54 protein-coding genes and 1 riboswitch (2 of these 55 cut by a window edge) are annotated in these 56,709 nt (G+C 72.2%); of the genes, 20 read left to right on the top strand and 34 right to left on the bottom strand.

Going from position 1 to position 56,709, the window contains the following annotated elements; all coding sequences use genetic code 11:
- The 4 genes in view from pglY to HNR22_RS05290 are tightly spaced (at most 14 nt apart) and all read left to right on the top strand, a layout consistent with a single transcriptional unit that may run on beyond the window.
- Nucleotides 1–2,090, top strand: partial view of a BREX-2 system ATPase PglY gene (gene pglY / locus HNR22_RS05305; protein WP_179779345.1) — the 3' portion only. 1,666 nt of this gene lie to the left of the window's left edge; 2,090 of the gene's 3,756 nt are visible here — the last part of the coding sequence; its start codon lies off the left edge, out of view; the stop codon is at nt 2,088–2,090.
- Complete coding sequence (pglZ, locus tag HNR22_RS05300) at nt 2,087–4,828, top strand: BREX-2 system phosphatase PglZ (protein WP_179779344.1); 2,742 nt, start codon at nt 2,087–2,089, stop codon at nt 4,826–4,828. The genes pglY and pglZ overlap by 4 nt, the downstream gene beginning before the upstream one ends.
- Nucleotides 4,825–6,138 carry a BREX system ATP-binding protein BrxD gene (gene brxD, locus HNR22_RS05295; RefSeq protein ID WP_179779343.1) on the top strand — a complete coding sequence of 438 codons (1,314 nt, stop codon included), beginning with the start codon at nt 4,825–4,827 and terminating at the stop codon, nt 6,136–6,138. Before pglZ ends, brxD begins: the two co-directional genes overlap by 4 nt.
- 14 nt (nt 6,139–6,152) lie before the next feature.
- Nucleotides 6,153–8,288 (top strand): DEAD/DEAH box helicase, encoded by a 2,136-nt coding sequence (locus HNR22_RS05290; protein ID WP_179779342.1) that lies wholly within the window; start codon nt 6,153–6,155, stop codon nt 8,286–8,288.
- A 60-nt stretch (nt 8,289–8,348) separates the two neighbouring features.
- Here the strand turns inward: HNR22_RS05290 and HNR22_RS05285 are convergent, their stop codons facing one another.
- Nucleotides 8,349–9,185 carry a hypothetical protein gene (locus HNR22_RS05285; RefSeq protein WP_179779341.1) on the bottom strand — a complete coding sequence of 279 codons (837 nt, stop codon included), beginning with the start codon at nt 9,183–9,185 and terminating at the stop codon, nt 8,349–8,351.
- Nucleotides 9,186–9,413: 228 nt separating this feature from the next.
- Between HNR22_RS05285 and HNR22_RS05280 the strand changes: the two genes are divergently transcribed.
- Both HNR22_RS05280 and HNR22_RS05275 read left to right on the top strand, forming a co-directional pair.
- On the top strand, nt 9,414–9,863 hold the full coding sequence (locus HNR22_RS05280) for a ribonuclease domain-containing protein (RefSeq protein ID WP_343059691.1): 450 nt from the start codon (nt 9,414–9,416) through the stop codon (nt 9,861–9,863).
- Nucleotides 9,864–9,970: 107 nt separating this feature from the next.
- Nucleotides 9,971–10,306 carry a barstar family protein gene (locus HNR22_RS05275; RefSeq protein ID WP_179779340.1) on the top strand — a complete coding sequence of 112 codons (336 nt, stop codon included), beginning with the start codon at nt 9,971–9,973 and terminating at the stop codon, nt 10,304–10,306.
- A 740-nt stretch (nt 10,307–11,046) separates the two neighbouring features.
- Here HNR22_RS05275 and HNR22_RS05270 read toward each other — a convergent pair.
- From HNR22_RS05270 to HNR22_RS05235, 8 genes are all read right to left on the bottom strand, one after another.
- Entirely contained in the window at nt 11,047–12,321 is a 1,275-nt protein-coding gene (locus HNR22_RS05270) for an FAD-binding protein (protein WP_218906179.1), read from the bottom strand.
- Between the two features lie 404 nt (nt 12,322–12,725).
- The gene (locus tag HNR22_RS05265; protein ID WP_088948431.1) at nt 12,726–13,451 is read right to left on the bottom strand and encodes an HD domain-containing protein; all 726 of its coding nucleotides are present in this window, start codon (nt 13,449–13,451) and stop codon (nt 12,726–12,728) included.
- A gap of 77 nt (nt 13,452–13,528) precedes the next feature.
- Nucleotides 13,529–14,884, bottom strand: coding sequence for a pectate lyase family protein (locus tag HNR22_RS05260; RefSeq protein ID WP_179779339.1), 1,356 nt, complete (start codon nt 14,882–14,884; stop codon nt 13,529–13,531).
- Nucleotides 14,885–14,924: 40 nt separating this feature from the next.
- On the bottom strand, nt 14,925–16,136 hold the full coding sequence (locus tag HNR22_RS05255) for a Gfo/Idh/MocA family protein (protein WP_343059690.1): 1,212 nt from the start codon (nt 16,134–16,136) through the stop codon (nt 14,925–14,927).
- On the bottom strand, nt 16,126–17,619 hold the full coding sequence (locus tag HNR22_RS05250) for a mannitol dehydrogenase family protein (RefSeq protein WP_179779338.1): 1,494 nt from the start codon (nt 17,617–17,619) through the stop codon (nt 16,126–16,128). Before HNR22_RS05250 ends, HNR22_RS05255 begins: the two co-directional genes overlap by 11 nt.
- Nucleotides 17,610–18,914, bottom strand: a complete 1,305-nt coding sequence (locus HNR22_RS05245; protein WP_179779337.1) for an enolase C-terminal domain-like protein — start codon at nt 18,912–18,914, stop codon at nt 17,610–17,612. The genes HNR22_RS05250 and HNR22_RS05245 overlap by 10 nt, the downstream gene beginning before the upstream one ends.
- Nucleotides 18,915–18,969: 55 nt before the next feature.
- On the bottom strand, nt 18,970–20,403 hold the full coding sequence (gene uxaC / locus HNR22_RS05240; RefSeq protein ID WP_179779336.1) for a glucuronate isomerase: 1,434 nt from the start codon (nt 20,401–20,403) through the stop codon (nt 18,970–18,972).
- A 24-nt stretch (nt 20,404–20,427) separates the two neighbouring features.
- The gene (locus HNR22_RS05235) at nt 20,428–21,756 is read right to left on the bottom strand and encodes a Gfo/Idh/MocA family protein (protein ID WP_179779335.1); all 1,329 of its coding nucleotides are present in this window, start codon (nt 21,754–21,756) and stop codon (nt 20,428–20,430) included.
- 237 nt (nt 21,757–21,993) lie between these two features.
- Between HNR22_RS05235 and HNR22_RS05230 the strand changes: the two genes are divergently transcribed.
- From HNR22_RS05230 to HNR22_RS05205, 6 genes are read left to right on the top strand one after another with little or no spacing between them, the layout of a single operon-like run.
- Nucleotides 21,994–23,124, top strand: coding sequence for a substrate-binding domain-containing protein (locus tag HNR22_RS05230; RefSeq protein WP_179779334.1), 1,131 nt, complete (start codon nt 21,994–21,996; stop codon nt 23,122–23,124).
- A gap of 19 nt (nt 23,125–23,143) precedes the next feature.
- The gene (locus HNR22_RS05225) at nt 23,144–24,496 is read left to right on the top strand and encodes an ABC transporter substrate-binding protein (RefSeq protein WP_179779333.1); all 1,353 of its coding nucleotides are present in this window, start codon (nt 23,144–23,146) and stop codon (nt 24,494–24,496) included.
- 31 nt (nt 24,497–24,527) lie between these two features.
- Nucleotides 24,528–25,511, top strand: a complete 984-nt coding sequence (locus tag HNR22_RS05220; RefSeq protein WP_179779332.1) for an ABC transporter permease subunit — start codon at nt 24,528–24,530, stop codon at nt 25,509–25,511.
- On the top strand, nt 25,511–26,410 hold the full coding sequence (locus HNR22_RS05215) for a carbohydrate ABC transporter permease (RefSeq protein ID WP_179779331.1): 900 nt from the start codon (nt 25,511–25,513) through the stop codon (nt 26,408–26,410). The genes HNR22_RS05220 and HNR22_RS05215 overlap by 1 nt, the downstream gene beginning before the upstream one ends.
- Nucleotides 26,394–27,044, top strand: coding sequence for a hypothetical protein (locus HNR22_RS05210; RefSeq protein ID WP_179779330.1), 651 nt, complete (start codon nt 26,394–26,396; stop codon nt 27,042–27,044). Before HNR22_RS05215 ends, HNR22_RS05210 begins: the two co-directional genes overlap by 17 nt.
- Nucleotides 27,041–27,943 (top strand): DUF6807 domain-containing protein, encoded by a 903-nt coding sequence (locus HNR22_RS05205; protein ID WP_179779329.1) that lies wholly within the window; start codon nt 27,041–27,043, stop codon nt 27,941–27,943. The genes HNR22_RS05210 and HNR22_RS05205 overlap by 4 nt, the downstream gene beginning before the upstream one ends.
- Before the next feature lie 33 nt (nt 27,944–27,976).
- Here the strand turns inward: HNR22_RS05205 and HNR22_RS05200 are convergent, their stop codons facing one another.
- The 17 genes from HNR22_RS05200 to HNR22_RS05120 form a co-directional block, all read right to left on the bottom strand.
- On the bottom strand, nt 27,977–28,654 hold the full coding sequence (locus tag HNR22_RS05200; RefSeq protein WP_246380685.1) for a hypothetical protein: 678 nt from the start codon (nt 28,652–28,654) through the stop codon (nt 27,977–27,979).
- 36 nt (nt 28,655–28,690) lie between these two features.
- On the bottom strand, nt 28,691–29,446 hold the full coding sequence (locus HNR22_RS05195; protein ID WP_179779328.1) for a hypothetical protein: 756 nt from the start codon (nt 29,444–29,446) through the stop codon (nt 28,691–28,693).
- Between the two features lie 32 nt (nt 29,447–29,478).
- On the bottom strand, nt 29,479–29,940 hold the full coding sequence (locus HNR22_RS05190; protein WP_179779327.1) for a hypothetical protein: 462 nt from the start codon (nt 29,938–29,940) through the stop codon (nt 29,479–29,481).
- Entirely contained in the window at nt 29,937–30,863 is a 927-nt protein-coding gene (locus HNR22_RS05185) for a carbohydrate-binding protein (RefSeq protein ID WP_179779326.1), read from the bottom strand. The genes HNR22_RS05190 and HNR22_RS05185 overlap by 4 nt, the downstream gene beginning before the upstream one ends.
- Nucleotides 30,860–31,375 (bottom strand): phage tail protein, encoded by a 516-nt coding sequence (locus HNR22_RS05180; RefSeq protein WP_088948417.1) that lies wholly within the window; start codon nt 31,373–31,375, stop codon nt 30,860–30,862. The genes HNR22_RS05185 and HNR22_RS05180 overlap by 4 nt, the downstream gene beginning before the upstream one ends.
- Nucleotides 31,356–34,007: a putative baseplate assembly protein gene (locus tag HNR22_RS05175; protein WP_179779325.1), complete on the bottom strand. Its 2,652-nt coding sequence runs from the start codon at nt 34,005–34,007 to the stop codon at nt 31,356–31,358. Before HNR22_RS05175 ends, HNR22_RS05180 begins: the two co-directional genes overlap by 20 nt.
- Entirely contained in the window at nt 34,004–34,438 is a 435-nt protein-coding gene (locus HNR22_RS05170) for a GPW/gp25 family protein (protein ID WP_179779324.1), read from the bottom strand. Before HNR22_RS05170 ends, HNR22_RS05175 begins: the two co-directional genes overlap by 4 nt.
- Nucleotides 34,435–34,773, bottom strand: a complete 339-nt coding sequence (locus HNR22_RS05165) for a hypothetical protein (protein ID WP_179779323.1) — start codon at nt 34,771–34,773, stop codon at nt 34,435–34,437. The genes HNR22_RS05170 and HNR22_RS05165 overlap by 4 nt, the downstream gene beginning before the upstream one ends.
- On the bottom strand, nt 34,773–36,365 hold the full coding sequence (locus HNR22_RS05160; protein WP_179779322.1) for a contractile injection system protein, VgrG/Pvc8 family: 1,593 nt from the start codon (nt 36,363–36,365) through the stop codon (nt 34,773–34,775). Before HNR22_RS05160 ends, HNR22_RS05165 begins: the two co-directional genes overlap by 1 nt.
- Nucleotides 36,362–37,246, bottom strand: coding sequence for a CIS tube protein (locus tag HNR22_RS05155; RefSeq protein WP_179779321.1), 885 nt, complete (start codon nt 37,244–37,246; stop codon nt 36,362–36,364). Before HNR22_RS05155 ends, HNR22_RS05160 begins: the two co-directional genes overlap by 4 nt.
- Complete coding sequence (locus HNR22_RS05150) at nt 37,246–38,751, bottom strand: hypothetical protein (protein ID WP_179779320.1); 1,506 nt, start codon at nt 38,749–38,751, stop codon at nt 37,246–37,248. Before HNR22_RS05150 ends, HNR22_RS05155 begins: the two co-directional genes overlap by 1 nt.
- On the bottom strand, nt 38,726–39,208 hold the full coding sequence (locus tag HNR22_RS05145) for a phage tail protein (protein ID WP_179779319.1): 483 nt from the start codon (nt 39,206–39,208) through the stop codon (nt 38,726–38,728). Before HNR22_RS05145 ends, HNR22_RS05150 begins: the two co-directional genes overlap by 26 nt.
- Nucleotide 39,209: 1 nt before the next feature.
- Nucleotides 39,210–40,469, bottom strand: a complete 1,260-nt coding sequence (locus HNR22_RS05140; RefSeq protein ID WP_179779318.1) for a phage tail sheath family protein — start codon at nt 40,467–40,469, stop codon at nt 39,210–39,212.
- 23 nt (nt 40,470–40,492) lie between these two features.
- On the bottom strand, nt 40,493–41,191 hold the full coding sequence (locus HNR22_RS05135) for a carboxypeptidase regulatory-like domain-containing protein (RefSeq protein WP_179779317.1): 699 nt from the start codon (nt 41,189–41,191) through the stop codon (nt 40,493–40,495).
- Nucleotides 41,188–41,796, bottom strand: a complete 609-nt coding sequence (locus HNR22_RS05130; RefSeq protein WP_179779316.1) for a glycine zipper family protein — start codon at nt 41,794–41,796, stop codon at nt 41,188–41,190. Before HNR22_RS05130 ends, HNR22_RS05135 begins: the two co-directional genes overlap by 4 nt.
- 11 nt (nt 41,797–41,807) lie before the next feature.
- A complete protein-coding gene (locus tag HNR22_RS05125) occupies nt 41,808–42,143 on the bottom strand; it encodes a hypothetical protein (RefSeq protein ID WP_179779315.1) in 336 nt (111 codons plus the stop codon).
- 146 nt (nt 42,144–42,289) lie between these two features.
- Entirely contained in the window at nt 42,290–43,078 is a 789-nt protein-coding gene (locus HNR22_RS05120) for an LppM family (lipo)protein (protein ID WP_179779314.1), read from the bottom strand.
- 176 nt (nt 43,079–43,254) lie between these two features.
- Here HNR22_RS05120 and HNR22_RS05115 point away from each other — a divergent pair, with 176 nt between their 5' ends.
- Entirely contained in the window at nt 43,255–43,722 is a 468-nt protein-coding gene (locus HNR22_RS05115; RefSeq protein WP_179779313.1) for an NUDIX hydrolase, read from the top strand.
- Here HNR22_RS05115 and HNR22_RS05110 read toward each other — a convergent pair.
- The gene (locus HNR22_RS05110) at nt 43,692–44,852 is read right to left on the bottom strand and encodes an FAD-dependent oxidoreductase (RefSeq protein ID WP_179779312.1); all 1,161 of its coding nucleotides are present in this window, start codon (nt 44,850–44,852) and stop codon (nt 43,692–43,694) included. The genes HNR22_RS05115 and HNR22_RS05110 overlap by 31 nt on opposite strands.
- Before the next feature lie 66 nt (nt 44,853–44,918).
- Here HNR22_RS05110 and HNR22_RS05105 point away from each other — a divergent pair, with 66 nt between their 5' ends.
- The gene (locus HNR22_RS05105) at nt 44,919–45,545 is read left to right on the top strand and encodes a TetR/AcrR family transcriptional regulator (protein WP_343059688.1); all 627 of its coding nucleotides are present in this window, start codon (nt 44,919–44,921) and stop codon (nt 45,543–45,545) included.
- A 138-nt stretch (nt 45,546–45,683) separates the two neighbouring features.
- Nucleotides 45,684–46,808: an FUSC family protein gene (locus HNR22_RS05100; protein WP_179779311.1), complete on the top strand. Its 1,125-nt coding sequence runs from the start codon at nt 45,684–45,686 to the stop codon at nt 46,806–46,808.
- A gap of 156 nt (nt 46,809–46,964) precedes the next feature.
- Here the strand turns inward: HNR22_RS05100 and HNR22_RS05095 are convergent, their stop codons facing one another.
- Together HNR22_RS05095 and HNR22_RS05090 are read right to left on the bottom strand one after the other, a co-directional pair.
- Nucleotides 46,965–47,675, bottom strand: a complete 711-nt coding sequence (locus HNR22_RS05095; protein ID WP_179779310.1) for an alpha/beta hydrolase — start codon at nt 47,673–47,675, stop codon at nt 46,965–46,967.
- A gap of 87 nt (nt 47,676–47,762) precedes the next feature.
- Nucleotides 47,763–48,749: a LacI family DNA-binding transcriptional regulator gene (locus HNR22_RS05090; RefSeq protein ID WP_179779309.1), complete on the bottom strand. Its 987-nt coding sequence runs from the start codon at nt 48,747–48,749 to the stop codon at nt 47,763–47,765.
- Between the two features lie 160 nt (nt 48,750–48,909).
- Between HNR22_RS05090 and HNR22_RS05085 the strand changes: the two genes are divergently transcribed.
- Together HNR22_RS05085 and HNR22_RS05080 are read left to right on the top strand one after the other, a co-directional pair.
- Entirely contained in the window at nt 48,910–50,139 is a 1,230-nt protein-coding gene (locus HNR22_RS05085) for an MFS transporter (protein ID WP_179779308.1), read from the top strand.
- A 119-nt stretch (nt 50,140–50,258) separates the two neighbouring features.
- On the top strand, nt 50,259–51,155 hold the full coding sequence (locus HNR22_RS05080) for an aldo/keto reductase (RefSeq protein ID WP_179779307.1): 897 nt from the start codon (nt 50,259–50,261) through the stop codon (nt 51,153–51,155).
- Between the two features lie 141 nt (nt 51,156–51,296).
- On the opposite strand, the gene HNR22_RS05075 is transcribed toward HNR22_RS05080, so the two are convergent.
- The 4 genes from HNR22_RS05075 to HNR22_RS05060 all read right to left on the bottom strand — a co-directional run bounded on the left by HNR22_RS05075 (nt 51,297) and on the right by HNR22_RS05060 (nt 53,919).
- Entirely contained in the window at nt 51,297–51,965 is a 669-nt protein-coding gene (locus HNR22_RS05075) for a hypothetical protein (RefSeq protein WP_179779306.1), read from the bottom strand.
- 33 nt (nt 51,966–51,998) lie between these two features.
- The gene (locus tag HNR22_RS05070) at nt 51,999–52,511 is read right to left on the bottom strand and encodes a hypothetical protein (protein ID WP_343059687.1); all 513 of its coding nucleotides are present in this window, start codon (nt 52,509–52,511) and stop codon (nt 51,999–52,001) included.
- A 93-nt stretch (nt 52,512–52,604) separates the two neighbouring features.
- The gene (locus tag HNR22_RS05065; protein ID WP_179779304.1) at nt 52,605–53,315 is read right to left on the bottom strand and encodes a hypothetical protein; all 711 of its coding nucleotides are present in this window, start codon (nt 53,313–53,315) and stop codon (nt 52,605–52,607) included.
- Nucleotides 53,308–53,919 carry an RNA polymerase sigma factor gene (locus tag HNR22_RS05060; RefSeq protein WP_425488040.1) on the bottom strand — a complete coding sequence of 204 codons (612 nt, stop codon included), beginning with the start codon at nt 53,917–53,919 and terminating at the stop codon, nt 53,308–53,310. The genes HNR22_RS05065 and HNR22_RS05060 overlap by 8 nt, the downstream gene beginning before the upstream one ends.
- A 100-nt stretch (nt 53,920–54,019) precedes the next feature.
- Between HNR22_RS05060 and HNR22_RS05055 the strand changes: the two genes are divergently transcribed.
- Entirely contained in the window at nt 54,020–54,355 is a 336-nt protein-coding gene (locus HNR22_RS05055; protein ID WP_179779303.1) for a hypothetical protein, read from the top strand.
- Between the two features lie 11 nt (nt 54,356–54,366).
- Here HNR22_RS05055 and HNR22_RS05050 read toward each other — a convergent pair whose 3' ends face one another.
- Nucleotides 54,367–55,083, bottom strand: a complete 717-nt coding sequence (locus tag HNR22_RS05050) for an MBL fold metallo-hydrolase (protein ID WP_343059686.1) — start codon at nt 55,081–55,083, stop codon at nt 54,367–54,369.
- Between the two features lie 316 nt (nt 55,084–55,399).
- A riboswitch (cobalamin riboswitch) is annotated at nt 55,400–55,576 on the top strand.
- Between the two features lie 25 nt (nt 55,577–55,601).
- On the opposite strand from HNR22_RS05050, the gene HNR22_RS05045 reads away from it, so the two are divergent.
- Entirely contained in the window at nt 55,602–55,751 is a 150-nt protein-coding gene (locus HNR22_RS05045; protein ID WP_179779301.1) for a hypothetical protein, read from the top strand.
- A 138-nt stretch (nt 55,752–55,889) separates the two neighbouring features.
- Nucleotides 55,890–56,709 carry the 5' end (the start) of a cobaltochelatase subunit CobN gene (gene cobN / locus HNR22_RS05040; protein ID WP_179779300.1) on the top strand. Its footprint extends 2,849 nt past the window's final position, so 820 of the gene's 3,669 nt are visible here — the first part of the coding sequence; it begins with the start codon at nt 55,890–55,892; its stop codon lies beyond the right edge, outside the window.

Below are 56,709 nucleotides of genomic sequence, written 5' to 3'. Positions count from 1 at the left end.
GGCTGTCGGCGCTCAACCACGGCAGCATCACGAGCCCGATCCCGGGAGGTGAGGTCGCCCAGGTCAACCGGAAGCTGACCGACTGGGCCGGCCGGTTCGCCGAAATCCGCATAGGCGAGGGCGACGACCCGATCGTGTCGCTGGAGTTGGTCGGCGTCGACGTTGACAGCGTCCTGGCCACCGCCAAGCACTACGACAACGAGGGTGCCCGCAAGCACCTCGTGCAGCGGCTGCTCTGGAAACAGCTCGGCGTGCCGTGGAGCGACTCGTTCTTCGCCGAGGCCGCGCTGACCTGGCGGGGGAGTCGCCGCACGATCGAGCTGGTGTACGGCAACGTCCGCGACCCGCACGACATCCGGGACGAGGCATTCCCCCCGAACGACCCGACCGCCTGGCGCCTGATCGTCGACTATCCGTTCGACGACGGGAGTCATGGGCCGGCGGACGATCGGCAACGGGTCCAGGAGCTGAGCGGCCGGATGACGCCGCGCACGGTCTGCTGGATCCCGGCCGCTCTGACCATCGAACGCCGCACCGAGCTGGGCAAGCTCGCCATCATCGACAAACTATTGGAGGGCCAACGCTTCGACAGCCACGCTGAGCACCTCAACCCCGACGACCGCCGGCGGGCACACGCGGCGCTGACCAACCAGCGCAGCGCACTGCTGAACAAGATGCAGGCGCTGCTGCGCCAGGCGTACGGGCTGGCGGGCAAGCAGCCCTCAGATGTGCAGCTTGGCTTCGATGATCATTTGCAGTCGCTCACCCGGGCGTTGGAGCCGAAACTGCCGATGGGTGCCACCTTCGCTGACGCGCTGCGCAGCCTCGGCGATCAGATGCTCAGCCAGCAGTTCCCCGCCCATCCTGACTTCGACCCCGACCGCAAGGGCGAGCCCGTGCGTCTGCCCGAGGTGAAGGTCGTGCTCGACCACGTCCGGCGAGCGGTCGAGTCGCCGGAGGGACGCGTCGAGGTCGAGCGAGCGCACCGTCAGACCATGCGCCGGATCGCCAATCCGCTCGGGCTCGGCACGATGCACGAGGCGGCCTTCGTCGTCGAGGGCCAGTGGGCGCAGCATTTCCACCATAGGGCGGCCGCCGAGGGCGTCAGCGGTGAGCTACGCGTCGCCGACATCCTGCGGTGGATCGACGAACCCAGCCCACGTGGTCTCGACCCGATCGTGGCGCAGCTTGTTGTGGCCACCTTCGCCGAGCAGACCGACCGCGCCTTCCACCTGCACGGAAGCGCAGTCACACCTCCGCCTGAGCCAGCAAAGATCACGACCGACCACACTCTGCGCGAGGAGCGGCTGCCCAGCGAGGAAGATTGGGCAGAGGCTCGGGCCCGAGCCGGATCGATCTTCGGTGTGCACAACCTGAACTTGCGGCGGGGTCGGCTGGTGGCGATGTTTGGTCGCGACCTCAGCAACGAGGGCGCGCGGTATCGAGAAGCGGCGCACGGCCTGAGCGCCCGGCTCGAGCAGCACGACAAATGGCTGGGTATCGACCAGGCGTCGCCATCAGGGCGGCTCGCCACCGCTCGCGCCGCGGCCGACCTGCTGGAGCGGCTGGCGACCGGGCGTACGGCCGTGGAGATTATCGAGCGATTGGCTCGGGCGGAACTCGCCGGACCGGCCGACAGGGTCGGAAGAAGCATCAAGAGCGCGGCGCAGGTGTCTGCCGAACTGGCTGGCGCGGCGTGGGACAACTTCGAGATCATTGCCGGCCTCGGCGAGCCGTATGCCGTGGAGGCATCTGCGATCCTCGCCGAGCTGCGCCGCGTCGGCCAGGCCGACGAGTTGACCGCGCCGCTGAGCCCTGCTCTCCGGCGTGCACAGTCTGACGCGGTGGCGCTCATCCGCCGCGCAACGCGCCGACGCGACGATCCCGATCGCGGCCGACCGGACCACAAGGACGTCGAGCTGCCCGCCAACAAGGTTGAACTGGGCACCGGAGACCGCGGGGAGGCGCACGCGCAGGACCTGGTTACCGTTCCCGCCGCCGACCTCGGCCGGGCGGTGGAGAAGCTTCGGGCGCTCGCCGCCGACCACCCGGACGCGACCATCGAGGTCACCTGGAGAATCGTTTCGTGACCCAGGCACCTGCACCGGCTCAGGCACTGCGGATCAGCCCCGTGGCGCTGCGGCAGAAGGTGGCGCAGCAGCTCGAACGGCACCGTAACGGCGAGGCGTACCCCGTGATGGTGATCCGGGCAGAGCCGACATGGCCGCACGACCCGACGGTGCTGTTGCCGGACGGACGCCCGGTCCGAGTAGTGCCGTGCGTCTCTCCGCTGTCCGTGTGGGAGCACCTCGTCGCCGACCGCGACGAGGAGGTTCTCGTCCTGCTGACCGATATTCCAGAGTCGGTGCTGCACCACGGCGTGCGTAGCCGGGTTTTCCGCCAGCGCGTCATCACCGTGGAACCCTGGGACCTGGTTGTCGACGCGTTTGGCGCGCAGCTGCCGGACACCGCGCTCGAACGCGAGGCATGGGCCGGCGAGGCGTTGCTCGACGCCATGCCACCAGGCGGCTGGCCCGGGCTGGCCACATCGGTGCTGACTCGCGACATGGCTCTGCGGCATCTCGCGGCGGTGCGGCTCGGTCTCGACCGGCAGGGCATCGGCCCGGACGACCTGGACGTGACGGCGCTGTTGCGGTGGAGTGCCGAGCCAGGTGCCGTCGAGGCCTATGGACTGCTACGGGAGGCCGAGCGAACTGGGCTAGCACGCTGGCTGCTGGAACAGTTCGGCCGGCCGGCGAAGGCACTCTTTGCGCTGGTCGATGCCGGGCACGGCCACGAGGCGTTGCCGCTGGGCCTGGTCTGCAATGCGCTCTGGAGCGCCGAGAGCGCCGACTCGGTGCGCGCTCAGGGGCGCATCGACCAGTACTTCGGCAACCTCAACGACGATGTCACCGTGCGCAGCTTCGCGGCGGCGGCCGTGCAGGTGGTCGACGCCCTGTTGAACGCGCCGCGCACGGCGGTTCGCCGAGACGGACATGCCATCCTCGACCGAGCGGAGCAGCTGCTTATCCAGTTCTCTGCGGTGAGCAGCGCGGGCCACAGTCCGATCCTGCGGACCGGCTTCGCCAACCGCCTCGGTGTCGCGGCGGGAGCTCTGCTCGCCGGACTGCGGAACCCCGCAAACCCGGAACTCGACCTGGCGATCGAACACCTCGCAAAGCATCGGCTCGCTGAGGCCGAGGCAGAACGGGTGCGTCGAGCCCGGATGGCCCAGCGGCTGGTGCGGTGGCTCGGCACGACGGTGGTGGCGCCACAAAGCGTCGCCGACGGGGTGGACCGCCACATCGCCGAGTGGGGATGGGTGGATCAGGCGCTCAGCCACGTCTGGGCTGGCGAGGAAACCCATCCGCAGCTGCAGCGGGCGTACCGGGAAATCCATGAGCTGGCGCAGCAGCGGCGGCGTGACCTCGACGGGGCGTTCGCCGGCCGGCTCGCCGCGTGGGCCACCGCCGGGCCGGGCAGCGACGGCGACCTGCTCACCGTCGAGAATCTCCTGCCCCGCGTGGTCGATCCGCTTATCCGCGCCGGTCGACCCTTGCTGCTCGCCGTGCTCGACGGAATGAGCGCCGCAGTCGCGGTGCAGCTCGCGGACGAGTTGGCCCCGCACTGGGTGGAGTACGACCCGCTGGCAGGGTCGGGAGCGGCCCGGCGTCGGGGGATCGTTGCTGCGCTGCCCACCCTCACGGCGGTTTCCCGCACGTCGCTGTTCGCCGGCGCACTGCGTGCCGGGAATCAGGACCTTGAGCGGCGGCTCTTCGCCGAGGGGCGATGGGGCCGAGCCTCCCGAATCTTCCACAAGGGCCCGGCGCGCGGTGGTGCAGGCGAGGTCATCGCCGCCGACCTGACCGATGCGATGGCGAGCTCTGCTCCCGTGGTGGCTGTCGTGATCAACACGGTTGATGACGCGTTGGCCCACGGCCGGGAGGGCGATGAAGCCGGTTGGCAACTCAACGATCTCGGCTTCCTGCGCAGCCTGCTCGACCATGCTCGTCGCACCGGCCGGGCCGTCATCGTCACCAGTGACCACGGGCACATCCTTGAGCGTGGAGGTCAGCACCTCAAGACACCGGACGCGGCATCCGCCCGGCACCGGATCGGGGCTGGCCCGGCCGGCCCCGGTGAGGTGGAACTGACCGGTCCGAGGGTTATCTCGGAGGACAATCGCATCATCGCGCTCTGGGATCCGCTGCTACGCCACCGTCCGAGCCGGGCGGGTTACCACGGCGGTGCGTCGCTGGCCGAGGTGACCATCCCGTTGTTGGCCTACCTGCTGCCCAACGTAACCGACCCACCGGCGGGTTGGGCGCCCGTCGAGGAGCGCACCCCGGAGTGGTGGCAGACGGGCGTTGCCGCGTCGGAGCCGACCGCTCCGGCACGGTCGACGACCGCGCCGAAGCCGCGCCGGAAGGCACCTGCCGTGGCGGGCGACGCGCTCTTCGACGTGCCGGAAACGGCCTCCGGACCGCAGACGGCCCCGCCGGCCACCGACGGTGACCTGGTGGCTGCGCTGCTGGCCACCGAACTGTTCGAGGCACAGCACAGTCTGACGCCGCGCCGGGTGGAGCTGAAGAAGATCCAGGCAGCGCTGCGGGCGCTGGTCGATGCCAAGGGAGTGCTGCCCGTGGCGGTCCTGGCGCAGCGGGCCGGCGAGGCACCGGTGCGGGCGGTTGGCTTTGCCACCACCCTTCAGCGGATCTTCAACGTGGACAACTATCCGGTGTTGTCGCTCACCGACAACTCCCGGACCGTCCGGCTGGACCTGCGGCTCCTCCAAGAGCAGTTCCGCCTACCCGGGGGGCCTGCGTGACAACGGTAAGCCCGGCCCGCCGCCGCGAGGTGATCGACGCGCTGCGGCGAGGCGCTGTGCCATCTGCAGGCCTGGACCTTTTCGCGGTGGGATTGGATCGTTTCGGCACCGCAATCGGGGAGGACCTGGACAGTGTCGCCGCCGGGGCCTCCGTCTTCAAAGCGGTCCGCGGCGAGTACGGCTCCGGCAAGACGTTCTTCGCCCGTTGGATCGCCGAGCGGGCGAAGCAGGCGAACCTCGCCGTTGCCGAAGTGCAAATCTCGGAGAACGAGACGCCCTTGCACAAGCTGGAGACCGTCTACCGCCGGCTCGGTGAACGACTAACCACCTCGGCGTTCCCCCCCAGCGCACTCCGTCCCATCGTGGACGGCTGGTTCTACGCACTGGAGGAGGACGTTCTGGCGGCCGGTCAGGTCGCGGGCGATGACGCCGACGGTCTCGACCAAGCGGTAGCGGACCTGCTCGACCAACGGTTGGCCACGGTGAGTCGCCGCGCCCCTGCTTTCGCTGCCGCGTTGCGCGGCTACCGGGCTGCTGCCACACGGGGAGATGCCGCAACCGCAGACGCCGTGCTCGCCTGGCTCGGCGGGCAGCCGCACGTGGCGGCAGCCGCCCGTCGGGCCGCCGGTGTGCGCGGCGACCTTGACCATTTCGCGGCGCTCAGCTTTCTGCAGGGCCTGCTCGCCGTGCTGCGTGACAGTGGCCACCCGGGCCTGCTGCTGGTGCTCGACGAGGTGGAAACGCTGCAACGGGTCAGGTCGGATGCCCGGGACAAGGCGCTCAACTCCCTCCGGCAACTCATCGACGAAGTGCATTCCGGGCGGTTTCCGGGTCTGTACCTGGTCATAACAGGCACTCCAGCGTTCTACGACGGCCCGCAGGGCGTGCAGCGACTAGCGCCCCTGGCACAGCGCCTCGCCGTGGACTTCAGCACCGATCCACGTTTCGATAATCCCCGCGCGGTGCAAATCCGACTGTCGGGCTTCACCATCGATTCCCTCGTCGAACTCGGCGGTCGCGTACGGGATCTTTACGCCGACGGGTCGGCCGCGCCGGAGCGGGTGTCCGCGCTGGTCGACGACGCATACCTCGGCGAGCTGGCACGGGCGATAGCCGGAGGTCTCGGCGGCAAGGTCGGTGTGGCACCGAGGCTGTTCCTCAAGAAGCTCGTGGGGGAGGTGCTCGACCGGGTGGACCAGTTCCCAGAGTTCGACCCTCGACAACACTACGCGCTCACCCTGTCTACCGCCGAGATGACGGACGTGGAGCGGAACGCCACGAGTGCCGACGAGATCTCGCTCGAGATCTGAGGGATGTCGAGGTCATGACGAGCGGTGCCGAGCTGCTGCATCCAGTCGTCCTGCATCACGTCGTCAATTCATTGCAGTGGCCGGCGTTGCGGCCGTTGCAGGAAGCCGCGGTGCAGCCCCTCCTGGGTGGCGAGGACGCGCTCCTACTCGCGCCCACCGCCGGAGGGAAGACCGAAGCGGCGGTATTCCCGCTGCTTTCCCGAATGGCACAGGAGAACTGGTCGGGCACCTCCGTTCTGTACGTCTGCCCGCTGAAGGCACTGCTCAACAACCTTTTACCCCGGCTGGAGGCCTACACGGCCTGGCTCGGTCGCCGGACGGCGCTTTGGCACGGCGACGTGACGATGGGGCGGCGGCGTGCGATCCTCCGCGAACGACCGGACATTCTGCTGACCACTCCGGAGTCCCTGGAGTCGATGCTGGTCAGCACCGCCGTCGATCACGACACGTTCTTCGGTCAACTTCAGGCGATCGTCGTCGACGAGGTGCACGCGTTCGCCGGTGATGATCGAGGTTGGCACTTGTTGGCCGTGTTGGAACGCCTCAGCCGGGTGGCGGGGCGACCGCTGCAGCGGATCGGACTTTCGGCGACGGTCGGCAACCCGGACGAGCTGTTGGCATGGCTGCAGGGCTCGGGTCGCGGCAAGCGGTCGGCGCGGGTAGTGGCGCCTGACCTTCCTCCTGCGGCAGGTTCATCGATGTCTACGTCGCGTCCAGTCGGTGAGGTTGAGCTGGACTACGTCGGATCCGTGCACAACGCGGCGAAGGTCATCGCGGCACTCCATCAGGGGCAGAAGCGTCTGGTCTTCTGCGATTCAAGGGCGTTGGTGGAGGATCTCGGCCAACGACTGCGTGCACTCAACGTGACGACCTTCCTCTCCCACGCGTCGCTCTCCGTTGACGAGCGGCGGCGGGCTGAGGAGGCTTTCGCGCAGGAGCGCGACTGCGTCATCGTCGCCACCAGCACCCTGGAGCTTGGCATCGATGTAGGTGATCTCGACCGTGTCATCCAGATCAATGCCCCGCGCAGCGTCGCGGCCTTCCTGCAGCGCATCGGCCGCACGGGACGGCGACCCGGCAGCAGTCGCAACTGTCTATTCCTCGCGTTGGATGGGGAGGGACTGCTGCACGCGGCTGGCCTGCTGAATCTCTGGGCACAAGGTTGGGTCGAAGCAATCGTCCCCCCGCCCGAACCACGACACATCGTGGCCCAGCAGCTGCTGGCGCTCGCGCTGCAACGGCACCGCGTCGGTGACAACCTCTGGTCACAGGAGTGGAACGGGTTGACGCCCTTCGACAAGAGTGCGGACGTGATCGTGCGACACCTCGTCGAGCACGGCTATCTGGATGTCGACTCCGGAATGCTCTTCATCGGGCCGGAGACGGAACTGCGCTTCGGGCGTCGGCATTTTATGGACATGCTGGCGGTGTTCACCGCACCACCGCAGTTCACCGTGCTGGCTGGCCGCACCGAGATCGGCCGGACCGATCCCGCACTATTGACGGCCAAAGTGCTAGGTCCCCGGCTGCTGCTGCTCGGTGGGCGAAGTTGGCGCGTCACCTTCATCGACTGGAAGCGCCGCCGCTGCTTCGTTGAGCCGGCCGAGGGGGGCGGTAAGGCACTCTGGATGACGAATAGGTCGCCGCAGGGACTGTCATACCGGATGGTCCGGGCGATGCGTGACGTGCTGCTCGGCGCCGATCCGCCCGTCGCGCTCACTGGTCGAGCTGCGACCCGACTGGCCGCCTTGCGGGAGGACGCGACGCCCGTCGTGCATCCGGCTGGCACGGTCGTCGTCGGGGACGGGGACGGTGAGGTGAGATGGTGGACCTGGGCCGGTTTCCGCGCCAACGCCACGCTGATCTCCACGCTCAGCGAACTCACCGATGCGAGCCAGCGCTACGACGATGCGTCGATTCGACTACGTGCGGACGTGGACGGACCGACACTGCGAGCCGTCATGGCAGACGCGATCGAGCGTGTCTGCCAGCCGGAGGTGTCCGACAAGGCGCTCGCTGGCCTCAAGTTCAGTGCGGCCCTACCGGAGCGCCTCGCCGTCGCCACCCTGGCCGCCCGCCTGGCGGATATCCCGGCTGCACAGGCGGTGCTCGCCGAGCCCGCTCGAGTGACGTACCTTCCGATACCGTGACCTGAGGCGATGGTCATCGAAGCGAATCGAGACTGGGACGACTGGCGACGGTGAGCGGGGTCAGTCGGAGGCTGGCTGCGCCGGGTTGGGGCGGCTCTGTTGTGGCGGGATCAGTGGGGTGCTCACCGCGTCTGCCGGGTGTTCGGCGTGGCGGCGTAGGAGTTCGGTGATCCAGCGGGCGGCTTCCCGCTGCGTCGTGAGCATCTGGTCGCGGGCGTCGGCGACGTCCTGGTCGTCGGCGTGGGTGTTCAGGAGTGTCGCCCACTGGCGGCTCAGCTCCTCGGCGTACCGGGCTTTGCGCACCTGCTCGTCGAACTGGTACTCCAGTTCGAGCAGCCGGTCGACGTGCGGTTGGAGCGCCGGCATGATCCGCTCGTCGAGCCGGACGGCGGCGTCGGGGCGGCAGGTGATGACGATGTCACCCCGCTGGTAGGACCACTCCGGTTCGTCGGCGAGCGCCTGCCGCAACGCCACCTCCAGGTCACCCGCGCGATGTGGCGGCAGATTCCGGGCGGCGTCGGCGGCGAGCCGGGTCAGCCGTTGGATCGCGTTGGGCTGGAAGTACTGCACGTACCAGCTCAGCACCTCGGAGCGCAGGCTCGTCGACGATGACCAGGCGAAGGTGGCGCGGATGTGGAACGAGTACACGTATCCGCGCGCCGGGACCGTGATCAGCCGGGGCACGTCGCGCTGTTCCACGAGGGGACCGGGGGGCGACGGGGCCGCGCCGGAGCCGACGGGGGCCTCGTCCTGGAGGGCGGCGACCAGTCGATCCCAGTGCCGTGCCCACCACCGCCAACCGCGGACGCTCGCGTCGCGGGCGATGGTCAGCCCTCGAACGCCCCGGTGTCGCCACTGGTCCGCGGGCCTCGGCCTCCCATCGGGGGCGTCCGTCATGGCACCCCTCCACGGTCGCGGATCCGCGTTTCACGCTAACAACCGATGACCGAAATGCCCGTAGCCACGCCGTCGGGGGCCGCGAGGGCGGAGGGTCGTGCGGGGTTCACCGAGCATTGTGGCGCAGTTGGGGTGACGGGGGCTGTCGCCGTCGACCAGCAACGGCGAGACTGAGGCTCGATCCGACAGTGATGCGGATCGATCGACTGGATGGTCTGGAGGCAGCCTGTGTCCACCCTCGTGTCCCCGTTGGCCACGCTCGGCGCGATCCGCCGGCGTACCACCACTCTCGCCCTGCTCCTCACCATGGTCGCCGCCGCGCTGGTCGGCCCGTCCGTGGTGGCCCCGCGGCTGACCGACTCCGCCTCGGCGGCGGTCTACAGCTCCTGCACCGTCAGCCGCTGTGCGGACGCCCGTACCGCCCGTTCGGGTTGGTCCGCCAAGGGCTTCCCGACCAGCCGCGGCTGGTACTCCTGGAGCGGGGGGAAGTCCAACTTCGCCGGCGGCCGTTTCTACAACTACGAGGGTCAACTGCCGACCAACGCCACCTACTACGAGTACGACGTCTACCCGCGTACCCAGGGCGCCGCCCGGGACGCGTACCGGATCGTGGTGAACCGCAGCACCGGGGTCACCTGGTTCTCACCCAACCACTACACCGACTTCTACCGGCTCTGACCGACCGGGGCCGGCCGGCTGCGTCCGGCCGGCCCCGGCATCGTCGCCCAGGCCAGACCAGGAGAAACCTGACGTACGACGAGGACGACGGTCGGCTGCCCGACTGGTTGACCGTCTGCCGCGACGCCGCCCCGGAGCTGCCCGGCGCGACGGTGCTGTCCGGCGCGACAGCCCGAACCCGGCCGGCGCTCTTCGCCGCGTTGGCCGGTGCGCTGACCCTGCCAGCCCACCTGGGGAGCACCTGGGACGCCCTCTCCGACGTGCTCCGGGACCGGCTGGATGCCGGCCCGCTCACCCTGCTGATCATTGACGCTGGCGAGTTGCTCGTCGACGAGCCGACCGGTCAGTACGCCCTGCTGTTCGCCGTGTTCGGCGATCTCGCCACCAGCGCCCCACATCCTCTCCGTGTGGTCCTGCACGGAGCTTCGCCCGCCGACCGCTAGCCGGCGCGCACGGAGGGTGTCTCACGGTGGTGAGGGCAGTCGGAGGCGCATGCGTGGATCAGCGTGATGACTGTGAGGCATCAATATGACTGTGAGGTATCACGCTCATGAGCAAGACCGCCTCCGGCCGCGCCACGCGCTGCCGCCGTTGAGGACGGACGGCAGGGGCTGCGGAGCGCTGTGTGGGTGCTCAGTTTCCGACAGTCGCGGCGGCGGCGGGCATCGGTGACGGTGGCGGTGACGGTCCGGTGACGGGCCCTTCGCGATCCTCGTGCCGAGCCGGGCACGCGGTGCGGCGCTGCGGATCGACGCGTTGTGGCGGGGCAGCCTGGTGGTGCGGACCAGCCCCGCCGGGGACCGGGTCGAGGACCTCGACGTGGCGGTGCCCGCCTTCGACGTGGATCCGCAGATCGTCGCCGACCTGGGCGCGTTGCCGGCCGACCCGGCGCAACTGGAGACCGAGCGTCGGAGCCGGCTGGCCTGCACCCAGCGTGACCGTCACCGGCCGGCCGCAGGACCCATCCTGGCGTCCCGCCGGCCCACACTCCGCCCAGGCCGACCTCCCGGCGCCCCCGGACATCCGTCCTTTGCTCTGCACCCATGGACGCGACGCTCACGGTCTGTAAGTGGTGCGTCCACGGGTGCAGAGCAAAGGGGTGTGAGGAGGTCCAGCCGAGCGGGTGGCGTGCCTCCCGCGTCGCTGGTAAGACGAGTCAGACGAGTCAGACGAGTCAGGTTGGTCAGTGCGTCGCGGGCGGGATGCTCTGCTTGTACTGGAAGACGTTGTGCGGGTCGTATTTCGCCTTGATCTTGCGCAGCCGCGGGAAGTTGCGCCCCCAGTAGGCTTCCTCCCACTCCGCCATGCCGACGTTCGGCACGTTGACGTAGGCACCGTCCACGTAGGGGCGCAGCGCCTGGCTGAACTCGGCGATCCAGGCCTGGGCGACCGGGGTGATGGCGTCGTCGCTGTCCGGCTCGCCGCGGGTGCCCCAGCCAGCGCCGGGCTCGGAGTAGAAGAGCGCGTCGCGGTGCGGGAACGCAGTGCCGCCGAAGGGTTCCTGTCGTTGGGCTCCGTTCCCGAAGGCCTGGGTGAAGAAGTTGCTGTCCGGTGACGGGGAGTTCTCCATGAACTCGCGGACGATACTGATCGCCTTGGTCGGGAAGGGCTCCCTGGTGAACTGCGAGAAGAACTTCCACTTCGCCGGCTCTTCCTCGTTCGGGATCTGGAAGCCGGAGTAGGTCTCGCTCCAGCCGCCGATCTGCACGGTGACCACGGGGTCGCCGATCGAGAGGATGGGCTCCAGCAGTTCCCTCGTCTCGGCCTCCGATCCCTCGGCGAGCACCGCGAACAGCAGGATCTCGTTCGGGTGCACCTCGACCTGGGTGCCGAGGCGGGGGTCGCTGAACGGTGCGGTGCGCTGCCAGTTGTCGAAGACCTCGTGCAGGTTGTCGAGGCCCGGCCAGGTCGCCTGAAGGTAGGCGACGCTCTTCAGCGGGGCCACCTTGTAGGTCAGGGACGTGACGATCCCGAAGTTGCCGTTTCCGGCGCCGCGCAGGGCCCAGAGCAGGTCCGGGTGGTTCCACGGGTCCACCTGGAGCACCTTCGCGCCGTTGGCGCCGGCCGCCACGACGATCTCCGCGCCGATCAGGTTGTCGCAGGCCATGCCGAGATAGCGGGTGAGGAACCCGAAGCCACCGCCGAGGGTCGCGCCGGACAGGCCGACGGTCCCCTCCGTTCCGGTGGTCGCCGCCAGGTCGTACTCCCCGAGGGCGGTGATCGCCTCCGACTGGTTGAGCCCCGCGCCGAGCTTCGCCACGCGAGCGGCGGCGTCGATGTGGATGTCCTTCAGCTCGCTGACGTCGATCACGATGCCGTTGTCGACGTTCGACCAGCCTTCGAGGCTGTGGCGGCCGCTGCGCACCCGCAGGGCGACGTCGTGCTGGCGCGCCCAGGTGAGGGCGTTGACCACGTCCTGGGTCTCCTGGGCGAACACGATGACCAGGGGATAGCGCACGAACACTCGTCCCAGCCGAGGCTGGCCTCCGCGTAGTTCGGGCTCTGGGGGCGGACGATGCGCCCGGTCAGTTCCGCCGGTGGGTACGTGGCGCCGGAGGGCGACCCGGGACCATCGGCCGCGATCGCCGAGCTGCCGGCGATCATGCTTGGAAGAGCGACCGCTCCGGCGCCGACGGCCGTCGCCTTGAGCAGATCACGACGAGAAAGGTCGCGCATGGTCCGAATCCTCTCGATCAGCGTCACACCAGAAATATGAGCCAAGAGGGCGGAGGCCTCTCATCTGGCGCAAAACCACCGCAATGCGAGAGATTCGCCGAAGATCCGAGAACTTGTCGCAGAACCCGGTCGGGTGATGCGGCGACCGTCAGCTCGGAGGCGGGCGGTCGGTTCGGGCGCGGACCGTCAGTTCGGGGCGGGCTGGTCGAGGATGGCGCTGAACCGCTCCTCGGCAAGGTCGAGCTGGCCGAAGATGTGCCGCTTCACCGCCGGCGACAACGGGGTGTCCGGCCGGCCGATCAGGTCCCGGAAGAGCGGCACCAGCGGCCGGTACTTCCGGGCCGACGAGACGACCTTCGGCCCGACCGTGTGGATCACGCCCACGCCGTTGTCGGTGAAGTCCGACACCTTGATCACCCGGGCCCAGGGCTCCCGGTCCAGGCTGACCGCCAGGTGCTCCCGGTACTGCGCGTTGCGGTCCCGCTCGGGGTCGTACCCCGGGTTGGTGACGGCGGCGACCAGGGTGGCCACCCGCGGCCCGAACCGCGCGGCGAGCGCGACCAGCGCCGCAGCGGTCGGGTCGGCCCCCGGCTCGCCGCCGGCCAGCTCGGCCGGGTGGTCTTCCACCGCGTCGTGCAGCAGGCCGGCGACGATCACCTCCACGTCGCGCACCTGGTAGTGGTGCATCAACCGGATCGCCACCCGCAGCAGGTGATTCAGGTACGGCTCGCGCACCCGCCGGTCGTCGCGGTGCAACTCGGCGGCGAGGTCCAGCGCGGCGTTCAGCCGCTCCCGGGCGTCGTCGTCGAACTGCTGGACCTCCAACCGGAAGCGTTCCAGCAGGCCCGGTTCGCCGTGGATCTCGGTGATCGCGTGCATCGGCATGCTGCCCAGGTGCGGCGGGAAGTCCATGCGTCACTTATAGCCGATCTTCACCACATCGATGGCCCCCTACGTCGCCGACCCGACGGTGAGCCGGGCGTGCGCGGTCAGATCGGCAGTCGGTCGGCGCCGGCTAGGGGGCTCACCAGGAGGGGGACCAGTGGTGCCGGCAGGACGGGGTCGCGGCGCAGGGTGGGCGTCCAGCCCGCGTCGGCGGCCAGGTCCGGGTCATGGGTCGCGTTGTACGCGGCCAGCAGGTCGACCGGCCGGGCCGGGCCGCCGCTCTGGCGCACCCAGGAGCCCCGCTCGGTCAACGCGGTGCCGCCCCAGTCGTAGAGCAGGTCGGCAGGGTCGACGGGCGCTTCCAGTGTGAAGAAGTTGTTCTGCGCGTAGATCGCCGACTGGACACCGACACCGAGCGCGTACTGGAAGTCGTCCCCACGGAGCCGGTAGTGGTTGTTGTAGATGTCGACCTGACCGAAGCGCACCCGGGGCAGTCGTTGCAGGACGCCATCGAAGAGGTTGTGGTGCAGTGTGACCTTCAACCGTCCCACGTCCGGGCCGACCGTGTTGGACGAGCCGATCAGCAGCAGCTTGTCCCGCCCGGTGAAGCGGTTCCACGACGCGGTGACGAGGCTGGCGGTGTGCGTGACGTCCAGTGACCCGTCGTGCACCTGGTAGGCGCGTCCGAAGTAGACGGGTTGGGCGCTGTCCGGGTTGTCGCCGTCGGTGAAGGTGTTGTGGTCGACCCAGACGTTCTCGCTGCGGCGTACCGAGATCTGGTCGTACTGGCTGTTCCAGTTGCCGGCCTCGCCGTCGGTCGGTGACCAGGCCGGGAAGCAGTCCCGGGCATCGACGAGGGTCAGGTTGCGGACGATGACGTTCGACGCCCGGTCGATCATGAGGGTGAGCCCGGTCAGGCGGGCGCCGCGCAGCCCGACGATCGTGGTGTTCGGGCCGATGTTGATCTGGGTCTGCCGGGTCTGGTTGGTCACCGAGCGCACCCGGGCCTCCTCCAGTGGCCCGCTCGGGGGCACCCGTCCCCACACCGCCGGGTCGTACGCGGCCAGGTAGGCGTCCAACCGGTACGCCGGGTCGGCCAGGTCGGCGCAGCTCAGCGCGGTGCCGTCCGGCCCTTCGAAACCGTCGATGGCGCCGTCGACGTAGATGAGCTTCGGGGTGGCATCGGTGGCGTTGCTGGCGTTGTCACCGCCCAGGGCGGCGATCAGCTGGGTCCGGCTGTGCACCACCCGGGTTCGTTCGGGGGTGGCCGTCGAACCGCCGGTGGTGCCGGTGCCCTCGGCCGCCCAGCCGTCGCGCTCGGGCAGGGTCTGCCGCCCGAGATGGCCGGCCAGCCAGGAGAGCCCGTCGGTGGCCGGGGTGTCGGGCCGGGCAGCGGCGGCGGCCGGGGTGGCACCGAGCAGGAGGGCGATCACCGTAGCGCCGGTGAGGATTCTGCGCATGACTCTCTCCATTCCCTGGTGGTGTGGGTTTGTTCTCCGGCTATCCGGTCAACTCGGCGCGGTACGCCGCCGCCGCCCACGGCACCGCCAGCTCGCTGGGGAGCGCCCCCCGCTCGGCCGCCCGACGCAGCACGTCGACCACGCCCCGCAGGTGGCGAACCCGGTCCCCGCCCTCACCGACGACGGTCACCAGGTCGCCGTCGAGCAGCCGGGGCTCGGGGGCGACCCGTAGCGCGTCCAGCAGCGCGGTGAACGGCGCGGTGCGGGCCAGCGGCGCGATCAGCGGCACCGCCGCCGGGTCGTCCCGGTGCGCCAGCAGGTTCTCCAGCAACCCCACCCGCCCCGGGACGCGGCGGGTCACCACGTCCCCGGGCAGCCGCAACCGGTCCGTCGGGTACTCCAGCACCGCCTGACCCGCCGTGCCGGTCACCACCACCTCGCCCGCCACGAACTCCTCAGCGGCCAGGGTCACCGCCACCAGCACCGGCGGGCCGGCGCGGAACAGGACCCGCAGCACGGCGGTGTCCTCCACCTCGATCGGGCGGACCCGGTAGCGTTCCACCTCGATCGCCACCGGCCAGGGCGTCGCCCCACCGAGCGCCTCGGCGACCGCCAGGCACTGCATCACCGCGTGCGCGAGCGGGTTGGCCAGCGCGCCGTCCAGCACCGGCCGGCCGTCGAGGCTTCGCCGACCGGCCCACGGGGAGCGGGCGTAGTAGGCGTCCGGCCGTTGCCACGCGGCGACGGTGGAGATGCCGGTGACGGTGCCCAGCCGGCCGGCCGCCAGCGCGTCGGTCAGCGCGGTCAGGGCCGCCGAGCCGAGCGCCTGGAAGCCGACCTGCGCCACCCGGCCGGCGGCCGTCAGCGCCCAGGCCAGCTCCTCGTGCTCGGCCAGCGACAACACCGGCGGTTTCTCCAACAGGAGGTCCGCGCCGGTGGCCAGGGCGTCCCGCGCGATCGCCAGGTGGGTGTGCGGTGGCGTGCAGATCACCACCACCTCCGGCCGGGTGGCGGCGAGCATCGCCCGGTGGTCGGTGAACACCTCGACCCCGGGTGGCACCGGCGCTGCCGGATCATCCTCCACCGGTCGGACGTCGACCAGGGCGACCAGCCGCAACCGCCCGGCGGCGTGCAGGGGGGCGATCACCCGCCGGTGCCACCGGCCGTGCCCGTTCGCCCCGATCACCGCCACCCGGGGCGGCGCCACCCCGCTCACCACCGACCGGCCAGTGTCGGCCCGTTCACCGGGCACCAGCCAGTGTGGCCTCGACGCCGTGTCGTTCCAGCGCGGTCAACCAGGCGATCACGTCGGCGCGGACCTCGTCGTCCTCGGCGACCTCGACCGGGATGACCTCGCGCAGCGCGAAGAGCGCGTCGACGGCGCCCGCCGGGCTCTGCGCACCGGCGTCCAGCGCGGCGCGGATCGGCCCGGCGAGGGGGTCCTGGAACGGCAACGGGTGCCCGTCGTCGGCGTACCCCAGCGCGAAGCGCAACCAGGACGCCACGACCAGCGCGCCCCAGCGCGCGGACCGGCCGGCCGCGCGCAGGTCGGCGATGGTGTGCAGAACGCGTTGCGGCAGCTTCTGCGAGCCGTCCAGCGCGACCTGGAGGGTGCGGTGGTGGATCGCCGGGTTGCCGAACCGGGCGAGGACCTGCTCGCCGTAGTCGACCACCCGGACCCCGTCCGGCGGCGTGAAGCTGGCCGCGACGTCCTCGGCGATCAGCCGGCGCAGTACGTCGGGCAGGTGCGGGATCTCCAGCGCCTCGGCGATGGTCTCCCGACCGGCCAGCGCGCCCAGGTACGCGATGGCCGAGTGCACGCCGTTGAGGGTGCGCAGTTTCAGCCGCTCCCACGGGCCGGCGTCGTCGGTGAGCACCGCCCCGGCGTGCTCCCAGCCGGGCCGGCCGCCGGGGAACTCGTCCTCGATCACCCACTGCGCGTACGGTTCGGCGGCGACCGCGGCCAGGTCGGTCACGCCGAGCACCCGGTGTGCCGCCTCGATCGTCTCCGGGGTGCTGGCCGGCACGATCCGGTCCACCATGGTCCCCGGGCAGGTGACGTTGGCGGCCACCCACTCGACCAGCCCGGCGGGCACCCCGTCGGCACGCCCGACCGCCTGGTCGAGCATGCCGCGCAGTCGCCGGCCGTTGGCCGGGAGGTTGTCGCAGCTCACCAGGGCCACCGGCCCGGCGTCCGCGGCGGCCCGCGCGGCCAGCCCGCGCAGCAGCAGCCCCGGCACCGTGGTCGGTGGTCGGCCGCCGGCCAGGTCCGCGGCGAGCGCCAGGTCCGGGGACAGCTCGCCGGTCACCGGGTCGAGTTGGTACGCCTTCTCGGTGACGGTCAGGGTCACCACGCGTACCGCCGGGTCGGCGAGCAGCGCCACCACGGCGTCCGGGTCGCTCGGCGCGTGCCGTACGCCGCTCAGGGCGCCCACCACCCGGGTGGCGCTGCCGGCGGCGGAGAGGGTGCTGACGCTGAACAGGTTGTCCTGGGCGGCAATCGCCTCGACCATCGCGGTGCTGCGGGGGGCGACGGCCATGATGCCCCAGTCGCCGCCGGCCGCGCCGACCGCCGCCTCGGTGAAGACGGCCTGGTGTGCCCGGTGGAACGCTCCCAGGCCCAGGTGCACGATGCCCGTCGGTACGGTGCCCGGCCGGATCAGGGGGCGGGCCTCGGCGGGCAGGTGGCGCAGCATGCCCAGGCCGAGCCGGGAGGCGCCGACGGTCACCGCCATGCCGGGCCGTCCGGGAAGCGGAACTCGGCGATCGACGCCGGCTTCATGATGGCGCTGTATCCCGGACGCTCGGGCAGCAGGTAGCGGCCACCGCGGGTCCGGACCGGATCGACGAAGTGCTCGTGCAGGTGGTCGACGTACTCGACCATCCGACCGTCCAGGCCGGTGCCCACCCGCAGGTAGTCGAAGATCGCCAGGTGCTGGACGTACTCGCAGAGGCCCACACCGCCGGCGTGTGGGCAGACCGGCACCCCGAACTTCGCCGCCAGCAGCAGCTCGGCGAGGACCTCGTTGACACCGCCGACCCGGCAGGCGTCGATCTGCATCACGCCGATCGCGTCGGCCTGCAACAACTGCTTGAAGATCACCCGGTTGGCGGCCACCTCACCGGTGGCCACCCGGCACCGGCCGCCGGTCAGCTCGGTCACCGCGCGGGCGATCCGGGCGTGGCCGAGGATGTCGTCGGCGTGGGTGGGTTCCTCGATCCAGTACGGGTCGACCTCCGCGAGGGTGGCCATCGCGGTGATCGCCTCGTCGACGTCCCAGACCTGGTTGGCGTCCATCATCAGCAGCGCGTCCGGGCCGATCTCCTCCCGGATGATCCGGGCCCGCCGCAGGTCGTCGGCGAGCGGGCCGCCGACCTTCATCTTCATCGCCCGCCAGCCGTCCTGGTACGCCTGCCGGGTCAGCGCCCGCACCTTGTCGTCGGGGTAGCCGAGCCAGCCGACCGACGTGGTGTACGACGGGAAGCCGTCCCGTTCGAGCGTCGCCAACCTGTCGGCCAGGCCGCCGCGTCCCTTGTCGAGGATCGCCGTCGCCTCGTCCGGGGTGAGCGCGTCACTGATGTGCTTGAAGTCGACGCTGGCGACCAGGTCGTCGGTGGGCAGCTCGGCGAGGAACCGCCACATCGGCTTGCCGGCCATCGTGGCCCGCAGGTCCCACACCGCGTTGACCAGCGCCCCGGTCGCCATGTGGATGACGCCCTTCTCCGGGCCCAGCCAGCGCAGCTGCACGTCGGCGCTGAGCGAGCGCCAGAACGCGACGGGCTCGGCCGTGATCTCCTCGATCGTGCGCCCCCGCACGTGGTGGGCGAGCGCGCGGACCGCCGCGCAGGTGATCTCGTTGCCCCGGCCGTTGGTGAAGGTGAACCCCGCGCCGGTCGGGCCGGCGTCGGTGCCCAGCTCCACGTACGTCGCCGAGTAGTCGCCCCGGTTGATCGCGTCGGAGCCGTCGCCCCGCGCGGCGGTCGGGAACCGCACGTCGTGCACCTCGACGGAGGTGATGGTGATGCTCACTGCGCCTGCCTTTCGTTCGCGACTGCGGGGCTCCGCTGCGCTGCACTCCTCGCGCTCACCGGCCGTTCCGCTCGAAGTTGAAGACCCGCTTGGGCAGCCGGTACGCCAGGTCGACGATGGTCTCGGCGGCTTCGTCCATCGGCAGCCGGTGCTCGGCGACCAGCCGGGCCAGGAAGCCGGCGTCGACCCGACGGGCGACGTCGTGGCGTACCGGGATGGAGCAGAACGCCCGGGTGTCGTCGACGAACCCGGTGGTGTTGTAGAAACCCGCGGTTTCGGTGACCGTCTCCCGGAACCGGCGCAGCACCTCGGGGGAGTCCAGGAACCACCAGGGCGCGCCGAGCAGCAGCGCGGCGTACCCGCCCGCGAGGGGCGCCAGCTCCCGGGTGAAGGTGTCCTCGTCGAGGGTGTAGAGCACCACCCGCAGCCGCGGGTCGTTGCCGTAGCGCTCCAGCAGTGGGGCGAGCGCGTGCACGTACTCGGTGGCCTGCGGGACGTCGCCGCCGACGTCGCGGCCGTGCCGGGCGTGCAGCCAACGGTTGTGGTTGCGCACCGCGCCGGGGTGCAGCTGCATGACCAGGCCGTCGTCGAGTGACATCCGGGCGAACTCCACCAGCATGTGCGCGCGGAACGCCTCGGCGTCGGAGGCGTCGGCCTGGCCGCGCCGGCCCCGGTCGTACAGCCGCTCGGCCTCGGCCGGCGTCAGGTCCAGGGTGCGCGCGGTGGGGTGGCCGTGGTCGGAGGACGTCGCGCCGGCGGCGATGAACGCGGCGCGTCGGGCGCGCAGCGCGGCCAGGTAACCGGCGTACGTGCCGGTGTCCTCGCCGGCCCGCTCACCGAGCCGCTCCACGTTGGTCGACCAGCCGTCGAACTCCATGTCCACCACGTCGTCCGGGCGGAAGGTGGTGACGACCCGGCCACCCGGCCCGCCCCAGCCGTCGGCGGCGAGCTTGGCGTGCTGGCCGAGGTCGTCCAGCGGCGACTCGGTGGTGGCGAGCACCTCGATGTCGAACCGCTCGAACAGCGCCCGGGGCCGGAAGTCCGGTTCGGCGAGCCGGGCCGCGATCTCGTCGTAGAGGGCGTCGGCGGTGGCCGGGCCGAGCGGGGTGTGCACCCCGAACACGGTGCGGAAGGTCTGCTCCAACCAGAGCCGCGAGGGGGTGCCCCGGAACAGGTGCCAGTGCGCGGCGAAGCGTCGCCAGATCACCCGGCCGTCGGTCTCCACCGGGCTGCCGTCGCGGGTTGGCACACCCAGGTCCGACGGGGGGACGCCCTGACTGAGCAGCATCCGGGTCAGGTAGTGGTCGGGCACGATGAGCAGCTGCGCCGGGTCCGGGAAGGGTCGGTCCTCGGCCAGCAGGGCCGGGTCGACGTGCCCGTGCGGCGAGATGATGGGCTGCTCCGCTGCGAGGGCGTACAGCTCCCGGGCCAGCGCGCGCTGGCCCGGTTCGGGCGGCAGGAGCAGGTCGGTGTGGTCGAACGTCGGCACGGGGATGGGCTCCTCGTCTCCAGGTCAGCGGGGGGTGAGCAGGTCGGCGACCCGGACCGGTTGACCGGTCTCGAAGGACCGGTTGGCCGCCAGGCCGGTGAGCAGGGCCAACGCGCCGTCGTCGGCGGTCGCGGCGCGGTCCAGGGGGTCGGGTTGACCCCCGAAGAGCACCCCGGTCATCCGGGCGTCCGCGCCACCGTGGCCGTGCCGGCTGCGACCCTCGACGGGGATCTGTCGGGGCGGTTGCCAGAACGGGCGCAGGGTGAGGGTCGCTCCACCGCCCTCGGCCGGCGCCTCGGTGCCGTGCAGGGCGGCGCCCTTGACGGCACCCGCGGTGCCCCGGTCGACGAAGTCGTTCTCGGTGACCTCCAGCTCCAGCCGGCCCCGGCTGCCGTTGACCATCACCCGGTAACCCTCCCAGGGCGCGTAGGCGGTGAGGTGGTAGGTCATCGTGGCGCCGGTGGAGTAGCGGGCGAGCACCGCCATGTCGTCCTCGATGCTGACGCCGGGGGCGAAGACGTTGCGGTCGCGCTGGTAGCCGTCCTCGGCCTCGGCGTCGAGGTACAGCTCACGCAGTCGGGGGTGGGCGTCGAGTCGCAGCGCGAACGGGTCGTCGACGGCGGCGGGGGAGCCGTGTGCCCGGTCGTAGTCGCGGGCGTAGCCGTGCCGGCGGCCGTCCTCGCCGTAGAAGAAGAGCCGCCCGGCCGCGTACACCTCGACGGGGGTGGCGGCCAACCACCAGTTGACCAGGTCGAAGTGGTGGCTGGCCTTGTGCACCATCAGCCCGCCGGAGGTGGCCTTGTCGCGGTGCCAGCGGCGGAAGTAGTCGGCGCCGTGGCGTACGTCGAGCAGCCATTCGAAGTGCACCGAGCCGATCTCACCGACGGCGCCCTCGGCGAGCAGTCGGCGGACCTGTTCGTGCAGCGGGTTGTAGCGGTAGTTGAACGCGACCGTCACCCGACCGCCGGTCTCGGTGACCGCGTCCAGGATGCGCCGGCAGCGCGGCGCGTCCACGGTCATCGGCTTCTCGGTGACGACCTCCCGCCCGGCGCGCAGCGCGGCCACCACGTACTCGTCGTGGGTGACGTCCACGCTGGTGACCAGGACGACGTCGACGCGCTCCTTGTCCAGCATGGCCGCGAAGTCACCGGCCGGGTACGTGGGCACCGGGCGGTGGCCCAGCTCGGCCAGCCAGCGGTTGTGCGCGTCCATCCGGGCCTGGTTGACGTCGGCGAACGCGACCAGCTCGGTGGTGTCGGCGTGGTCGAGCACCAGGGCGCGGACGAACATCTCCGCCCGGGCGCCGGTGCCCACGACGGCGTACCGGACCCGGCCGTCGACTCTCGGTGACATGCGGTCGCCTCCCCGGTGATCCTGCAAACGTTTGCAGTGAAGTAATCACGATCGATCCGACTGCGTCAACGACGGTGACGCAATCGGCGGCAAATATCCGTGTTTGCGGGGCAGCAACTCACCAAGAGGAGTGTGGGTGCAACAAAGCCGTAACCATCCACCGTTGACACTGGCGCAACCGTTTGCATTAATGGCCACACCCACGTGACCACCACCACATCGGACGAAGGGGCCGCCGTGCCAGTCACCATCCGGGACGTCGCTCGGGCGTCCGGTGTGCACATCTCCACCGTGTCCCGCACCTTCTCCGCTCCGCACCTGGTCAACCCGGAGACCCGGGTCCGGGTGCTGGCCTGCGCGGAGGATCTGGGCTACCGGCCGAATCGGGCCGCTCGGGCCCTGATCACCGGGCGTACACACAACATCGGGCTGATCATCGCGGACATCGCGAACCCGTTCTTCCCGCCGCTGATCAAGGCGGCGGAGAGTCAGGCCCGGCACCGCGACTACCACGTCTTCGTGGCCGACACCAACGAGGATCCGACCGCCGAGGAGGAGCTGGTCCACGCGCTGGCCAAGCAGGTGGACGGGGTCCTGCTGTGCAGTCCTCGGATGAGCAACAGCCTGATCGAACAGCTCAGCCGTGAGGTGCCGCTGGTGGTCGTCAACCGACAGGTGACCGGCCTGCCCTGCGTGCTGATGGACGTCGGGCAGGGCGCCCGGGCGGCGATCGAGCACCTGATCGGCCTGGGGCACCGCAGCATCGCGTTGCTCGGCGGCCCGCGCAGCTCGTGGACCAACCGGGAGATGCGCCGCGCCGCCGGCACGGCCGCCCGAGCGGGTGGCGCGGAGCTGACACTGCTCGGCCCGAACGCGCCCACCGAGACCGGCGGCTCCGCCATCGCCGAGCAGGTGCGGCGCAGCGGTGTGTCGGCCGTGCTCGCCTACAACGACCTGATGGCGATCGGCCTCATCGAGGGGCTGGACGCGCTCGGGGTGCGGGTGCCGCAGGAGGTGAGCGTCGTCGGGGTCGACGACATCGCCCTGAGCCGGCTCACCCGGCCCAAACTGACGACGGTGGCCACACCCACCGGGGCCGCCGGCCGGACGGCCGTCGACATGCTGCTGCAACAGGACACCGAATCACCGCGCGGCGCGCGAGGGCTCGGTGCCGGCACGGCGCTCGGCGTCCGTCGTACCACCGCACAGGTAATGCTCCAGACCGACCTGGTCATCCGCGACTCGACCGGCCCGGGCCCGTACGCCCGACCGGCACGTCCCCTGGCCGCGCCGCCTGGCCCGGACCCGCATTGCCCTGCGGGCCCGGGCATCCCGACCGCGGCCACCGGTGACGCCGTCGCCTCCTAATGCCGAGGAGTGAGCGCACATGCACCCCGCAACGCCCCCCACCACTGACGCGCCTGCCGGGCGCAATCACCGTACCGCGCTGCCTCGGCGGCGCCTGCTGCGCGGCCTGCTCGCCGTGACGGTCGCCGCGCCGCTGATGTTCGGAGCCGCCGCCTGCCGAGACGACGACGGCGGCGGCGCGGCCGACCCGAACGCCCCGGTCAAGCTCTCCATCTTCTGGTGGGGCGGCGACGCCCGGGCCAAGCTGACCGAGGACGCCCTCGCGCTCTACACCAAGAAGCACCCGAACGTGACGTTCGAGAAGACCTGGCAGGCCAACCAGGGCTACTTCGACAAGCTGGCCACCCTCACCGCCGGCGGCAACCCGCCGGACCTGTTCCAGATCGACGACAACTACCTGGCCGAGTACGCGGCCCGCAACACCACGCTCGACCTGACCTCGTACCAGAAGTCCGGGAAGCTGGACACCTCCAAGTTCCCCGAGAGTCTCTGGCAGTACGGCGTGGTCGACGGCAAACTCGCCGGCCTGGCCGCCGGGGAGAACACCCAGGGCCTGGTCTACAACAAGACGCTGCTGACCAGGAACAACCTGCCCGAGCCCACCACCGGAATGTCGTGGGAGGAGCACATCGCCTGGGCCGAGCAGGTCACCGCCAAGACCAAGGTGCCCGGCACGCAGGACCCGAGCGCCGACTACAAGGCGTTCTGGGTCTGGCTCCGGCAACAGGGCAAGGACCTCTACAAGGGCTCCGAGCTGGGCTTCACCGCCGAGGACGTGACCAGGTGGCTCGACCTGTGGAAGGGAGCCCGGGACCGCAAGGCCACCCCGACCGCCGACGTCATCCACGAGGGCAACTCCAGCGACATCACCAAGCAACTGGTGGTCACCGGCAAGTCGGCGACCTCCTGGGTCTGGGCCAACCAGATGCCGGACCTGAAGAAGAACACCAAGGACGAGCTGGGCGTCGTCGCCTACCCCGGTGACCCGAGCGCGCAGTGGGCCCGGGCCTCGATGTACTGGTCGGTGTTCAAGGGCAGCAAGAACAAGGACGTCGCGGTCGACGTGATCAACTTCCTGAACAACGACCAGGAGGCGGTCAAGCTGCTCGGCACCGACCGCGGCCTGCCGTCCAACCAGGACCTGCGCCGGGTGGTCAGCGACGACACCACCGACCCGGCCATGAAGCAGTCCATCGCCGTCGAGGCGGAGCTGACCCAGAAGTTCGGCAAGTCACCGCAGGTGCCGATCAAGGGACACAGCAAGGTGCGTTCTGAGCTGATCAAGGCCGCCGAGAACGCGCAGTACGGCCGGGCCACCACCGCCGAGGCCGCCGCCCAGTTCATCGAGGCCTGCAAGTCCGCCATCGCCTGACCGCCTCACCAGGCGAGGAGAGGAGCTGTTCGTGGCGTTGACCACGGCGCCCGACCCGACCCGACGCGGCCCCGGATCCGTTCGGGCCCACACCGAAAGGCGTGGGCCCGGGCGCTTCCGGCACAGCGAAGGTCTGGCGGGGTACGTCTTCCTGTCGCCGTGGCTCATCGGCTTGATGGGTGTCACGGCGGTCCCCATGCTGCTGTCGCTGTACCTGAGCTTCACCAACTACGACATCCTCACCCCCTTCTCCGAGGTCCAGTGGGTGGGGCTGGCCAACTACGAACGGATGTTCACCGCCGACCCGTCGTACTGGCACGCGGTGCGGGTCACAGTGACCTTCGCGCTGATCGCCGTGCCGCTGAAGCTGGCCGCGGCGCTCGGTGTGGCGCTGCTGCTCAACCGCGCCTGGCGCGGCGTCGGCCTGTTCCGCGGGCTGTTCTACCTGCCGTCGCTGCTCGGCGGCAGCGTCGCGTTGGCCATCGTCTGGGTCAACATGTTCAACCGCGACGGCGCGTTCAACTCGCTGCTGAGCCTCTTCGGCATCCAGGGCAAGCCGTGGGTCAACGACCCGGACTGGGCCCTCGAGACGTTGATGGTGCTGGCCATCTGGCAGTTCGGCGCGCCGATGGTGATCTTCCTGGCCGGCCTCAAGCAGGTGCCCACCGAGCTGTACGAGGCCGCATCCGTCGACGGCGCCGGTCGGTTCCGCCAGTTCCGCAACGTCACCCTGCCGATGCTCTCTCCGGTGATCTTCTTCAACCTGGTCCTGGAGACCATCAACGGCTTCCAGGGCTTCACCGCGGCGTTCGTGCTCAGCAACGGCACCGGCGGCCCGGTCGACTCCACCCTGATGTACACGCTGAACCTCTACATCACCGGCTTCACCGAGCTGGACATGGGCTACGCCTCGGCGATGGCCTGGGTGTTCCTGCTCGCCATCGCGGTGATCACCGCTGTTTTCTTCAGCACCGGACGGTTCTGGGTGCACTACTCCGACGGCGAGGACCGGTGATGGTGACGGTGACCCCGACGAGCGCGGCGCCGACCACAGCGCCGCCGAACGCGCGCCGACGGCCCGGCGGCCGGCCGGTGCTGCGGCTGCTCATCCTGGTGGCGATCGTCGCCGTGGTGCTCTACCCGCTGTTCTGGATGATCGGGACCTCGGTGAAGTCCCAGGAGGAGATCGTCAACAACCTCGGGCTGTTGCCCGAACGGTTCACCCCGGGCAACTACACCGCCGGGTGGTCCAACTTCGACGTCAGCTTCGGCCGGTTCTTCCTCAACAGCGCGATGGTCAGCCTGCTCACCGTCGTCGGCAACGGGCTCTCCTGCCTGCTGGCCGCGTACGCCTTCGCGCGGTTGCGGTTCCGGCTGCGCGGCATGTGGTTCGCCGTGATGATCGGCACGCTGCTGCTGCCCCAGCACGTCCTGATCGTGCCGCAGTACATCCTGTTCCGGACGTTGGGGCTTGTCGGCGGCGACTGGCCCTACCTGCCCCTGCTCATCCCGCAGTTGCTCGCCACCGAGGCGTTCTTCGTCTTCCTGATGGTGCAGTTCATGCGTGGTGTGCCGCGCGAGCTGGACGAGGCGGCCCGGATCGACGGCGCCGGCCCGTACGGCATCTTCCAGCACATCATCCTGCCGCTGAGCCGCCCGGCGCTGGTCACCACGGCGATCTTCTCGTTCATCTGGACCTGGAACGACTTCTTCCGCCAGCTGGTCTTCCTGTCCCAACTGGAGGACTACACAGTGCCGGTCGCGTTGACGCTGTTCATCGACTCGACCAGCCAGAGCGCGGTGGGCCCGATGTTCGCCATGTCGGTGCTGTCGCTGCTGCCGGTCTTCCTGTTCTTCGTCGCGTTCCAGCGGATGCTCGTCGAGGGGATCAACACCAGTGGCATCAAGGGCTGAACCCGAGGAGGCCGGCGAGCGGCGGGACTGGCGCGACGTCGCCCGCGACGCGGCCGACCTGGCGTTGCTCGGCATCCTGCTGGTGCTGGCGGCGGTTCCACTGGTCACCGCCGGGGCGGCGGTCGGCACGGCCAGCGCGGCGGTGCACGACTGGACGCGTACCGGCAGCTGGCCGTCGGCGCGGACGACAGTGCGCCGGTTCGGGCGCTCGGTGCTGCCCGGCGCGCCGGTCAGTCTGCTCGCGCTCACCGTGGCCGGGCTCCTCGCCGCCGACCTGGCGGCACTGGCCACCGGCCGGGTGCCGGGCGGCCCGGTGGCGCTGCTGGTGACGGCACTGGTCGCGGCCGGCCTGGCCGGGTACGCCGGGTTGGTCGTGGTCGAGGTGGGCGGCAACGGGGGCGGGCGGTGGCGGGCGGCGGCCCGGTCCGCGGCCCGCGCCTGCCTCGACGCGCCCACCCGCTGGGCCGCGCTCACCGGCGTCACCGCGTTGGCCGCGTTGCTCGCGGTGCTGGTCACACCGGCCGCGGTGCCGATCCTCGCCGGTTACACAGTGGCCGCCCTGCACGCCGTCGCCGGCCGCCAGCGGTTCGCGACGGGCGCCGCTCCGGTTCCCACCCACCCGGAGCTGCCATGACCACCGATCGTCCGGCGCGGGCCGCCGAGCCCGGCGAGGCCACCACGACCGGCGAGCCGGTCCGGCTGCTGGTCGGCGGGACGGAGGTGGCCCGGTACGTGCTCGACCCGGCGTTGGACGCGCGGCACGGGCCCCGGCCGTACCTGCACCCGGTACGCACCCTGGCCGGCACGGTGGTCACCGACGCGCTGCCCGCCGACCACGTGTGGCACCTCGGGGCCTCCCTGGCCGTGCAGGACGTCAACGGCACCAACCTCTGGGGTGGGCGCACCTACGTGCGCGACGTCGGCTACACCTGGCGCGACGACCACGGGCGGATCGCGCACGTCGGCGACGTCGAGCGGTCCCCGGGCCGGTACGCGCACGACCTCCGGTGGCGCGACCCGTCCGGCCGGACGCTGCTGAGCGAGCGGCGACAGCTGACCGTGTCGACGGCGACACCGGACGCCTGGCGGCTCGACCTCGACTCCGCCCTCACCGCCCCGGCCGACCGGGAGGTGCGCCTGGGAAGCCCGGCCACCAACGGTCGCCCCGGCGGGGCCGGCTACGGCGGGTTCTTCTGGCGGGCCGCCGCCGACGGGGAACCAACGGTGTTCACCGCCGACGCGGCGGGGGAGGAGAGCGTCAACGGCAGCGCGGCGCCGTGGCTCGCGCTGACCGGGACCGAGCCGGGCGGCGGGGCGTACACCCTGGTCTTCGCCGGTCTCGGGCCGGGCGACCGGTGGTTCGTGCGGACCGGGATGTATCCGGGGGTCTGCGTGGCGTTCGCGTTCGACCGGCCGGCCGTGGTAACCGCCGGCGAGACGCGGCACGGCCGGTACCGGGTCTGGGTGGCCGACGGGACGCTCGACCGCGGCCGGGTCGCGAACCTGGTCGCGGCGGTGCCGGACGGCCGGTGACCGGCGCTGGGTCAGTCGGAACGGTCGGCCAGCTCACGCACCGCCACCTGGTACGCGGCCTGGGTGTGATACGGCCAGTGCCGTTCGATCGGAGGCGGGACGGTGTCCGCCGGGTCGATGGTCAGGTTGCGGGGATCGCGCAGCCGGATGTCGACGGTCCCTGCCCCCGGGTCGGCGCAGGGGGCCGGCCCGTCCGGGGTGGTGGGGAAGATCGGCCCGCCGATCGGGTCGGTCTCCCGCCACAGGTTGCGCCACCGCCACCCGATCCGCCCACCCAGGTCGCAGAGCGTCTCCGGCCCCAGGTACGCCGGATACAGCCGGGGCGTAGGTGCGGTGCAGCGGCGAGCCGTAGGTCAACAGCGAGACCCTGGCCAGCACGGGCGGGGGTAGTTGCAGGATGGTGGCGGCGGCGAGCACCGAGCCGTGGCTGTGCCCGGAGAGGACCACCGGCCCCCACGCGGTGAGCCCGGTGACCCGTTTCGCCAGCTCCGGAACGGCGCGGGCGGCGTAGCAGGGAGGCGCGAACGGGTGGACCGTTCGGGGCCAGAAGGTGCCGAGGTCCCACAGCACCGCCACCACCCGCCGGGTCTGCGACGACCGGTACGCGCGGAAACCGAGCACCATCAGGCAGATCACCAGGAGGCTGATCACCCAGACACCCGCGTCGGTCACGTAGGCGGCGAGGACGGCGACCGCGGCCGTCAGGGTCACAGACAATCCACCCGGGCGCTGCCGATCCCGCGAACGTCAACGGGCCGGCAGGGCGGCGGTGACCCGGATGGCCTTGACGATCGCCGGGATCGAGCCGATCAGCAGCACCAGCCCCCAGATGATCGCGATGATCGCGAAGACCAGTGCCGCCACGTCGTCGACGATGCTGACCAGGATCACCGGCACCAGGTTGTGCAGGAACTCCAGCACGACAGTGCACAGCAGTGTGGTGAGGATCAGCAGCACGAGACCCTTGTTCTGCAGGAATCGCGGCTGGGCTGCCACCAGCAGCCCGGCCCACACGAGCTTGAGCAGCAGCACCAGCCCGAGCAGCACCGCCGCCTCGCCGACCGGGAAGAACCCCCACAGGGCCAGGTACGCCAGTGTGCCGAACGGGGCGGCCAGGAACAACGACACCATGATCATCAGCTCGACGAACGCGATGACCAACGCGACCAGCCCGACGATGATCAGGATGATCGAGAAGATCAGGCCGGCGACGCCCTGCACCCGGCCCTGGACGCGTTCGGGCAGGAGCAGGCCCAGGCAGAACAGCCCGGTGCTCCAGACCGCCACCGCGTCGATCAACGCGAGATAGCCGGTGCCCCGACCGGACGGCTCGCTGACCCCGGACACGTCGTCGAGTTCGACGTCCAGCGCTCCGGCGCTGTCCGCGAGGGCCGCGCCGGCGTCGGCGCCGCCGAGCAGCAGCCCGGCGCCCAGCTCCACGCCGATCGCCAGGACGATGGCGAGCATGGCCAGCAGCAGGAACGGCTTGCGCAGGTCACCCACGGCGGCACTCCTCTCGAATCGGAACGAGCCGGTCAGGACGTGGCCACGACGACCGTGCAGGAACCGAGGCCGGGACAGCGCACACCGACCTCGGTGGCCTGGTCCACGGCGACCTTCGCGACCGCGCCGGTGCCGTCCGGTGCGGGCTCCACCTCGTCGCGGATGGTCAGGTCGGCGTCGCCCGGAGCGGGCGCGACGACCGTGAACCGCGCCGCGCTACGCAGCACCAGGGTGCGTAACCCGCCGGGGTCGGCGACCCGCAGCACGCAACCGCCGGAGAAGACCAGCCGGCCGGCCTCGACAAGGCAGTCGGCGCTGACCGTGGCCGGGTCCACCGCGGCGCGCTCGCCGCCCAGCGCACCCAACCGGTCGACCAACCCGTGCCGGGCGTCCGGGTCACCCCGGTCGCCCCCGCCCGCGCCGACCGCGACCACGAACAGCGCCACCAGCAGGACGGCGAGCAGCCCCAGCAGCGCCTTCTGCCGGCCGCTCATCGCGCCACGGCCTGCGCCACGACCTCGGTGAACCGGATCGTGTCCACCCCGGCGAAGTAGGAGTTCGTGCCCTGCGTCTTGCCAATCACCAGCAGCGTGACCTGGTGCGGCCCCTTGGCCAGCCGGATCGTTCCGACGTCCAGAAACTCTGTCTTCTGCACCTTCGGCGTGAAGCCGAGGAAGGTGCCGCCGACCTGGTTGCCGTCGATGGTGAAGACGGTGTTGGCGTAATCGGGGGCCGTGGTCCGTACCGTGGCGAACCGCCAGGTGCCGTCGGCCGGGATCTGCACCGTCACGGTGACCTGATCGCCGATCGCCAGCCCCGTGAAGAACAGCTGCTTGTCCCCGGACCAGGTCACCCCGCAGCAGTTGGGCTGCGCACCCACTGCCGCCTTGCTGTTCTGCGGCGACGTGACCACCGCGGCGTCCACCAGACTCTCCGCCTCGACGGTGACCACCCGCGGCTCGCCCGGGCCCGAGTCGTCACGGGTCAGCAGGACGACCCCCACTGTCACCACCACCAGCACCAACGCCACCGCCGCGGCGATCCACAACCACGGGGTACGCCGTGGCGGCGCGACCGCCCGCACCTCGTAGGTGACCCGGCCGCTGGAGCGGGAGCTCTCCTCCGGCGCGGTGTTCGCCGAGTACGCGAAGCCGGTCATGTCGTAGCGCCGGGGCGGGGTGCCGGCCGGCACGGCGAGCTTGACCAGGAACGACACCGAACCCTGCCCGGGGACCACCCGCTGCGGCTCGGCGACGGTGAACCACGCCCGCTGGGAGCCGTCGCCGGGGGCCACGTCGAACACCACGGTGTCCGGTGCGGTGCCCGGGTTGGAGACGGTGAATGTCAGCTCGCCGCTGTTGTGCGGGTCGAGGGTGAACTGCTCGGCGGCGGCGACGACCGCCCACTCGGTGGTCATGACGACTCCTCTTCGAGAACGATCTCGACGGTGGTCGAGGCGGGCTTCTCCGCCTCGACGATGCGGGTGATCACGGTGAGCTGGCCGGCGGCGGCCGCCGGCACCCGCACCACGACGTGGAAGGGCTGCTCGTCGGGTTCGTCGATCGCGAAACCCGGCAACCCGGTGGCCAGTTCGAGGGCTCTGCGCATCCCGTACGGGGTGCCGCGCCACCGGGCCAGCAGAGCGGCGTTGGCCACCAGGTCACGCAGCCGACCCACCGGCAGCGGCAGGGGAGTGTCCGGCCGGGGCGAGGCCACCACGTGGTCCATCGCCACCCACCGCGTCAGGCGCACGACCAGCCCGTCCGGCGCCCGGTACGGGTCGAACAGGGCGTCCACCTCGGCGAGGATCGCCTCGTCCGGGGCGTGCAGCGCCTCCATCACGTCCAGCAGCGTCCAGAGCACGCTGCCGGGCACACAGGCCCGCTGGTAGGCGGCGGGCAGCAGCCGTTCAATCGCCGAGCGTCGCATCCTGGCGCACCACCTCGATGTTGTGCTCGCCGGAGCAGAGCAGCCAGGTGTCCGGGACGGTCACCACGTCGGCGGTGGCCTGGTTGGCGCTGGGCGTCCAGTCGACGGCCCCGGCGCTGCGGTACACGCCGCGTTCGCCGCCGGCCAGGATCAGCCGCTCCGCCGCACCGGGCCCGCCGGCCGCGCCACCGGCCGTCGGGCCGCTCACGGCGATGGCGTCGACCGGCACGAAGCGGGTCCGGTCGCGCAGCGGCAGCCCGCAGTTGACCGACACCGACTGCCACTGCGGCTGCGCGGCCAGGGTGTCCAACCGCAGCACCCCGCCGCTCTGCGTGGCCGCCACCGCCAGCGGCCCGGCGAACGCCAGGTCGCGGCAGGTCCCGCCGATCCAGCCGGCCTGCATGGTCTGCCACTTCACGTCGGATTCGAACAGCCGGGTGCGGTGGCAGCCCTGGCCGGGCTTCTTCGGGTCCGGCTCGCCGGCGCCGCTCCACAGCAGGGTCGCCGGGCCGTCGTACTGCACGGCGAGGACCCGGTTGTCCACGTTGGACAAGCCGACGTGGGTGAAGCTGCCGGGTCGGCCGGCGGCGGTCGACAGGTAGACCCCGAAACTGGCCTGCGCGGCCACCGCCACACCCGGCGCGCCGCGCTCCGAGACGAACGCGCGCACCGCGTAGAACCCCCGGTCGGCGTCCGACGGGTCGACCAGGATCTGCAACGGCACCGCGCCGGGCAGCAACGACACCTCGTACAGGCCGGTGTCGGTGGCCACCAGCAGCGCGCCCGCGCCGTCGCGGTCCAGCCAGGCCACGTCCGAGATCCGGGAGTCCAGGTCGGTGAGCAGCGACCAGGTCTCGCCCAGGTCGGTGCTCAGGTGCACCCGGGAGCCGCCGGATGCGCGCAGCGTCACCACGGCCACCGAGCCTGGACGCGCGACGATGCCCGGCCGCACCGGCGCGGGCGCGGGCGCCACCCGCAGCACCGTCTCGCCGTCGAAGCGGCCCGCCGGCTCCCATCCCGCGCCGCCGTTGCTGGAACGGAACAGCACCGGGCCGCGACCGGCGTACCAGGTGCGGGGCTGGTACTGGTCGACGGCGAGGGCGCGGACCTCCGCGTCGGGCGCCTCATCGACCACGAACCGCACCGACTCGACGTAGCGCACGCCCGGCTCGGCGTGCTCCAGCAGCCGGTACACGTTGGACGCCCGCAGCGGCTCCCCGAACGGCCAGCCCGTCGGGTTGAGCACGGTCGGCAACGGGCTCAACGTCTGGTGCAGCCGGTCGTGGATTCGACTGCGGACCGCGTCCACGTCCTCCTCGCGCCGGACCACCACCCGGGCCCGTACCGACACCGCCTTGAAGCGGGCCCAGGTCGCCCGGGACCGGATCCCGACCATCCGGCGTTCCTCCAGGTCCGCCTCGACCCGACGCCGCGCTTCGGGCACCTCGTGCTCACGCAGCACCGCCACCGGCAGCCGGCCACCGGGGCGGGCCGTCGGCGGCACGTACGGGACCAGCACCACCTCCACCTCGCCGGGCCGGGCGAAGCTGTACACCGCCGCGCGGGTGAACGCCCGGGCCCTCGCCACCGCGCCGGAGCTGGTGGCGAGCACCTCGAAATCGCGGGCCGTGACCGCCCGCTGCTGCGCGAAGAACTCGTACGGGCCGCGCAGCAGCACCGATTCCAGCGCCTCCATCTCCCGGCCGCCGGCTGCCGGCGTGGGGTTGTCGACGCGTACCCCGGGTAGCGGATCGCGCAGACTGGTCAGCGTGCCCGCCGCCACGTTGCCGGTGGGCCCACCACCGGCGCGGTACCAGAGTCGGATCTGCCGCCCGGCCGGCGGCACGGCCGCCACGGTCACCGCCGTCGACCCGCTCGCCGGGGCCGGCGCGGCCCCGCCCGGCGTGGCGGGGGGTCGCAGGTCGAGGGCCGGGGCGAAGGTGACGGTCCCCGAGCAGCGGTCCACCAGGTACGCCTTGGACTGCGGCCCGAGCCCGGCGAAGCTGTCCACCGGTCGCCAGATCTCGAACGTGCGGCCGTCGTACTCGCGGGCCGCCGCGCCCAGCTCCACAGTGCCGGCCGGCACCTCCACACCGAGCAGCAGGTCCAGCGCCTCGGCGGTGTGCGTCAGCGGAGCGCGGGCGGCCCGCAGCACCTGACCCGGCTGGCCGGTGCCCACGCCGAGCAGCTCCGCCTCGACCGGTTCGCAGTGGTGCATCCGGACCGTCACCGACTCCTCGCCGGCGGGCAGCAGCGCCGGTTCGGTGGTGACGAACACGACCGGCCGGGGGTCGGCGCCCCGGGCCGCCGCGACCCGCAGACCGGCCGGGACCCGCACCGCGCCGCGGTCGGTGCCGCTGCGGGTGAACCGGACGTCCGCCCAGGCCGCCGTGGGCGCGTGCCGGGAGACCCCGAGCAGGTTCAGAAACGAGACGTACGCCTTCTCCGGCAACTGGTTCAGCCGGTAGATCATCACCTCGGTGAGGTGCGCGAACGCCTCCACCAGCGCCATGCCGGGGTCGTGCGCCGACAGGTCGGTCCATTCCGGGCAGGACTGCCGGATCCGTTCCCGGGCCTCGGTGACCAGGTCGAGGAAGCCGCGATCGTCCAGGTGCGGCACGGGCAGCGTCATGAGGGTCCTCCCTGCGCGGGTTCGTCGACCAGGAGCAGATCCACGGAGAACACCAGCTGCCCGGGTGTCAGGCTGGCCCGCACCCGGTAGTCCAACCGGATCACCAGCCGCCACGCGTCGTCCGGGTCCGGCCCGGCGTCCACGTCGATCACCTCGACCCGCGGCTCCCAGCGGGCGATGGCCTGCCGGACGTAGTGGATGGCCAGGCCGGCCGTGGTGTCGTCGTTCGGCGCGAAGACCAACCGGTGCAGCCGGGAGCCGTACCCGGGTCGCATCAGGCGCTCGCCGGGCGTCGTCGACAGGAGCAGGAACAACGCCTGCCGTACGCTCTCGTCGCCCTCGGTCATCGCCAGACCGCCGGCCGCGGTGAGCGCCAGCCCGCCGCCCCGGCCGGCGTCGAAGCCGGCGCCGACGAAACGGAAGGCCCTCATCGGTCCGCCCCCAGGAACCCCTGAGCCGGGTCCCGCACCGTGTGGTGGACCAGCCCCGGCGGTGTGCCGTCGGTGAACCCCTCCAGGTGCGACAGCACCACCCGGTGCCCGTCGACCCGCAGCCAGTCGCTGTAGCCGACGCGGACGTTCACCGTCCTACCGCACGGCTTGATCGTCGGGCCGTAGTTGGGGCAGGCCAAGATGTCGCGACCCTCCGGGTCGTCGTCCACGAGCACGGGTACGGCGGTCACCGTCACCCACTGCTGCGAGGGCCGGTTCTCGACCCGGCCGTCGTGGTCGCAGGTGATCACGGAGTCACGGTGGATCCAGCGCATCAGCCGCCTCCTTCGTGGTGGGCACGGGCGAGGGAACGGGCCTGCCTCGCCGCGGTCGTCGGGTCCTCGGTCGACTCGGCGTGCAGGAAGTCCACGCTGCGGGCGCGCACCACCATGGCCCGGCCGGGTGCGGAGATCACCAGGTCGGACGCGGCGTGCAGCGTGGCCAGGTCGGGGGTCAGTTCCAGATAGCTGCCGCCCTCGGTGGCCAGCCGCAGGCTGCGCTGCACGTCGTCGACGACGATCGACTGCCCGCCGGCGGTGCGTAGCGTCCAGCGCCGCGCCCGACCGTCGTCGATGCCCGCGTCGTACGGCTCGACGGCGCCGAACAGCGAACCCAGCACGATGCCCGAGGCCGGCTCGCCGCCGGGCAGCACCACCAGCACGGTGTCCTCCGGGTCCGGGAGCGCCACCAGGCCCTTGCCCCGCCCCGCGCCGGGGCAGAGCACGGCGAGCCAGCCGGCGTCCAGGTCCCCGTACGCCGGCAGCGTCAGGCGGACCCGGCCCAGCCCGTCCGGGTCACCGACGTCGGTGACAGTGCCCAGGGTGACCACAGTGCCGCCGGCCGGGGTCGGTGGGGCGACCGGCGGCACAGTGGAGAAGCGGGTCAGGTGCCCGTTGCCGTCCACTGTGTGCACCACCTCGGTCAGCACGTACGCCCCGGCGACCGGATCGGGCACACCGGTCAGGGCGATCCGCCGGCCCGGCCGCAGCGTCGGATCGCCCTCGGCCACCCCCTCGGCGGTGACCAGCGCCGCCGCGCGGGTGTCCAGTCGCGCCTGGGCCAGCGCCGCCAACTCGTCGTCGCTGCGGCCGGGCTGGTCGACGGCGGTGCGCACCCCGTCGGCACCCACGTCGGCCGGGTCCGGGCGGTCGTCGGCGGGTCGACAGCAGCGCGCGTCGTCGGCCTGCTGGCTGATCACCTCGGCCCGCTGCGGGTGCCAGCCCAGCGCCACGCTCGCACCGCTGGCCTGGTCGGCGTTGGTGGACAGGCGCAGGGTGTGCACGCCCGCGCCGAGGGTCAACGCGACCGGCTCCCCGTAACCGGCGAGGGTGACCAACCGAATCCCGTCACCGTCGGCGGCCAGGTGCAGCCCGGCCCGACCGGCCACCTCGCGCAGCAGCTCCAGATCGCTGTGCCGGTGCTGCAACAGCCGCTCCAACCGTGGACCGTCGACCTCGGCCGTCACCTCCAACCCCACGTCGCCGCACAGCTCCCGGGCCAGCTCGACGGCGGTCACCGAGGTGAAGACCCGCAACCCCTGCCGCTTGCGCAACCGGTGCAGCGGGTCGTACGCCCGCAGCCGCAGCACCGCCGCGCCGTCGGCGGCGTACTCGACCTCCACGGCGGTCACCTCCCCGCCGAACAGCGCGTCGGCGTGATCGGCCAGCCGTACGTCGAGGGTCGTCCCGGGGCGCACCGCCGGGTCGAACGCGCCGGTCCCGGCGCTGGTGGCGAGCACCAGCTCGGCCTGGGTGGGCTGGTCGAGCCGTGCGGCCACCCGCAGCGAACGGACCCGCTGACGGGCCGCGCCGGCCAGCTCGACGCCGTCGAGCAGGACGATCAACGCCCGGGGCGCCACGCTCGTCACGGCGTACCCCCAGGGTTGGTGCTGGCGGCGGTGGGGCCCGTCGGGCACCAGGCGGCGGGCGCGGTGGCGATGGCGGCTCCGACGAACGACGCGCCGGCACCCACCGCTCCGGCCAGCGCCTGCGCGGCGCCGGTCACCGCACCCACCACCGATCCACCGCCGCTCGGCGCGCCGGCTGGTGGCACGGCGAGCGTGGTGCCGGCCGGCACCGACAGCGGGTCGGTGATCCGGTTGTGTTCGGCCAGCAGACGCCAGCGCAGCGGCGAGCCGAGCGCGTCGTTGGCCAGCAGGTCGAAGCGCACCCCGGAACGGCCCGGCTCGGCCGCGCCGTCGCCGGCGGCGATCACCGCGCCGCCCGGTGCGGCTGTCGGGGTGCTCGCGGCGGCCAGCTCCTCGGCGAAGCCGGCCTCCGCCTGATCGGCCGTCTCGGCGGACCGGACCAGCTTCAGCCGCAGCCAGGAACGTCGGGGTGACCCGGTGCCGGTGAACGCGTCGAACCGCTCCGCCACCGCGATGATCACACCGGGCACGTTCCACGTCTTGCCCCAGACCAGGCGGACCAGCGGTGGCCGCAGCCACCCGTGCTCCGCGGTGGAGTTCTCCGCCAGCATCCACAGGGGACGGGTCAGCACCCGCACGTCGGCGGGACGGACCTGCGCCTGGATGAAGTCGACGTCGAAGAGCAGGTCGAGCACCAGCTCCGTGCGGCCGCCGCCGGTGAAGACCAGGGGGTCGTCGGCCAGCCCGGACCCGGTGAGCTGCCCACCGGCGACACCCCGACGGCGTACGCCGGCGAGCCGGGTCACCTGCACGGTCTCCGGGTTGAGCAGGCAGTCCACCCGCTCCCCGGAGGAGTCGATGAGGAAGGCGACGCGTTCCATCAGTCGCCCGCCTGTTCCCGGTCCAGTCGACCGAGCTGGGCGGCGTCCAGGGCGTCACCCGGCACCGTCCACAACGTGCGGTCGTCGGGCAGCGCCGGCCACGGGTCGGTGGTCCGTGCCGTGGGTCCGAACGCACTGCTCACCGGCCATCCTCCGCCGCCCGGATCGCGAGTCGGCCAGCCGATCCCGGCCCCGACCGTTGCGACGTCGCCGTCACACCAGCGGCCCGGGTGCCCGGCGTGCTGGTCGCGGTGCTGTCCGGGGCGTGAGCCGGTGTGCTGTTCGGGCCACGTCCGTTCGCCGGGTAGCGCCGGCCACGGACCGTTGTCGGCTGCCTCGACAGCCGCGAGCCCGCCCCGTCCCGTGCCGTCGGCGGTGGAGGTGGGGCTGGAGGGATCGAGATTGTCCAGGAACTCCCCATGGGCGAGGGGACGGTCGACCGCCCTGCTCAGCCCGTCTCCGCGTACGGCCGGGGTGTCGCTCCGTGGCACCGGCCCGAATGCTCTGGCCGACGCGGTCGCCGGGCCTCGTGAAAACGGTGAGGCGAGGCGCCAACCGTCCCACATCCGGCCCGGCATGCGCCGATCCGACGGCGCGAAAGGCGCGTCCCCGCCGGGTCCTCCGGGAGTCTCTGTGGCGTCGGAGGCACCGCCAACGCCGCCGCCGCTGCCGCTCGCCATGCCATCAGTCGCGCCGTCCGCGGTCCCGCCCGCCGACCGGGATCCGCCCGACCTGCCGTCTCTGTCCGCCGTGCGCGGCCCGCCGACGCCGGTTGCCCTGCCGTCGATGTCGATCGCCCTGCCGTCGACGCCGGTCGCCGTGGCGCCGGTGCCGTGCTGGCCTGCTGTGCCGTGTCCGCCCGCCGTTCCGAGGTCGCCGACCGTTGCGTGGCTGCCTGCGCGTCCGGTGCCGTACACGGGTTCGACGCCGCCGGCCATGGCGGTGCCGCCCGGTACGCCGAAGCTGCCCGGCGTACCGGGTGCCCACAGGCCACGATCACCCCGAGCATCGGCCTGGGTGACCGCGTCGGTCCGGCTGGTGCCGGCGGTGTCGCCGAACCCGCCACCGGTGCCACCGGCGCGGAATCCGTCAGTGCCGGCAAATCGCCGGGTGCCCTCCCCGGCCGGCGTGCCGCCTCGATCCGCCGTGTCCCACCGGGTCGGCCCGTCCGCCCACCGGATCGGCCCGTCCGGCGGGGCCGGCGCCACGGCGGCTGTCGCCGGGTCGTCCTCCTGGTCGTCGTGGCCCCGGATCTGTCCGGCGTCGGTCGGAGACGCGTCGAGGTCCAGGTCGCGCAGCAGGCCGGGGGCGTGAGCGGCGACCAGGTCCAGCCAGTGCCGCGGGGGTTCCCCGAAGCGGCGTGGCGCGGCCGCCGGTGCGTCCGACGGCGGCCGTTGCGGGAAATGGCCGGTGGGCTCGACCCGACCGGCGAGGCGCTGCACCGCCCCGGCGGCCGAGCGCAGCCGGCCGGCCAGCCAGCTACGCGGGTGCCGGCGCGGTGGCACCGCCGGTCTCCAGCTCCAGTCCCTCGTAGCGCAGGGTCAACGAGGCGATGGCGATCTCGTGGCTGAGGGTGTTGAGGTGCGCGCCACGCCACCGGGTGGGCCAGGCGTCGATCAGGTTCCAGCGCAGCACCTCGGCGGTGCCGACCGAGTCGAGCAGCACCACCGAGACATTGCGCCGGTTGAGGGTGCCCTGCGCGGTGGCGTTCACCCAGTCCCACAGCTCGCGGGAGGCGGTGAGGCCGAAGTGCAGGGTCACCGGCTCGTACTCGGCCTGACCGGGCACCATCCGCATCCGGCCGAGGCCGTGCTCCCGGTACGGCTGGCCGGGAATGTTCACCTCCAGCCCGGTCATCTCGGTGAAGTGGCCGTTGGTGACGCCGTTGATGAGCAACCGGAAGTTGTACGCCCGGTACGGGTCGACCGGGGCCCCGGGCTGCGGGGTGGCGGTGGTGGGCATGTCAGCCTCCGATCGTCTCGGTCTCGGTGCCGCCGGCCCACTGGCTCAGCTTGAACACCACGAACTCGGCGGGCTTGACGACGGCGATGCCGATGTGGGCGATCACCATGCCGGCGTCGCGGACGTCCGGCGGGTTGGTCTCCTCGTCGCACTTGACGAAGAACGCCTCCTCGGGGCTGCGCCCGAGCAGCGCGCCGTCGCGCCACACCCGGGTGAGGAACGCCCCGATGTCACGTCGGATCGAGCGCCAGAGGGTGAAGTCGTTGGGCTCGAACACCATCCACCGGGTGCCGTTGGCGATGGCCTGTTCGATGGCGATGCTGAGTCGCCGCACGTTGAGGTAGCGCCACTCGCTGGCCTCGGCGGCGAGCGTACGGGCACCCCAGACCCGGATGCCCTCACCGGCGAAGTAACGGATCACGTTGACGCCCTTGGGGTTGAGCACGTCGTGTTCCGGTCGGGTGACCAGGTAGCCCAGGTCGACGGCGCCGCGTACGGGTTCGTTGGCCGGTGCCTTGTGCACTCCGCGCAGGGCGTCGGTGCGGGCCCAGATGCCCGCCAGGTGCCCGCTCGGCGGGGTGAGTTCCAACTCGCCGCTGATCGGGTCGCGGACCCGCAGCCAGGGGTAGTAGAAGGCCCCGAACTCGGACTGCCGCGGCCGGTAGGCCGCCCCCTCGTGCCCGCCGGAGCCGCCCGGCTGGGCGGGGCCGCCACCGGGACCGCCCGAGCCGCCGCCCGTACCCTCGGCGGGCTTGGGCGGTTTGCCCGACGACGGCGTGGCGACCCTTGTCAACGCGGAGATGTCGTCGATGTCCGGTGCCGGGTCGCAGATCGCGACCATGGTGCGGGTGCGTTCGGCCATGCTGAGCAGCGCCTCGTGTGACACCACGTCGTGGAAGCCGGGTGCCGCGATGATGGAGATCTCGTCGACGGCCTCCAGCAGTTGCAGACCGCCACGGCGTTGCCCGCTGCCGGTGATCGCGCCGCCCTCACCCACGTTGACCACCCAGCAGCGCGCGCCCCCGTTGTCCAGGAAGCCGAAGACCGCCCGGGCCAGCGGGGTGCTCTCCACCCGCTCACCGCTGGCGAAGAGCCGCAGGAACTCCGTCCAGTTGTTGACCGGCACCGCCCTGCCCAGGTGGGCGGAGCGGTCCGGTGCGATGCCGACGAACGCGGCGATGCTGGTGCTCGCCGGGCCGATCGGTCGGGCGCCGCTCGGGACCTCCTCGACATAGATGCCGGGGGAGAAGTAGCTGGGCATCGGTCCTCCTGTGCGGGTGGGCGTCAGTGGGTCGGTGGCGCGCAGACGATGACGATGTCGGCTTCGGTGGGATCGACGTCGGCGGTGAGGACGAGCCCTCGCCCGGTCAGCCGGAGCCGGACCGGAGCCGGGTGCTCGGGGTCGTGCGGGACGCCGACGATCAGGAACCGGCCGTCGGGGTCGGTACGGGTGGCGGACCCGGTGCCGGGTAGCTCGACCCGCATCGCCGCCAGTGGTTGGTCTTCGGGACCGACCACCCGGCCGGCGAGGGCGCGCACCCCGAGTTGCCGCAGGCGCAGCGGTTGCAGGACCGGCGGCGCGGCCGGGGTCGGGTGGTCCACCTGCGCGGTTACGTCGATCAGCAGCGCCGGGCGCGGTGCCGAGCCGAACGCCGTCCACAGCGGTGGGTCACCAGCCTCCAGGACGACCGGATAACTGCCGTCGCTGGTCGCGGCGGTGAGCACCCGGTCCAGCCGGGGCAACCCGGCCGGCCCGGTCACGCAGAGCAGGAAACGGACCGTGAACCGGTACGGCTCGCGGACCGCGCCGCTGGAGCGGGTCTGCCGGGCCGGGCGCAGTTCGAGGGGCCAGAGGGTGAGCCCGTCGGCGTCGCCGTCGGTGCGGGGCGGGCCGATCGGAACGGGTTGTCCCGCCGCGCTGGTCAGCCAGGCGACCAGCTCGGCGGTGGCCGTCTCGATCGGTCCGCGCCCGTCGGTGGTCATCGCGGCGGCGTCCCCTGGATCCGGTACGCGATGGCCTCGTTCCACACGTGCGGGTAGACGCCGATCTCGAAGTACCGGGTGAAGCGGTTGATCGGGGCGTTGGTGTGGTCGTGGTAGAGCAGCCACACCGGGGCGATGGTGAACAGCACGTAGTTCGCCAGCACCAGCGGGATGTAGAGCGGCCCGAGCAGGCGACCCTGGAAGATGTGCACGTCCTCGTGCCGCTGGATGCCGGAGCTGGAGCCGGCGCAGACGGTGCCGATGGTGGTGGCGTAGCGGGGCGAGACCCCCTCCACCACGCTGACCCGTCCGCTGCCCTGTGAGGTGGGCCGGTCCAGCGAGTGCCCGAAGATCAGGTGTACGGCCAGGTAGATGGCGCCGACGACCGTGTTGAGCAGGCTCCAGGTGTGGTCGACGACGAAGAGGAAGATGCCGCGCGCGTCTGGCGCGTACACCCCGGCGGAGGCCACCGCCCAGCCGAAGACCGCGCCGGCCAGCAGGCCCACGACGGCGCCCACCATCAGCCCGATCGTGCCACCGGCGAGGAAACCGAACAGGGCGCCAAGACCGACCTGGACCGCCGCGCTGATGATTCCGAAGACCATGACGTCACCCCTCAGACCCAGGAACGGAAGACTCGGGGCTCACGACCGCTCGCGACCTGGGTCGGCGTCGCTTGCCGGTTGCCGGGCGGGAACTGGTTGACGCCGAGCGCGGCGGAGAAGATGACCAGGGCGTTGAAGAACGCGATGACCCACTTCTCGCCGCCGGCGTCGTCAGCGAACGCCGCTGTCACGTAGGACAGCAGCAGCGCGATGGCGATGGCGATCCACTTGCGGAGCTTGTCGCCGCTCGGGCCGAGCAGCCCGCCGATGACGTTGGTGGCCAGCAGGGTGGCGGCGCTCGCGCCGGCGATGGTCCCCAGGGCTGCCCAGGTGAAGAGATCGTTCATGGCGATCCCCCTTTTCTGCGATGGTGCGACCGGGATGTGGTGGTGGTGAGGTTCGGCGCTCCCGGTGGGGAACACCGGGGCCGGTCGCCGTCGTCTCGGGGGCGGCCGGGGCCGGGCGTGGCCGGCTGAGCCGGCCACCAGGTGGATCAGCCGGGCCCCGGGGCGCCGACGGGCGGGCCCGGCGGCGTCGGACCGGGCGGCGTCGGACCGGACGTGGCCGGGGTCGCGGGCTGACGGCGGCGCACCAGGAGTACGCCCACCGCGGCGAGCAGCAGCAGCAGGAGCGCGCCGCCGCCGACCAGCAGCCACGGGAACCCGCCGTCGTCCCCGGCGGCGGCCGGCGAGGCGGACGATCGAGGTGGCGCCTCGGCGACGGCCCGCAGCTCGCTCGGCTTGTCCTGGTTGGAGTCGACCCGCCAGCTGACCGACCGGCCGTTGACCGTGCCATTGCTGTCGATCACGCGGCCGGGAAATGTCACCGAGATCTCGAACGACATGAGCTTGAGGAAGGCCTGCTGCTGTTGCGGATTCTGCTGCGCGACCTTTCCGCCGTATTTCTTCGGGTCGAGCGGCAATGTGAAGCGATACAGGTCGCCGTCCCGGACCAGTTTCACGCTCTCCGTGTCGAAACCTGCCAGCGGTGCCTTGCGGTAACTGATCTGGGAGCCGAAGAGCTTGTTGTCCTCGTACCCGGTCTCCTCTCCGGCGGGCAGGGCCGGAATGTTCTGCCGCAGCTCCGCGAAGGCGGCCGGGATGTTCTTGTTCCGGGCGCTCAGCACGGACTTCTCGGCGGTCAGCAGCAACTGCCCGTCGACCGTGTCGTTGGCGTTGACGGTGAGGCCCATGTTGAGCTGCATACAACTGCTCAGTGCGGCGAGAAGGACGAGACACACCGCGACGCGGAGTGCCTTACCGCGGTTGAATCTCCTGTTCATGGGCTCAGTGTGTGTGATCGCTTTCACCATCAGCAGTCAGCGATCGGTCACAAGGCAGTCGCCGATTGTACCGGCGCGCTGTCGCATTTGCTCGAGCCCGACGACAGCCCGAATGACTATTCTGGAGCTTTGGGCCCGGTCGCGCTTTTGCCACCTGCCCGGCATAGGCTGAGGGAATGGTCGTTATCGCGTGCGTGCTCCTGGTGGACCCCGACGGGCGGCTGCTGCTGCAACTGCGCGACAGCAACGCGCCGCACCACCCGGACGTCTGGGGTCTGCCCGGTGGCCACGGCGAGCCGGGGGAGACGCCGGAGCAGGCCGCCGAGCGGGAGCTGTGGGAGGAGACCGGCCTGCGCGCTGACGGGCCGCTGCGCCCGATCGCCGTGCAACCACTGCCCGAGCTGGGCCGGGTGAAGCACTACTTCCTCGGCCGCACCCGTGCCCGACAGGAGGACGTGGTGCTCGGTGAGGGCGCGGCGATGGTCTTCGTACCCGGCGACGAGGTGCTCGACGGCCGCCCCTGGACACCGGGTGCCGTCGAGGTGCTGACCCAGTTCCTCGCCTCACCCGAGTACGCCGCGATGACGGCCGGCCGGACGGCCGCGGGGCGGGTTCAACCCGCCGGAGGGCTCCAGTCCGCATAGCGGGCCATGCCGCGCAGGGCGGCTCGGCCCGGGGTGAGCCGCAACGCGGTGTCCCGTACCGCGATGGCGAGAGGGTTGCGCAGTTGCTGGCCGTAGCGGCCGGCCCGCAACGCCGCCCGGGCGATGGCCTGGCTGCGCGGGCGACGCTGCTCGTCGTACGCCGCCAGGGCGGCCGGTAGTCCATCGGCGCCGCCAGCGCAGACCGCGCCGAGCACCACCGCGTCCTCGATGGCCTGCCCGGCGCCCTGCCCGAGGTTGGGTGTCATCGCGTGGGCGGCGTCGCCGAGCAGCGCCACCCGCCCCCGCACGTACGAGGGCAGCGGCACGGCCAGGTGGTGGATGTCGTTGCGCAGCACGACGCCGGGCGGGGTCGCCGCGAGCAGCGCCGGGATGGGCGCGTGCCAGTCGCCGAAGCGCTCCCGCAGGGCCGCCAGCTCGTCGGGGGCGCGCCCGCCGGGCGGGGCGTTCACCGCGCCGTACCAGTAGATCTGGCCGTCGCCGAGCGGCACCATGCCGAACTCGGCGCCCGGACCCCAACTGATCGCGGCCGGGACCGGTTCGGGAAACGCGATGGCTGCCCGCCACGCCGTCGAGCCCGCGTACTCCGGGGCGGGGTGTCGCGGCCAGAGCTGGGCGCGGACCCGGCTGCGCAGGCCGTCGGCGCCGACCACCAGGTCGGCGGCCAGGCTCTGCGAGCCGGCGGGTCCGCGGAAGCGCACCTCGGCGCGGTCCGGGCCGGACTCCACGTGCTCCACCTCCGCGCTGGTCCGCAGCACCGAGGCGGGCAGCGCCTCGCGCAGCGTGCGGTGCAGCGTGGTCCGGTGGACGCCGAGCGCGGTGGTGCCCAGCTGCCGGATCATCTCCGCCCCGTCCACCCGGGACAGCCACCGCCCGTGCCGGTCTCGGATCCCGCCGGGCGCCTCGGCCCCACCGCGGCGCACGGCCGGGCCCAGGCCGAGGGCGTCGAGGCCGCGCAGTGCGTTGGCCATCAGGGTCAGTCCGGCGCCGACCTCGCGTGGCTCGGCGGCGCGTTCCAGCACGGTGACCCGCCATCCGTGCCGGTGCAGGGCAAGCGCGGCGCTCAATCCGCCGATTCCGGCGCCCACCACCACCGCGTGTGCGTCAGCCATGTCGATCACCTTTCTACACCTGTAGAAGAGTGATACTACCTGCGGACCACCGGAAGGGGGAGTGCCGTGACGGCCCGGACGAACCGGATCGCGTTGCTGACCGACGCGGCCATCGAACTGATCGCCGACGGGGGCATGCGAGCGCTCACCCACCGGGCTGTCGACGGCCGCGCCGGGATGCCACCCGGCACCACCTCCGCGTACCTGCGGACCCGGCAGGCGTTGATCGAGGCGGTGGTGGGACGGCTCGCCGAGCGGGACCGCGGCGACCTCGCGGCGTACGACCTGCCGACCGGGACGCCCCCGACCCCGGCCCCTCAGCTCGACGCCGACGACCTCGACGCGCTCGCCACCGGCGTCGCCGAGGTGCTCGACCGGTGGTTGAGCACCGGTCGCAGCCGGACCCTGGCCCGCTACGCCTGCCTGCTGGAGGCGGTGCACCGGCCCGAGCTGCGCGGGATCCTGCAACACGGCACCGGCCTGCGGGTGCAGGCCCGGGACCTGCTGACCCGGGCCGGGGCCGCCGACCCGGACCGGCAGGGCGACCAGTTCGTCGCGTTCGTGGACGGGTTGCTCTTCGACCGCCTGGTCGGCGCGGGCGCGCTCAGCGCCGCACAGCCCGGCACCGCGGCCAGCCGAGCCGACCTGGGCGCCGCGGTCCGTACGCTGCTGCGCGCCCTGACCGGGAGCTGACCGCCACGCCCGCGTCGCCTCCTCCGAGCAGCCCGCCGATCAGGTCCGTCGCGTGATGGGAGACGATCGCCCCGGGGTTCCGTGGGTCGGGCGGCGCGTCGCGGTGGGCCGGCCGGCGGGTGTTCGGGAAGGTTGGCGATGGTGCGGTTCAGCGGCCTGCGGACGGCCGGCGGGCGTGTGCGGCACGGCTGGCGACCGGTGGTGGAGGCAACCGTCGCGGCCACGGTGGCCTGGCTGCTCGCCACCCGGTTGCTCGGGCATCCGCAGCCCTTCTTCGCGCCGGCCGCAGCGCTGATCGTTCTCGGTCAGGCCCGGGGCCAGCGCATCCGCCGGGCCGTCGAGGTCGTCCTCGGGGTCGCCGCCGGGGTGCTCGTCGCGGACCTGGTGGTGCAGGCGCTCGGCCCCGGCAGCACCTGGACGGTCTTCACCGTCATCCTGCTCACCGTGCTCCTCGCGGTGGCCTTCGGCGCCACCGGCGTGACGCTGGTGCAGGCCGCGGTCTCCGCGCTCTACCTGGTGGTGGTCGCACCACCGGACGGCACACTGGTGCCGTTCCGCTTCGTCGACGCGCTGATCGGTGGCGCGGTCGCGCTCGCGGCCAGTCTGCTGGTCGACGCCCGGCGGCCCCTCGCGCCGCTGGTCGCCGAGGTCCGGCGAACCTTCGACGAGTTGGCCGGGCTGCTGGGCGGGATCGCCGACGCCCTGGACCACCGCGACGAGGCCGCGGCGGTAGCCGCGCTGACGCAGGCCCGGGGGATGGACGCCCGGGTCGACGGCCTGCGCGACGGAGTGCTCGCCGCCGGCGAGGCGCTGCGGCTCAACGTCCGTCGACGCCGGCACATCGGTCGGCTGAAGTCGGTCGACGAGTCGATCCGGCAGATCGACTACGTGGTACGCAACGTCCGGGTGCTGGCCCGCGCCGGCGTGACACTCAGCCGGACGCACACCCCGGCGCCACCCGAGCTGGGCACGGCACTGCGGTCGTTGGCCGAGGCGGTCCGCGAGGCCGGCGCCGCCCTCGCCGCCGACCTGACAGGGCAGGACGAGACCGCCGACCAGCACGCCACCCGGGCCGACGAGTCGGCGCTGGCCGCCGTGCACACCGCCGGGCAGCTCTTCGGCTCGACGCAGACCCTCCCACTGGCGATGATCATCGGTCAGGTCCGAGCCACGGCCATCGACCTGCTACGCGGCGTCAACCCCGACGACGACGCCGCCGTCCTCGCCCGAGTCGACGAAGCCCTCGGCCTGCCGGCTATCTGACCCGTCCCCGACCGACGCCCCGCGCCCCGCGCCCGCGCTCCGCCCCCCCGCGCCGGTCGATCATGGACTTGTGGTGCCTCGCACAAGCCGCTTATCACCCTCAATTACCCACCACAACTCCATGATCGACCGGGAAGGCCGGAGGGCGGGCGGGGGTCAGGGTTGGGGTGGGGTGGTCAGCCAGGTGGTCGCGGCAGCGCGGATCGGCGCCGGGATCTCGTGACCGCCGGGGAACTCCTCGTAGGTGACGTCGTAACCACGGCCGTGCAGATGTGGGACGAGGCGGCGGCTGCACACGTCGATGGGCAGCACCCGGTCGTCGACGCCGTGCGAGATGAAGATCCGTGGGTGACCGTGGGTGACCGGTGGCGCGGCGAAACCGGGGGAGAAGGCCAGCACCGCGTCGACCAGGTCGCCGTTGGCCAGACCCAGCGACAGCGCGTACGAGGCGCCGTCGGAGAACCCACCGAACGTCACCTCGTGCACCGGGTAGCGGTCGAAGACGGTCGCCAACAGCCCGTCGATCCGCGCCACGTCCGCGCCGAAGCCGCCAGCGATCAGGTCCCAACTGGCCGCCGACGACTGCGGCGCGACCAGCAGCAGCTGGTGCTCGTCCGCGACGGGCAGCAGCAGGTCCAGCCCCTGCCGCGCCGAGCCGCCCGCGCCGTGCAGGAGCAGCACCAACCGGTACGCCGATCCGTCGGCGGCCGACTCCGGGGCGTACGCCATCGCCAGCTGGCCACCGTCGGGGCCGGTCATCGGCACGAGCCCGGTCGGCCCCGGCACCACCGGCGGGTGGCGGCGGGCGGTCAACCGGCCGTGCCGGGGATCCTGCGGGGCCCGGTACGGCGGCGCGGAGTCGGACACGGGCCACCCCTCGCGGTCGACGAAAACGTCCGACGCGGTTACCCGGCCCGACCGGGGTTAACCGTCGCCGAGGCGCTGACCGTCGACTCAGGCGCTGGCGCGGGCCACCAGGGCGGACGGGAAGAGGGTGACCGGCGCGGACGGACGTCCGTCCAGCAGGGCGCTGGCCGCGGCGGCGGCGATCCGCCCCACCGGGTGGCTCGCCGTGGTCAGCGCCGGGGCGGTCAGCCCGGCCAGCGGGATGTCGTCGAAGCCGGCCACCGCGACGTCGCCGGGCACCTGCACACCGGCGTCCCGCAGGCCCGCCATCACCCCGAGCGCGGTGTCGTCGCTGATCGAGTAGATCGCGTCGAGGTCCGGCCACTGACGCAGCGCCACGCCGGCCGCCACCCGGCCGCGCGCCGCCGTGAAGTCTCCGGGAAGCACCCGCTCCGGCAGGCCGGCCTGGCTCATCAGCCGGCGGTACGTCTGCACGGGGCGCTGCGCGCAGGGCAGCCACCGGGGGCCGGTCACCATGGCGATCCGGCGGCGACCCGTCGCGTACAGGTGGCGCAGCACCGCCTCGGAGCCGGCGGCGTTGTCGACGTCGAACGATGGCACGCTCGCCGAGCCGACGCCGATCGAGACCACCCGGCCGCGCAGCGAGCGGGGCACCGACTCCAGCAGGTCCTCGGTGGTGTTGACCAGGATCACCCCGCACACGCTGCGATCGTCGAGCTGGTCGAGGCCTCGTGGGTCGTCGAGCGGCAACCAGTGCAGCGCCACCCCGACCCCGGAGGGCGTGCACACCCGGGCGACCGAACCGACGACCTGGTGCACGTACGGGTCCTCCAGCACCGCCGCGCTGGTCCCGAGCACAGCCACGACCATTCGTACGCCGCCGCCGCGAACCAGCGCCCGGGCTGCCGGGTTGGGGACGTAGCCGAGCTGGTCGACGGCCGCCGTGACCAGTTCCCGGGCGGCCGGCGAGGCGAACCCCGTGCCGGCGATCACCCGGGACGCCGTCGACCGGGACACCCCGGCGACCCGCGCTACGTCCTCGAGTGTGGCCGGTCGGTGTGCCGCTGCCGTCATCGTCGCCTCCCACGGCGGCCCGTGAGGTCGGACAAACGCCTGCTCACATCATGCCCCGGCCGGTCCCGGGTCGGTAAGGGGCGGTTGCCGGTTGTGGTGGTAGCGCTCTCAGGTGTGCGATCGTGCGAGGAGATCACCCCGAGGAAGAGGACCTGACCCTGTGAGCGCCCCCACCAGCCGTCCCGTAGCCCCGGACACCGCACCGCCGCCGTCACGGGCGGTGCTGCTCGCCCGCAACGGCGTGGCGGTCACCTTCACCCTCAACGGGCTGGCCGTCGGCAGTTGGTTCTCCCGGGTGCCGGCGGTCCGCGAGGCGTTGGACCTCTCCGCCGGCCGGCTCGGGTTGCTGCTGTTGGCGATGAGCGTCGGCGCGCTGCTCGCCATGCCCACCTCCGGTCTGCTCGCCCAGCGACTGGGCGCGGCCCGCACCGTGACAGTGGCCACCGTGCTGGTCGCGGTCGGCCTGACCGTGGCAGGGCTGGGTGCCACGATGGCCGGCTCGTTCGCCGTCGTCGCGCTGGGATTGGTCGCCTTCGGCTACGGCTCCGGCGCCTGCGACGTGGCGATGAACGTCGAGGGCGCGGCGGTGGAACGGCGCCTGAGGCGTACCGTCATGCCCCGCTTCCACGCGGCGTGGAGCCTCGGGTCGGTGGCCGGCGCGGCACTCGGCGCCGGGGCGGCCCGGTTCGACGTGTCGGTCGGCGCGCACCTCGTCGGGGTGGCGGTGGTCGTACTGATCGGCACCGCACTCGCGGCCCGGACGTTCCTGCCGCTGGGCGGCGATCACACCGGCGACCCCGCGGACGCCACCCCGGCTGCCCGCCGCCGGGCGCAGCTCGCCGCGTGGCGGGAGCCGCGCACCCTGCTGATCGGGCTGTTCGTGCTGGTGGCCGCGTTCACCGAGGGCGCCGCCAACGACTGGCTGGCGGTCGCGTTCGTGGACGGTCGGGACCTGAGCGAGGCCGCCGGCGCGGCGGTCTTCGGTGTCTTCGTCGTGGGCATGACCATCGGGCGCACCGCGGGCACCGTCGCGCTGGACCGATGGGGTCGGGTGCCGGTGCTCAGCGGCACCATCGGGCTCGCCGTGGTCGGTGCCAGCCTGGCCGTACTGGCCGGCTCCGGGCCGGTGGCCATCGTCGGCGTCGCGCTCTGGGGCCTCGGTGCGTCGCTGGGCTTCCCGGTCGGGATGAGCGCGGCGGCCGACGAGGAGGCGCACGCGCCGGTGCGGGTGAGCGTGGTCGCGGTGATCGGCTACACCGCGTTCCTGGGTGGGCCGCCGTTGCTGGGGCTGCTCGGCGACGAGGTCGGCACCCTGCGCGCGCTGCTGGTCGTGCCGCTGCTGCTGCTGCCGACACTGCTGTTGGTGCGGGTGCTGCGCCCGCCGCGCTGACCCGGGCGGAGGTGCCGCACCGGCTCCCTCAGTACACAAAAACTAACCCACTTCGCCGCCGAGCGGTATCGGGTGCGCGGCCGACTGCGCCGCGTCCCCGGGCTGGTTAGTGTCGCCCGATGCCAACCGACGAGATCACCGCCGCTGCGGCGGGCACCTGGACCCTGGGCGACCGCACCGTGCACCGGATGGGCTTCGGCTCCATGCGGATCACCGCGAACCCCGACCGCGACCGGGCCATCGCCCTGCTGCGCCGTGCCGTGGAGCTGGGCGTCAACCACATCGACACGGCCGCCTTCTACGTCTCACCCGGCGGCACCCTGCGGGTCGGCACCGGCCCGGCCCGCTACGCAACCGAGCTGATCCGCGCGGCGCTCGCCCCGTACCCGCAGGACCTGGTCATCGCCACCAAGGTCGGTTTCGGGTACGACCCGGAGGCGGGCTTTACCGAGGCGCTCACCCCGGCGCAGTTGCGGGCCCAGGTGGAGGAGAACCTGCGTCGGCTCGGCCGCGACCAGCTCGACGTGGTGAACCTGCGCCTCGGTCGAGGGCCCGGCGAGGTGCCGCTGGCCGAAAGGTTCGGCGCGCTCGCCGACCTGCGTGCCGCCGGGCTGATCCGACACCTCGGGCTCTCCAACGTCCGGCCCGAGCAGCTGGACGACGTTGCGGGCATCGCGCCGGTGGTCTGCGTGCAGAACAACTACGGCGTGGACGCCTACCGCGAGCAGGACGCGTGCGTCCGGGCCTGCGGTGAGCGGGGCATCGCGTACGTGCCCTTCTTCGCGTTGGCCGGCACCGGCCGGGAGAGGGGCGCGAGCGCCGCGCAGGGTGAGGCGGTCGAGGCCGTCGCCCGCGCCCACGGCGTCACCGGTCATCAGGTACGCCTCGCCTGGACCCTGCACCAGGGCCCACACGTCCTGGCCATCCCCGGCACCGCAGACCCCACCCACCTGGAGCAGAACATAGCCGCCGGAGCCCTGACCCTGACCCCCGAAGACCTAGAGAACCTGGCCTAACCCCAACCCCCAACCCCCACCCCCACCTGCCTCCGGCCGCCCGGCCTGCCCCGTTGATCATGAAGTTAGCGGCGCGACACGCCGGTGTCGATGTCGCTAACTTCATGATCAACAAGGGAAGGCGGGTGGGGAGGGGTGGGGTTAGGGGTGGAGCCAGATTTGGAGGGGGCCGGTGGGGTGGAAGCCTGCTTGTCGGGCTGGGGGTAGGTCCGGGGCTTCCTCGTAGCCGACCAGGGATGCGGTGGGCAGGGTGGCGCATACCGCCCGCCAGACGGCCTCGGGGTCGTCGGTGCGGGTGAACAGGTTGGAGACGCCGTACCGGCCGTCGCCGCCACTGAGCACCGCGCCGCCGGTGATCACACCGTTGTCGTCGTGGCGGGCGAGCACCCGTACCCGGGGGTCGGTCAGGAGCGCGGGGCGGAACAGCTCCCCACCGCCGTGTGCCGCTGCCCAGGCCGCCAACTCGTCCAGGGTGCTGACCGGGATGAGCGGTGCCTCGGCCGGCGGCTCCGCCGGAGGGCGGTGGATCCACTGGGCGCCGAAGAGCACCTGGAAGCCGTACCCGGACAGGTCGAGGTCGGCGAAGCTGTCCTTCACCGACGCGCCGGGCCCCGCGTCGATGCGCGCCAGCAGGGCCTCGGCGTCGACGCCCGGCCGCAGGGTGACCGCGTCCGGGTACCACTGTGGCGAGCGGCGCGGGACCGACCAGGCTTCGGCATCGGTACGGCCGGTCAGCCCGTGGCTGCCGCAGACGATGTCGCACCATTCGGCGTTGTTGCGGGCCGCCGCCGCCCGCACGTCCTTCAGCACGCCCGGCAGCCTAGGCGGCCCCAGGGCAGGACGTCATGGGGCGTAGACCAGGTCCATCGTGTCGGTGTGCCCGGACCAGCGCAGGTCGAGGCGCCAGCAACCGGGCTGGGGCATGTCGATGATCGACGGGCCTGGTCCGCCGGCGACCTCCCGGGTGACCCGGGTGTCGGTGCCGTCGAGCGTCGCGGTGATCACCAGGGTTGCCGGTGCCGTCGGGTCGGGCGAGGTCGTGGCGGCCCGGGCCACCCACAGGATCTTGTTGTTCGACCCGTCCTTGCGGTGCTGGCGCAGCGGATGGGCGAACAGCACCGCCACGATGTCACCCTTCGCGCCGAACACGTGCGGGACCCGGGCGTCCCCGCTGAACCCGGCGTCCGCCCAGTCTGGCAGCGACCCCGTCTCGACCCGCGCCGCGCAGCCGGTCGCGGCGCTCGCCGTGGTGGCGGTGGCGCTCGCCGTGGTGGCGGCAGAGCTCGTCGGCGCGGCTGCCCCGCCGCTGGTCGTGGTCGTGCACCCCGCCAGCAGGACCACCGATGATGCCAGCACCAATCTGCCCCAGGAACCCATCTCGCCCCTTCCGGTACGCGTCGACGGCTCGTCGCACCGTCATGACACCGGCCGTGCCCGCCAGGTTCCGCCCTAGCGCAGCGAGCGGGCGATCTCGATCGCCTCCGCCTTGCCGACGGCACCCTCCAGCCGGTAGCTCACGTCGCCCTCCTGCCAGATCAGGGTCGAGGCGGCCAGTCGGGCGGTCTCCTGGCGGACCTCGCCCGCGCGGTCCACGTACGACAGCACGTGTGGCCCGTCGACCCAGATGGCGAAGTCGCCGTTGACCTGGACCCAGTCCGCTCCCGGCGGCGTGACCTCCTTGTGGAAGGCCAGATTGAGACGACCGTCGAACGCGTCGACGCGCAGTGCGCCCCCGTCGTACAGCAACGTCGCCACCCGGCAGGCGCCCGTGGCGTCGGGGTCGGCGACCAGCACCCGCTCGGGTGGGCCCAGCTTCGCGGGTTGGCGGATCGGGAACCGCACCGCCCGTTGGGCCTCGTCCAGAGTGATGGACCGCTGACCGGGCAACGGCGACGATGTGCCGTCGGGCAACGTCCGGGCGGGTGTGGTGGCGATGCTGACACCGGCGAAGCGCAGCAGCCCCGTGACAGCGTCGGCGACGGCGGCACGGGTCGGGGGCACCACCGCCACGACCACGGCGACCAGCGCCGCCGCGGCGAGCGGACGCCACCGGCGCGCCGGCCTGTCGAGGCGTACGCGGACGCGAGCTGTCACGTCGGGCGCGTCGGGGGTCTCCAGCCAGGCGGAAAGGTCGCGCAGCTCCCGTTCGAGGTCACCCATGCCGGACCTCCTCGCGGTCGAGCAGGCCGCGAAGCTTCGCCAGCGCCCGGGACGTGCGCGACTTGACAGTGCCCCGGGGCCACCCCAGCGCCGCCACCGTCTCCTCCTCGCTGAGGTCGAGGAAGAACCGGCAGACGATCACCTCGCGGTCGCGTACCGGGAGTTGACGCAGGGCTTGCACCAGTGAGGCGCGGCGCTCCCCGGCGAGGACGGCGTCGACCGCCCCGTCCTCGGCGACCTCGGACGTCGGGTCCGCCGCCGCGGCCCGCAGGACGAGCCCGTCCCGCCGCCCGCGGGACCGGTGCAGGTTGCGGGTCTCGTTGGCGACGATCGCGAGCAGCCACGATCGGAACGACGACTCGCCCCGGTAACGGGACAGCTTGCGGTACGCCTTCACGAACGCCTCCTGGATGACGTCCTCGGAGTCCGATCCCGCGCCGAGCAGCACCGCCGTCCGGTGTGCGGACGCGGTGTGCCGGGCGACCAGGAGGTCGTACGCCTCCAGGTCACCGGCCCGGGCGCGGGTGACGAGAGCGTCGTCGTCCAGGGGGAAACCTCCGTTCGGATCACACTCATGACACCGCGTACGCCCCGGTGGTTCCACCCGTCCTTTTCGGCGCGGGTCAGCTGTCTCCCATCCGGCGTGCAGCGTATTGCCAGGATTCGGTGCTGCACTGGAGGGGCGTCGAGGAGAGGGGCTGGTCATGAGCTGGTTCAACCGCCGGTCGCGGGGTGCCGAGGCGACCCCGACGAAGCTGGACCGGGAGGCGACCCGCGAGGATCTCGCGGCGCTGGAGGAGTTCGTCGCCAGCCGGCGGGGGGTGGAGTTCTACCTGGAGCCGGAGACCACTGCGACGGACACCACAGTGGTGGCGATCGCTCACGACGGCGAGTGGATCCGTCGTCGTACCGGCACGCCGCGCGCGGCGGGGTCCATCGCCCGCAAGCACGCGGTGCCGTTGTACGAGGCGGCGCGCACCGGCTACCCCGAACGGATGCGCACCTGGAGCCGGGCGCACCCGGAACGGCACGCCCGCTGAGGCTCTCCTGCTCAGGCAGCGTCGACGGCTGAACGGGCCTGCTCAAGCGTCATCGGCTCGGCGTGGCTGGACACGTACCAGTGGTAGTCCTCGTCGAGCAGTCGCCGGACCAGGCCCAGGTCGAGACCGTCCTCGGGTTGGCGCAGGTGCGCCGGCGGTGGGTAGAAGCAGTCACCCAGCAGCATGACGCCCGAGTCGGGCACCAGCACGACTGTCGAATCCGGTGCGTGCCCGCCGCCGACGTGGCGTAGCCCGACCCCGACCGGCAGCTCGTCCACATCGGCGAAGACCCGCGTGGGCGGCAGGATGTCGAAATCCTCCCAGGAGTCCACGGCGCGCGCCCGGGCCCGGAAGCTCGGGGCGAGGCGGGGATTGGCGCGTACCTGCTCGTCCAGGTAGCGGTGACTCCACGGTCGGGCGGCTTCGGCGCGCAGCAGCGGCACGGCCGTCTCGTGCCCGACGATCTCGACTCCCGGCCAGGCGCAGGCGCCCCAGACGTGGTCCCAGTGGTGGTGGGTGTAGACGAGCCAGCGCGGTCGGGGTAGCCCGGCGGCGGTCAGCGCGGCCTGGATCTCGCGGGCGTGCGCGGGGCTCTGCCCGGCGTCGATCATCACACTGCCGCGCTCGTCGGCCACGACGGCGACGCCGGCCTGGACCGCCTCCGGGGCCGGATCGCCCGGACAGAGCCAGACCCGACCCGCCAGGTGATGGAACTGTGGGGCGACCACGGTGATCGAACTCCGAGATTGATCGCGGACACTGCTGTGGCGTTCGCTGATTCTAGGCGAGGGTGCCGCACGGCACCGCCCGGCCGGGCAATCGGCGCAGGCCAGAGTGTGTGCGGCCATCCTTTGCTCTGCTTACCAATGTGCACCGGTGACGCTCCGTGCCCGGTGCACATTGGTAAGCAGAGCAAAGGGCGTCCGGCATTGATCCGGGGCATTGCGGCGTGTGGGTCCGCGCTCACGGCAATCGCTGACCCTCGATGGGCAGCGTCCGCCCGGCGGGGCCGGACCGGCGTTGACCGGCGGCGGAGGGGTGTGGCAGCATTCGCGGCCTGACGGCAGTGAAGGAAGTCGGTGCGATTCCGACGCGGTCCCGCCACTGTCACCGGGGAGCGATCCCCCCTCGTGAGTCACGGCCGTGTGTCTGCGGTTGGAAGGCCGGGGGAGAGCGTCGATCCGGAAGCCAGGATACTTCGGCCGTCGGGACGTACCCCAGGGCGTGGACACCCGAGGAGGACCCGATGACGCACGGCGTCTCATTCATCGACGAGCATCGTCATGACCCGCATCGCGGGCGCCGCACCGCACCCACGACCGGCCGGACCAGCATGCTCCGGACCGGCCTCGTCGGCGTGCTCCAGGTCGCCGGCGTCGGCTACCGGTCCCGCTGAGCTGAGCGCCCGGCGCTGACCGGCCCCGACGCACGCGTCGGCGAGCCGGCCGCGCCGTCGTACCGGCTGACGCCGCACCCACCCGCTTCGTCCAGGCCGCCTCCGTAGCGGCCAGGGCGTCACTCTCCGGAGCCTGCCGTGCGCATCCTGCTGCTCTCCACCGCCGACACCGATCTGCTGGCCGCCCGCGCCAGCGGCGCCGACTACCGCCTGGCCAACCCCGCCCGGGTCGCCACCGACGAGGTGCCCGCCCTGCTCGACGGGGTCGACCTCGTCGTCGTACGCCTGCTCGGCGGCCGACAGGCCTGGCCGGACGGCCTCGCCGCGGTGCTCGCCACCGGCGTGCCGACGGTCGTGCTGGGCGGCGAGGCGCTGCCCGACGCGGAGCTGATGGCCATCTCCACGGTGCCGTCCGGGGTTGTCACCCAGGCGCTGGCGTACCTGGTCGAGGGTGGGCCGGACAACCTCGCGCAGCTGGCCCGTTTCCTCTCCGACACGGTGCTGCTCACCGGCGAGGGGTTCGCCCCGCCCGCACCGACCCCGGCGTACGGCGTGCACGGCGAGCACCCGACCGACCCGCAGCGGCCCACCGTGGGGATCGTCTTCTACCGGGCGCATGCCCTCGCCGGCAACACGGACTTCGTCGACGTCCTCGCGGACGCGGTTGACAAAGCCGGCGGCAACCCGCTGCCGATCTTCTGCGGCTCGCTGCGCGGCCTGACCACGGGCGCGGGCCCGCTGGGCCTCTTTGCCCGCTGCGACGCGCTGCTGGTCACCGTGCTCGCGGCCGGTGGCGCGGTCGCCGCCGACGCGTCCGGGGGCGGCGACGAGGACGCCTGGGACGTGGGCGCCCTGGCCGCCCTGGACGTGCCGATCATCCAGGCGCTCTGCCTGACCAGCACCCGTGAGCAGTGGGCCGGCAGCGACGCCGGGCTGTCCCCGTTGGACGCGGCGATGC

The organism is Micromonospora jinlongensis (assembly GCF_013410645.1).
Classification (GTDB): Bacteria; Actinomycetota; Actinomycetes; order Mycobacteriales; family Micromonosporaceae; genus Micromonospora; species Micromonospora zamorensis.
The sequence above is the reverse complement of the archived record's forward strand: the minus strand, read 5'-3'. Positions and strand labels throughout refer to the sequence as shown.

What these genes read in the sequence shown, in the direction of transcription:
- HNR22_RS05135 (WP_179779317.1), bottom strand. Translation starts at nt 41,191, where the DNA reads ATGACCACCGACGGGCGCGGACCGATCGAGACGGCCACCGCCGAGCTG.
- HNR22_RS05055 (WP_179779303.1), top strand. Translation starts at nt 54,020, where the DNA reads ATGAGCTGGTTCAACCGCCGGTCGCGGGGTGCCGAGGCGACCCCGACG.
- HNR22_RS05140 (WP_179779318.1), bottom strand. Translation starts at nt 40,469, where the DNA reads ATGCCCAGCTACTTCTCCCCCGGCATCTATGTCGAGGAGGTCCCGAGC.
- HNR22_RS05225 (WP_179779333.1), top strand. Translation starts at nt 23,144, where the DNA reads ATGCACCCCGCAACGCCCCCCACCACTGACGCGCCTGCCGGGCGCAAT.
- HNR22_RS05175 (WP_179779325.1), bottom strand. Translation starts at nt 34,007, where the DNA reads ATGACGCTGCCCGTGCCGCACCTGGACGATCGCGGCTTCCTCGACCTG.
- HNR22_RS05045 (WP_179779301.1), top strand. Translation starts at nt 55,602, where the DNA reads ATGACGCACGGCGTCTCATTCATCGACGAGCATCGTCATGACCCGCAT.
- HNR22_RS05155 (WP_179779321.1), bottom strand. Translation starts at nt 37,246, where the DNA reads ATGGAACGCGTCGCCTTCCTCATCGACTCCTCCGGGGAGCGGGTGGAC.
- HNR22_RS05165 (WP_179779323.1), bottom strand. Translation starts at nt 34,773, where the DNA reads ATGCGCTGGATCCACCGTGACTCCGTGATCACCTGCGACCACGACGGC.
- HNR22_RS05215 (WP_179779331.1), top strand. Translation starts at nt 25,511, where the DNA reads ATGGTGACGGTGACCCCGACGAGCGCGGCGCCGACCACAGCGCCGCCG.
- HNR22_RS05185 (WP_179779326.1), bottom strand. Translation starts at nt 30,863, where the DNA reads ATGACCACCGAGTGGGCGGTCGTCGCCGCCGCCGAGCAGTTCACCCTC.
- HNR22_RS05205 (WP_179779329.1), top strand. Translation starts at nt 27,041, where the DNA reads ATGACCACCGATCGTCCGGCGCGGGCCGCCGAGCCCGGCGAGGCCACC.
- HNR22_RS05290 (WP_179779342.1), top strand. Translation starts at nt 6,153, where the DNA reads ATGACGAGCGGTGCCGAGCTGCTGCATCCAGTCGTCCTGCATCACGTC.
- HNR22_RS05080 (WP_179779307.1), top strand. Translation starts at nt 50,259, where the DNA reads ATGCCAACCGACGAGATCACCGCCGCTGCGGCGGGCACCTGGACCCTG.
- HNR22_RS05065 (WP_179779304.1), bottom strand. Translation starts at nt 53,315, where the DNA reads ATGGGTGACCTCGAACGGGAGCTGCGCGACCTTTCCGCCTGGCTGGAG.
- HNR22_RS05090 (WP_179779309.1), bottom strand. Translation starts at nt 48,749, where the DNA reads ATGACGGCAGCGGCACACCGACCGGCCACACTCGAGGACGTAGCGCGG.
- HNR22_RS05130 (WP_179779316.1), bottom strand. Translation starts at nt 41,796, where the DNA reads ATGGTCTTCGGAATCATCAGCGCGGCGGTCCAGGTCGGTCTTGGCGCC.
- HNR22_RS05170 (WP_179779324.1), bottom strand. Translation starts at nt 34,438, where the DNA reads ATGAGGGCCTTCCGTTTCGTCGGCGCCGGCTTCGACGCCGGCCGGGGC.
- HNR22_RS05115 (WP_179779313.1), top strand. Translation starts at nt 43,255, where the DNA reads ATGGTCGTTATCGCGTGCGTGCTCCTGGTGGACCCCGACGGGCGGCTG.
- HNR22_RS05235 (WP_179779335.1), bottom strand. Translation starts at nt 21,756, where the DNA reads ATGTCACCGAGAGTCGACGGCCGGGTCCGGTACGCCGTCGTGGGCACC.
- HNR22_RS05190 (WP_179779327.1), bottom strand. Translation starts at nt 29,940, where the DNA reads ATGAGCGGCCGGCAGAAGGCGCTGCTGGGGCTGCTCGCCGTCCTGCTG.
- HNR22_RS05145 (WP_179779319.1), bottom strand. Translation starts at nt 39,208, where the DNA reads ATGCCCACCACCGCCACCCCGCAGCCCGGGGCCCCGGTCGACCCGTAC.
- HNR22_RS05125 (WP_179779315.1), bottom strand. Translation starts at nt 42,143, where the DNA reads ATGAACGATCTCTTCACCTGGGCAGCCCTGGGGACCATCGCCGGCGCG.
- HNR22_RS05260 (WP_179779339.1), bottom strand. Translation starts at nt 14,884, where the DNA reads ATGCGCAGAATCCTCACCGGCGCTACGGTGATCGCCCTCCTGCTCGGT.
- HNR22_RS05180 (WP_088948417.1), bottom strand. Translation starts at nt 31,375, where the DNA reads ATGCGACGCTCGGCGATTGAACGGCTGCTGCCCGCCGCCTACCAGCGG.
- HNR22_RS05110 (WP_179779312.1), bottom strand. Translation starts at nt 44,852, where the DNA reads ATGGCTGACGCACACGCGGTGGTGGTGGGCGCCGGAATCGGCGGATTG.
- HNR22_RS05250 (WP_179779338.1), bottom strand. Translation starts at nt 17,619, where the DNA reads ATGGCGGTGACCGTCGGCGCCTCCCGGCTCGGCCTGGGCATGCTGCGC.
- HNR22_RS05265 (WP_088948431.1), bottom strand. Translation starts at nt 13,451, where the DNA reads ATGGACTTCCCGCCGCACCTGGGCAGCATGCCGATGCACGCGATCACC.
- HNR22_RS05120 (WP_179779314.1), bottom strand. Translation starts at nt 43,078, where the DNA reads ATGAACAGGAGATTCAACCGCGGTAAGGCACTCCGCGTCGCGGTGTGT.
- HNR22_RS05285 (WP_179779341.1), bottom strand. Translation starts at nt 9,185, where the DNA reads ATGACGGACGCCCCCGATGGGAGGCCGAGGCCCGCGGACCAGTGGCGA.
- HNR22_RS05100 (WP_179779311.1), top strand. Translation starts at nt 45,684, where the DNA reads ATGGTGCGGTTCAGCGGCCTGCGGACGGCCGGCGGGCGTGTGCGGCAC.